Below are 57,037 nucleotides of genomic sequence, written 5' to 3'. Positions count from 1 at the left end.
GAACTCTCCGGCGGCGTGATCGCGACGGAGAACCTGATGATGCGGCTGGCGCCGAAGACCGGACGGGCATCCGCCCATGATCTCGTCCATCATGTTCTCGCCGAAGCCTCGGCAGGCGGCGCTACGCGGGCGGAGGAACTGCTGAAGAACGACACGATCTCGAAATACCTCCCCGCCGAGGAAATCCGCGCAGCGCTGATGCCGGCGGCCTATTGCGGCGACAGCCGCGACATCGCGCTGAAGGCCGCCGTCATGGCCCGCGATCTGGCGGGAAAACTGGACGGGGAGACGAATTGAGCGGCGGCCGTCAGATCAGGTAGAACAGATCGGCGATCTCCGGACGTTCGGCGCGCTGCACCTCGACATGCTGGCTCAGCGCATCGAGAAAGACCTCCGACAATTGCGAGCGCGGCCCCTTGGCGTGCAGGCTCGCATAGGTGATCCAGTGATCGCCGGCAAGCGGGCGCAGAACCAGGCCCTTCGTGGTCAGCGCCGGGGCGCAGACGGGGTCGATCAGCGTCACGCCGAGACCCATCCGCACCATTTCCACCGTCACGATGGTCGAGCCGGTCTCGACCGCCGTGTCGACCCGAAGACCAGAGCCGCCCATCACCTCGTCGAGCCGGCTGCGCCAGCGCTGGCCGGGCGCCAGCGTGACGAAGGGTGCGTTCTCCAGCATGGTCGGCGTGATTTCCCGATGGCGGGCGAGCGCGTGGTTCTCCGGCATGAGAACGCAGAGCCTCGCCTTCAGGATCGGCATGATGTCGAGCGGGATGATTGCGTTTTCGACCGGCAGAGAAATGACGCCGAGATTGTAGCCGCGCGCGGCGACCTTGCTCTCGATGGCAAAGCGGCTTTCGACATGAACCGTGCACTGAAACTCATGGCCCGCCTCGCGCATGGCGGCAATGGCCGGCACCACCAGCGCATTGGCAAGCGGCGGCGCGGTGACCACCGACAGCCAGTTGCGCTTGCGGGTCTTGATGTCGCGGGCAACGGTGGCGATCTCGTCAATGCCCGTCAGCGTGTTGGCGATCTGCTGGTAGAACTCGGCGCCATCCTCCGTCAGTTCGAGATTGCGGCGCGAGCGCGAAAACAGCGTCAGCGAAAGCTGGTCCTCGAGCTGCGACAACAGCCTGCTGGCGGCCGATGGGGACAGATTGAGCCGCGCCGCGGCTTCCGAGAGCGAGCCGGTGAGAACGATCAGGTGCAAAAGCCTTAGACCGCGCAGGTTCATCAAATACCCCCCCAAAAAATTGCGAAATCCGCAACAATCGGCAAGGTAATTCGACTTTCGTCAATTGTCGATTCGGTGCTGCCCCTCTTCAGGCGGGGTGTTGAGGAACCAGGCGATCAACTCGGCGGTGTTGGCAAGACCAAGCGCCCGCGTCATACGCAGCCGGTGCATCTCGATGGTCCGGCGCGAAAGTCCAAGCTCCTCGGCGATCGCGGCATTGGTCTTGCCCTGGGCCACAAGCGTGAGGATCTGCCGCTGCCTTCCGGTCAGCCCCGTATTGGCCGCCGAAACCGGCCGCGCGATCGGTTCAAAACAATAAACGGCAGCGGCGAAGGGATCGCCCGTATTGTGCGAACGACCCCGCACCCGGCACCAGAAGCGGCGTCCGTCGGTCGCGGCCATGATCCGTTCGTCATAATAGACCGCGCCGCCCGGCAGGTTGTCCCGCCACATCTCGCCGGTGCGCACGAAGTCATCGATCGCCGGGTAAAGCCGCGCAAAGCTCTTGTTGATCAGGGCATCGCGCTCATAGCCGAACAACGCCGCGAATTCGCCATTGCAGTCGCGGATCACCCGATGCGTGGCAAAGACCAGCGGCACCGGTAGCTCGGACAGGGTGAAAGCGGCTTGGGCAGTGTTCATGTCGTATAAATACGACTCGGCCTGTCGCCGCCGCAAGCCTTATTCTGCATCTGACAAATTGCAATTTCTCTGGGAGGAGGCAATGCGGAAAGTCTATCAATCGGCGGCCGAGGCGCTCGCCGGTCAGTTGCGTGACGGCATGGTGATCATGTCGGGCGGTTTCGGCCTGTGCGGCATTCCCGAGGCGCTGATCGAGGCGGTGCTGGAATCGGGCGCCCGCGACCTGACGGTCATCTCCAACAATGCCGGCGTCGACGGGATCGGCCTCGGCCGGCTTCTGGAAACGCGGCAGATCAAAAAGATGATCTCGTCCTATGTGGGCGAGAACAAGCTGTTCGCCGAACAATATCTCGGCGGCGAGTTGGAACTCGAATTCAACCCGCAGGGCACGCTCGCCGAACGCATCCGCGCCGGCGGCGCCGGCATTCCGGCCTTCTTCACCAAGACCGGCGTCGGCACGATGATTGCCGAGGGCAAGGAAATCCGCAGCTTCGGCGGCGAGGACTATGTGATGGAGACCGGCCTTTTCGCCGACATCGCCCTCGTCCATGCCCACACGGGCGATCATGAGGGTAATCTCGTCTACCGCAAGACCGCGCGCAACTTCAATCCGGACATGGCGACGGCCGCCCGGATGACGGTGGCCGAAGTCGAGCATCTGGTTGCCCCCGGCGAGATCGACCCCGATCATATCCACACGCCCGGCATCTTCGTCTCCCGCATCGTGCATGTGCCGAACCCGGTGAAGCACATCGAGAAGCGGACCGTGCGCGAACGCAAGTCGGAGGAGGCGTAACATGGCCTGGACACGTGACCAGATGGCGGCCCGTGCCGCCCGCGAACTTGAGGACGGCTTCTACGTCAATCTCGGCATCGGCATTCCGACGCTTGTCGCCAATTACATTCCCGACGACATGGACGTTCGCCTGCAGAGCGAAAACGGCATGATGGGCATGGGTCCTTTTCCCTATGAGGGCGAAGAGGATGCCGACCTGATCAATGCCGGCAAGCAGACGGTGACGGCCCTGCCCCAGACAAGCTTCTTCTCCTCATCGGAAAGCTTCGCCATGATCCGCGGCGGCCATATCGACCTGTCGATCCTTGGCGCCATGCAGGTTGCCGAAAACGGCGATCTCGCCAACTGGATGATCCCGGGCAAGATGGTCAAGGGCATGGGCGGGGCGATGGACCTCGTCGCCGGCGTCAAGCGCGTCGTCGTGGTGATGGAGCACGAGGCGAAGGGTTCACCGAAGCTCCTGCGCGAATGTACCCTGCCGCTGACCGGCACCCGCGTCGCAGACATGGTGATCACCGATCTCGGCGTCTTCACCATCGCAAGGCAGGGACCGGTGAAGATGGTTCTCACAGAACTGGCCGATGGCGTCTCGCTCGACGAGATCACCGCCAAGACTGAAGCGCGCTTCGATGTCGAACTGGATCGGGAGGGCGGCAAATGAGCGACGTCGTCATTGTTTCCGCTGCACGCACGGCCGTCGGCGCCTTCATGAAGTCCTTCGCCACCGTGCCCGCCCATCAGCTCGGCAGCACGGCCATCGCCGCAGCGCTTGAACGCGCGACCGTGAGCCCTGACGAGGTGGACGAAGTCATCCTCGGCCAGGTACTGACGGCCGGCGCCGGGCAGAACCCGGCGCGCCAGGCAGCCATTGCCGCCGGCATTCCCGATAGCGCCACGGCCTTTCTGATCAATCAGGTCTGCGGTTCGGGCCTGCGCACCGTGGCGCTCGGGATGCAGCAGATCGCCATGGGCGATGCCCGCATCGTGGTGGCCGGCGGACAGGAATCCATGTCGCTCTCACCCCATTGCGCGCATCTGCGCAGCGGCCACAAGATGGGCACGGCGAGCTTTGTCGACACCATGGTCGGCGACGGCCTGACCGATGCCTTCGGCGGCATGCATATGGGCATCACCGCCGAGAACATTGCCCGGCAATGCGGCATCGACCGCGCCCGCCAGGACGAATTCGCGCTTTCCAGCCATCGCAAGGCGACCGCCGCGCGCGATGCCGGACGGTTTGCCGAGGAGATCGTGCCCTTTGCCGTGAAATCGCGCCGAAGCGAAACCATCGTCGACACCGACGAGCAGATCCGCCCCGATGCCAGCGCCGAGACGCTGGCCGCTCTCCGCCCGGCCTTCGACAAGGACGGCACGGTGACGGCGGGCAATGCCTCGGGCCTCAATGACGGCGCGGCCGCCCTCGTCCTGATGCATGCGGATGAAGCCGCCCGCCGCGGCCTGACGCCGCTTGCCCGCATCGCCTCCTGGGCGACGGCCGGCGTTGACCCGACGATCATGGGCACAGGGCCGATCCCGGCCTCGCGCAAGGCTCTGGAGAAGGCCGGCTGGTCTGTCGGCGACCTCGATCTTGTCGAAGCCAATGAAGCGTTCGCAGCTCAGGCCTGCGCCGTCAATGACGGGCTCGGCTTCGATCCGGCGAAGGTCAACGTCAATGGCGGAGCGATTGCCATCGGCCACCCGATCGGCGCCTCCGGCGCGCGTATCCTGGTAACCCTGCTGCACGAAATGAAGCGACGTGATGCGCGCAAGGGCCTGGCCACGCTCTGCATCGGCGGCGGCATGGGCGTGGCGCTCTGCGTCGAGCGGGGATAGGCCCCCGGTCCGGAACGAACCGGCGTCGCGCCGAACAGTCATCTGCGGATCGGCTGCGGCGCGGCGCCTCGCCGCCAAAGACCATCACCATCGCCGCTCAGGCTAGTTCTTCCTCAGGATAGCGCAGCGAAACGCCCTCGGACTCGATCAGGGCGGCCATTTCGAGCGTCGGCGGCCCGTCGAGCACGAGGATGTCGGCATCGCCCAACCGGCCGCGCTTGGCCGGAGCGGGCCTTGAGAATTTCGACCGGTCGGCAACCAGGATCGAGGTACGGCAGCTCATGCGGATTGCTTCGCGGGCAGCAGCCTCCTGCTGGTCGAAATCGACGAGCGCGCCGTCGGGCTCGACGCCGGCCACGCCATAAATGCCGAAATCGGCGCGGTAGCCGTTGAACATAGCCTCCACTTCCTGGCCGATCAGGTCACGGTCCGGCAGGCGGATCATGCCGCCCGGAATGAAGATGCGGTTTGAGTTGTTGGGGCTGAGCGCCATGGCAACGTTCAGATTGTTGGTCACAACGGTCAGGTCGTCATGATCGACCATCGCGGCCGCAACCATCTCCGGCGTGGTGCCGATCGAAAACATCAGCGAGGCGCGGCTCGGGATCATCGCTGCGACAAGCTGACCGATCCGTCGCTTGGCCTCGGGATGCGATAGCCGCCGGCTGTCATAGGAGAGATTGACGCCAGCGCTCATCCGCTCCACGCCGCCATGCCTGCGGCGCAACTGGTCAGCGCTGCAGAGCATATTCACGTCGCGTCGGATCGTCTGCGGCGAAACGCCAAACTCCTCCGCCAGTGTCTCGATGGTCATCGCGCCATGCGCCTCGACCAGGGCCAGAATTTTCGTTTGACGATCACTGATGTTCATTAGCGCCACTGAATTGCGATTTCTATGCTCGAACGGACATCTGCTCCATAGGTGACAGGCTGTTGAACCTATGATGACGTTTGAATGAAGCTGTGACGAAATCGTATCCGGCTACGGTCCCAAGTGCCAGAGAAATTCATCTGCGCTGAAGAAATGAAAATTAAATCAATGAGATGCTTTCACCGAACAGTGACCTGAACCCGCTTCTACACAAAACGGTAACATAAGCTTCAAGCGCCGGACATATGGCTCCGGTAGAGATTGCACGCGCGTGCAATGTCGCATGCGGCAACGAGATGAAGGGGCTTCCCGTGAGCATACTCAAGACAACCAAAACCGCCCTTATGGGCTCCGTCGTGGCACTGGGCTTCGCTTCCGGCGCCCTGGCCGAAGACTATACCATCACCGTCTGGTCCGGCGGCACCGGCGAAACCGGCAGCTACCGCTGGGAGGCAATCCAGATGGCTGCGGACATTCTGGAGCGCGAATACGCGGTAACGGGCCAGGATGTGAACATCACGATTGAACACCAGGAATGGACCGGCTGGGACGACTTCAAGCAGGCCGTTACGCTCGCCGCCGAGGCCGGCAATGCGCCGAACATCATCGTCTCCGGCCATGAGGACATCGGCCCCTGGTCGCGTTCGGGCCTGCTGCGCCCGGTCGAAGACTATGTCGATTTCGACGCCTGGCCGCTCAGCCAGATCTATCCGAACCTGATCGACATCGCCAGCTATGACGGCGTTGTCTGGGGCCTGCCGCAGGATGCGGAAGCCCGCCCGTTCTTCTTCTCCCGCGCCCATCTTGCCGAAATCGGCTATTCACAAGAGGACATCGACGCCCTGCCGCAGCGCGTTCAGGACGGCGAATACACGCTCTACGACATGCTGGACGATGCCAAGGCGATGCAGGACAAGGGCGTCGTCGCCGAGCGCCGCGGTTTCATGCCGCGCGTCAACAATGGCACCGACTACTGGCAGTTCTACGTCAGCTTCGGCGGTGAAATGGTCGATCCGGAAACCGGCAAGATCGTGCTCGACCGCCAGGCGCTCACCGACATGTACCAGTTCTTCGTCGACGCCGCGGACATGGGCGTCGTTTCCTCGACCCATCTGGGTTCGACATGGGACGACTGGCACCAGGCCGTTTCCAGCGATCAGGCCGGCATCTGGCACGGCGGCACCTGGCACAAGGCCGAATGGGAAGCAAAGTGGGGCCTCGAGGACTTCTTCGGCCAGATCCAGTACAGCCTGATCCCCGCCGGCAATGAGCGCGGCCGCGCCAACACGATCAGCCATCCGCTGGTCTATCTCATGTCCACCACCGGCACCGACGACGATGCCGTCATTTCTTCCGAACTGATCACGATCGCCACCGAACCGCGCATTGCCGCGCTCCATGCCGTCAAGTCCGGCAAGGTCGCCATCGGCTCGGCCGAAGCGGAAGTCCCGGTCTTTGCCAATGACCGGTGGAGCAGCATCGCCACGACCGAACTCCTGCCCCATGCCACGGCGGTTCCGAACGACATCGATTTCGGCGTCGTCTGGAAGGCCATGTATTCAGGGCTGGAAGCCTCCTGGACCGGCACGACCTCGGTCGAGGATGCGGTCAACAATGTCGAAAGCGAGGTCACCGGCCAGCTCGGCGACGCGATCATCATACGCTGATTGACACGCCCCGGAGCCGCCCGCCGGCTCCGGGAACTTCTCCCGTGACGGATCCATGAACATGACCAACAGAGCCAATGGTTTGGGCCTTTTGCTGATGACCCCGGCAGCGTTGCTGCTGGCAGCCTTCTTCCTGCTGCCGGCAACGCTGACCGGCATCTTCGCCTTTACCAATATGAGCACCTCGACAGGTATTTCGGGCGGGGCCTATGTCGTCACCGAAACCGTGCTGCGCAAGCTTGAAGCCTCCGACCTCGACCCACGCCTGCGCGAAGCCCTCGGCGAGAAGAGCTATGCGGTCAACGCCGAGACGCTTGCCGCCGCGAAGACGACCGATATCGAGCCCGGCTTTCTCGCGGAAATCGAGGACCGCCTTTCCGGTAATATCTATTCGGCCTCCTCCGCTTTCGAGGACGACTTGAAATCCCTGCCCTCGCGACCGCGGCGCATCCGCGACTTGAAGCTTGCGACCGAGCCCTTCGAAGGCTCGGTCATCAACACGCGCTATCCCGATCGCGGCCAGTTCGAAGCCGCCCTGCAATCCTTCCTGCCGAACGCAACCCAGGCCGATCTTGGCATGATCGCCACCGCGTCCTACACCGGCTGGACCTGGACGACCGACAATTTCATCGACCTTCTCACCCGCGCCGACACGTTGAAGCTTGTCGCCAATACCGTGTTCTACGTCTGCGCCACGCTGGCCTTCAACGTCTTCGTCGGCCTGTTTCTCGCCATCGCGGTGTTCTATCTTCCAAGCCGTACGGGTGGCGTCTTCAATGTGCTCTGGCTTTTGCCGCGCATCACGCCGGTCGTGCTCTATGCCATCATGTGGAAGTGGTTCACCTGGGAGAACGGTTTCCTCTATGTCGCCGCGAAGGACCTAGGCCTTCCCGCCTTCAACTACATGAAAGGCTCTGTCCCGACCGCCTGGGCGACGGTGATCCTCGTCAACGGTTTTGTCGGCGCATCCTTCGGCATGATCCTGTTTTCCGGCGCGCTGAGGGCTATCCCCATACAGCAGCTCTGGTCGAGCGAGGTCGACGGCGCAAACCGCTGGCAACAGGTGACAAGGATCATCCTGCCGCAGATGCGCTGGCCGATCCTGTTCGTCACCTCCTACCAGACGCTGTCGCTGCTTTCTTCCTATGAACTGATCTGGCTGACCACGAATGGCGGACCGGGTAGCACGACCACCGTCTGGTCGCTGGAGGCCTTCCACACCGCGCTCAACAACTATACCGGCAACCTGCAGTACGGCCTGGGCGCGGCCATGGCGCTCATTCTCGTCATTGTCGGTCTTGTCCTCTCCATCCTCTATCTGCGCCTGTTCAGGTTCAACGAACTGGTCAGCAAACCGAAGATCGAGTTCTAGAATGACCAAGAACCATTCCCTCTGGCCCGTCATCTTCATCCTCGCGCTGTTCAGCGCGCCGCTGGCGATCATGTATCTTTTTCTCGTGGTCGATACCTTTTCCAATTCGGCGCCGGGTTCGTTCCTGCCCAATGAGTTCACTCTGCAGCACTGGCGGTTTCTGTGGAACCCGGATGTCACCGGCAATGTCTGGGAGCCGACGCTCAATACCTTCCTGTTCACCGTCAGCATGGTCGCGATCGTGCTCGGCGTCTCGACGACGGCCGGCTATGCGGTTTCGCGGCTCAACCTGCCGTTCCGCCGCTTCTTCCTGTCCTCGCTGATGGTGATGCACGCCTTTCCGACCGTGACACTGCTCATCGGCGTGTTCCTGGTGCTACAATATGCCGGCCTCTACAACACGCTCATCGGCGTCATTCTGGTGAAGGCCAGCCTGATGCTGCCGCTCGGCATCTGGATCATGAAGGGGTTTTACGATTCCGTGCCCTGGGAGATCGAGATGGCCGGCGTGCAGGACGGCGCCAGCCGGTTCACGGTCTGGTGGCGGCTGATCCTGCCGCAGGTCAAGCCGGGGCTGATGGCGCTTTCCATCTTCGTCTTCATCGACGGCTGGAGCGAATATCTGCTGCCGCGCATTCTCGCACCGGCAGCCCAGATCGAAGTGCTCTCGGTCTATCTAGAGGCGGTCTCCGACCCGGATTCGATCACCTACAATTTCAATCTCTTCAAGTCGGTCGGGCTTTTCTACACCCTGCCGGTCATCGTTCTCTTCGTGCTCTTCCAGAAGCCGCTGATGAACATCTTCAGTGGAGGCACCAAAGGCTGATGCAAGTCTCACTTTCCAATTTCACCAAATCCTTCGACGGCACGCCGGTGATCGAGAACCTGAACCTGACCGTCCGCTCCGGCGAGATGATGGCCCTGCTCGGCCCCTCCGGTTGCGGCAAGTCGACCACGCTTTTCGCCGTCTGCGGCATTCACCGCATCAACAAGGGCAAGATCCTGTTCGGCGACAAGGATGTCTCGACGCTTCCGAGCCAGAAGCGCAATGTCGGCGTCGTCTTCCAGAACTACGCGCTCTATCCGCATATGTCGGTATTCGACAATATCGCCTTTCCCCTGAGCGTGCGGCGCATGAACAAGGCCGATATCAAGCGCGAGGTCGAGGCGATCGCCGGCCTTGCCCATATCGACAACCTGCTGGAGCGCAAACCGGGCCAGCTCTCCGGCGGCCAGCAGCAACGCGTCGCCCTTGCCCGCGCCATCGTCCGCCGTCCGAACGTGCTGCTGCTCGATGAGCCGCTCGCCAATCTTGACGCCAAGCTGCGCCTTGAAATGCGCTCGGAAATCCGCCGCATCCAGCTCGAGACCGGAATTACCGCCATTCTGGTCACCCATGACCAGGTCGAGGCGATGTCGATGTGCGACCGGGTCGCGATCATGGACAAGGGCAGGATCCTGCAGCTTGACCGCCCGACCGCGCTCTACGAGGCGCCAGCCAACCGTTTCGTCGCCGGCTTTCTCGGCAATCCGCCAATCGTCTTCGCCGAGGGTCGCATTGACAATGGCGCTCTGACGACAGACGACGCGATCCGCCTGCCGCTGCCGAAAAGGCTGGCGGGCCGCACGCAAGGCGAGCGGATTGCTCTCGGCATCAGGCCGGAGCATTTCGGCGGCAACCACCCCGACACCGTGACCGGCACCGTCAGCTTCATCGAACCGCAGGGCCGCGAGATGCTGTTCGACATCAAGCTGGGCGACAAGACAGTGCTGCGCTCGATCCAGCCGGTGCGCGGCGATGTGCAGATCGGCGATAGTGTTGCCTGGGGGCTTGAGACCGAGAAGCTGCTCGCCTTCGACTCCTCTGGAGCGGCGATATGACAAGACGCGCGGAAAATACCATTCCATGGCCCTTTGCGGCCGGGGAGCCGGTATGCATCGCCCATCGCGGCGCATCGGCGCATGCCCCGGAAAACACGCTTTCCGCCTTCCGGGTCGCTGCCGAACTGGGCGCGCAGATGTGGGAAATCGACGTACATCTGACGGCCGACTGTGTGCCCGTGATCACGCATGACGCCGGCCTGATGCGCATCGCCGGCATCGACCGCGCCATCGCCGACCTCGACTTTGCAACCCTGCGCGACCTTGCACCGGAAATCCCGAGTCTCGACGAGACGCTTGACCTTGCCGCAAGGCTCGATCAGGCGCTCTACATCGAGATCAAGGCTGCCGGCGCGGGTCGCATTGTCTGGCGCCATCTGCTTGCGCGAGGCTTTACCCGCGTCGCGCTCGGCAGCTTCAACGTCGATGAAATCCGCGCGCTTGCCGATGCCGGCTGTCCATTTACGCTGGCCGCCCTGGTGCCGCTTGGCGCGGATCCGTTCGCGCGCGCAGCCGAGACCCGGGCCGACATCATTCATCTCTGCTGGGAGAAAGGCGGCGGTGAAAGCCCTGAGCGCCAAGTCGACGCGGCGCTTCTTGAGCGGGCGAAGGACGAAAACCTCGGCGTCGTGCTCTGGCATGAGGAGCGCAAGCCCGTGCTCGAAGCGTTGATGGCATTGCCGGTGCTCGGCATCTGCACCAACCAGCCCGAACTGATGCGCGGTTTCGACCGCTTAGACGGTGTTGCGACGCAGATTGTCTGCCATCGCGGCGCCAATCATTTCGCGCCCGAAAACACGCTTGCCGCCGCGCGCCTCAGCTTCGGCCAGGGCGCGCATTTCGTCGAGATCGACGTGCATATGAGCGCCGACGGCGAGATCGTGGTCATTCATGACGAAACGCTGGAACGCACCACCACGGGGACCGGCGCGGTCAGAGCACGGACACTGGCCGAACTGAAGACGCTGAGCGCCGGCGCGTGGTTTTCGCCCTTTTATGCGGCGGAAATCATACCGACGCTTGATGAGATGATCACGCTTGCCAGATCATACGGGGCGCGGCTCTATATCGAGAACAAGACCGTCGACGCGAAGGTTCTGGTCGATTTCGTGCGCTCGCGGAATTTTCTTGGCGATTGCTTCTTCTGGTCGGAGAACCCGTCTCTGCAGGAAGCGATGCGCCAGGCCGCGCCCGATGCCAATATCAAGGCCAGCGCCGGACGCTATCAAGATGTGGAGGAGATGCAAGGCCATCTGGCGCCGCAGCTTGCCGAGATCCATTATCCGGATTATGCGCGCCTTGCCCCCCAATGCCTTGCGAAAGGGATCACCCCGATGATGCAGTATTTCGGCGACGATCCCGCAATCTTCGACCGGATCGCCGAGATCGCCCCGCCGATGATCAATCTCGATCGGGCCGATCTTCTGGCTGCGGCGCTTCGACGGCGGATTGCCGATGGCCGATGAAACCCGCCCCGGACGGGCGCCGACCGCCGAGGATGTCGCTCGGCTTGCCGGCGTCCACCGCTCCGCCGTCTCGCGCACTTTCACGCCCGGCGCAAGCGTCGCGCCGCAGACCCGCGAAAAGGTGCTTGAGGCCGCGGCCACGCTTGGCTATCGCGTCAACTTTCTGGCGCGCAGCCTGTCGCACCAACGCTCCAACCTCGTCGGACTTGTCGTCTCCGACATCGACAACCCGTTTCGGGCGCAATTGCTGGCCGAACTCGGCACGAGCCTTGTCGCTTCCGGCTATCGTCCGCTTCTGCTGCCGACAGAGCGCGGCGGCAAGGTCGCCCGCCATATCGACATGATGCTGCACTACAATGTCGCCGGCGCCATCGTTACCGATGACGCCTCCCCCGCCGAGATCGCCCGTCAATGCGCCGATCACGGCGTGCCACTGGTTCTGATCAACAAGCGGCCCGTTTCCGATACGGTGCTGAACGTTTCGATGGACACGGAAGCCGCCGGCGAACTGGCGGCGCGCGCGCTTTTCGATGCCGGATGCCGGCGCGTGGCGCTGGCGAGCCAGCGGCGCAGCTCGCATTCGATCAGCCTTCGCCGCTCCGCCTTCTGGCGCGCATGCGAGCGGCTCGGCATCGAGATCGCCGGCGAATATTTCGGCGACCTGCCGAACTATCAGGGCGGGCGCGCAGCCGCCGACGCTTTCCTTTCCGACCCCGCCGACGTCGATGGCATCTATTGCGCCAACGACTATCTGGCGCTCGGCTTCATCGATACCATCCGCCATTTGAGCCCGCTTTCGATCCCGGGCGATCTGAAGCTCGTCGCCTGCGACGACATTCCCGAGGCCGGCTGGCTGGCTTACGACCTGACGACAGTGCGCCAGGACCCGGTGCGCACGGCCGATGCCGCCGTCAACGGCCTGCTTGCGCGCATCAGCGAACCGGACACCGTCGCTCCGCCGGTCGTCGTCGACGTGCACCTGGTCGAACGCGGCTCGACCACCCTTGTGCCGCCCGGCCCGCCAGCCCCTCCACCCCAGGGCTTGAAGGCTGATCAGCCTCCCTCATAACCGAAAAGACATCGCATTTCCCATGACTACCTCTTCTTCTCCCGCCCGCGCGGCGCGGCTTGCCGCCGCCAAGATCATCATCCGCGAAGCCGGGGCGCTGGCGCTCGATTTTTTCAGGCGCCGTGAGAGCCTGATCGTGGAAACCAAGACATCCGGCCAGGATCTCGTCTCCGTCGCCGATCGCTCGGTGGAGGGCTTCATCCGCGCCGAGATCGCCGCACGCTTTCCCGAGGACGGGCTACTGGGCGAGGAGCACGGCAAGGCCGACGGCAAGAGCGGATTTTGCTGGATCATCGACCCGATCGACGGCACCAGCCCCTTTCTGCACGGCCTTGAGAGCTGGTCGGTGGTGATTGCCATTGCGGAAGGCGACCGTACGGTGCTGAGCCTCATCGCGCATCCGGCAACCGGCGCGCTCTACTGGGCGGAGGAAGGGCACGGCGCCTGGTGCGATAACAAGCAACTCTCCATCGATGCCGCGACGCCATTTTCCGGTGGCGTCATCGCGATCGGTCCGGGCGGCGCGGTCCATGCCCGCGCGGTCGGCCGGATCATCGCCAACATCCTGGAAGACGGCGGCAGCTTCATGCGCAACGGATCAGCGGCCCTCAGCCTCGCCCATGTGGCGCAGGGCAGTTATCTCGGCTTTTACGAGCCGGAACTCAGCGCCTGGGACTGCGTGGCCGGCCTGCTACTGGTGCGCGAGGCTGGCGGCATCGCCATCGACCCCTTCGCCGGCGATCTGACCGCGATGCGGCGTCCCTGCCTTGCCGCGGCCCCTCAGGTTGCAGAAAGGCTGAAGGAGATCCTGCAGGGCCGAACATAGGGAATTTTGTCCTCAGCCGAGCCGCATCAGCAGCTCCATCGACGGTTCACCGGTAACGGCAAGCCCGTTCTGCCGCTGATAGGCGGATATGGCCGCGCGCGTCTGCGTGCCGAAAACGCCGTCCACAGTGCCCGCATCGAAGCCTCTTTCCTTCAGCCCCGCCTGCAGCGCCTTGCGCTGGTCGGCGGTAAAGCCGTAGCGATCCGGCGGGAACGTGCCGCTGATGGGTCCCGCCCCCGCGATCCGGTCGGCCAGATGCCCGACGCCGATCGCGTAGTTCGTGGAATTGTTGTATCGCCTGATGACATCGAAATTGGGGCCGACGACGAAGACCGGCCCGCCGGCATGCGGCTGAATGCGGCGGCCGCCCGCGACGGAAGCGCCCGGCGATCCCGCCTCCCCGCCCCAGGCTTGGCCCGTGCGCCAGCCCGCGCGCTTCAGGTATGAGGCCGTGCTCGCCAGCGCATCGGTCGGATCATCGCTCCAGATATCGCGCCGCCCGTCGCCGGTGAAATCGACGGCATAGCCGAGATAGGAGGTGGGGATGAACTGGGTGTGACCCATGGCGCCGGCCCAGCTTCCGGTCATCTGCTGCGGACTGATATCGCCGTTCTGAAGGATCTTGAGGGCGGCCACCAACTGGCTTTCGAAGAAACTGCCGCGCCGTCCCTCATAGGCGAGCGTCGACAGCGCCGAGACCACCGGCACATCGCCGCCCCGCTCGCCATACATGCTCTCCAGTCCCCACACGGCGACGACGACATGGCCGTCGACGCCATAGGTCGCCTCGATCTGTTCGAGCGCCGTGCGGTAGCGGGCATAATTGGCCCGGCCCTTGGCCACCCGCTCGTCGGACGCGGCAATGGCGAGATATTCCTCGAGCGTGCGGTTGAATTCGGTCTGGTTGCGGTCCTGCACGATGACCTCGGGCGTATAACCCGCATTTGCAAAGGCCGCGTCGAGCGTCTGCCTTGAAATGCCCTTGGCCTCGGCCCGCTTCCTGAAGCCTTCAACCCAGGCATCATAGCCGGCATTGGCCACCGTGCCGGGCGGCCTTGATACCGAGGGCCTTCCGCCCAGCAGATTGCTCGAGCAGGCCGACAACACGGCCGCAACCGCCAGAAGAGAAAATGCGCGTCGTGTCGCATGCATTCCGCTGATCCAATCCGAAGCATGTTCAGGTATGGATTCTAGCGCAGAAAATAGCGGCGGCAAGATGGACGGCAGTCTCCCCGGAGACCGGACATCAGCGAATACGCCGCTCATCCTCTCCGAAAACGTAAATCCTGTCGGCGTCGACAGTGAGAAGAAGCGTCGTGCCGGGCCTGGCAATGGCGCTGCGTTCGACTTCCACGGTAGCAACCGTTTCGCCGATCGTGCCGTAGAGATAACTCGACCCGCCGAGGAACTCGGAGAAATCGACCGTAAACGGCACGCCCGGCTCGCCTTCGCCGGCAGGGCGCCAGTGCTCAGGGCGAATGCCGACCGTGACGGGCGTGCCATCCTTCGGCTTCGTCTCAAGTTCGGCCAACGGCAGCCTGGCTCCCGCGATCTCGACCTCGCCACCCCGTATCACGCCCGAGAGAAAATTCATCTTGGGCGAACCGATGAAGCCGCCGACGAACATGTTGTCGGGATCATCGTAAAGTGCTGCCGGAGAGCCCACCTGCTCGATATAGCCGCCGCGCAGGACGACGATCTTGTCGGCAAGCGTCATCGCTTCCGTCTGGTCATGGGTGACGTAGATCATCGTGTTGCCAAGCTCGCGGTGCAGCCGGGCGATCTCGATGCGCATGCCGACCCTCAGTTCGGCGTCCAGGTTGGAAAGCGGCTCGTCGAACAGGAAGATTTCCGGATCCCGGACGATCGCCCGGCCGATGGCAACGCGCTGGCGCTGGCCGCCGGAAAGCTGGCCGGGACGGCGGTCGAGATAGTCCGTCAGCTTCAGGATATCGGCCGCCTGGCGCACCTTGGCCTCGACCTCCGCCTTCGGCCGTCCGGCAACCTTGAGGCCGAAGCCCATGTTCTGCTCCACGCTCATATGCGGATAGAGCGCATAGGTCTGGAACACCATGGCGATGCCGCGATCGGACGGGTCCTCGTCGGTCACATCCGTGCCGGCAATCATCACGTCGCCGCTCGTCACCTCTTCGAGACCCGCGATCAGCCTCAAAAGGGTGGATTTTCCGCAGCCCGACGGTCCGACGAAGACGACGAATTCGCCGCCCTCGATCTCCAGGTCGACATCATGAATGACCTGCACCGCGCCGAAGGCCTTGGAGACCCGCCTGAGCGACAGGCCCGACGGGTTGCGATCCGGGGTGAGCAACTCTGCCTGGCCCATCGTCATGCCTCCCTGCGCAGCCAGACCAGCATTTCGCCCGGCGCGCGATTGTCCCAGAGATAATAGGGTATGGCTTTCAAACTGGCGGATGTCCGGTGCGGCGGTGTGGTGGCGTAAAGCGCCTCGGTCGGCTGGCTTTCGACGAGAGCTTCGATGCTGAGCGCAACCGTATCGCTAAGACCATCGACCGTCGCAAGGCTCACGGAAGCGCCGTCTTTCACCACATAGGCATTGAGCGGCGCCTTATTGTCGGTTTCCTCCACACAGTAGACGAACGGCCCGCGCAAGAGGGCAGCACGGCCCTGGTCGGGCGCGACCTTCGGGTGAGCATAGAGCATTTCCGGCTCCATCCCGAGGTCAAGTTCGATCGTGTCGCCAGCCTCCCATTGGCGGCGGATCCGAAGATAGCCCTTCTCCGGCGTTGCATCGGAGGCTTCACCGTTGATCGCGAGCGAAAAGCCTCTGGCCCAGCCCGGTACGCGCAGCGACAGGGTGAATTCGACGGGCGTCAGCGGCGTCAGCGTAAGGGTAACCCTGCCATCCTTCGGATAGGCGGTTTGCTGTTTCACATCGATCCTTGTGCCGGCAATCTCGATTTCGGCTGCATTCTCGCAATAAAGATGCAGCGCCAGCTCATCCTCGGCAACGCCGTAGAAGTACGTGCCGATCGAGGCGACGAGGCGGGAGATGTTCGGCGGGCAGCAGGGGCAGCGGTGCCAGCGCCAGCGATGGTGGCCGCCATGGCTTTCCAGCGGATTGTCGTAGAAGAAATGGGTGCCGTCCTGCGAAAGCCCTGAAAGCGCGCCGTTATAGAGCGCCCGCTCCATGACATCGGCAAAGCGCGCATCGGGCTCGCGGCCCAGCATGCGGCTGGCCCAGAACACCAGTGCGACAGCCGCACAGGTCTCGGCATAGGCGGTATCATTGGGCAGATCATAGTCGAATGTCAGTCCCTCATTGTCCTTCGATGGCCCGAAGCCGCCGGTGACATAGAGGTTGCGGTCGATCAGGTGCGACCACAGCGCTTCCAGTGCCGGGTCGAGGCTGTCATCGGAAAACTCGGTGGCGACGTCAGCCATGCCGGCATAGAGATAGGCCGCCCTCACCGCATGACCGACGACTTCCCGCTGCTCGCGCACCGGCTTGTGGGCCTGGCAATATTCGAGCGTGGTGAAGTGAAAGTCTTCCGGCTTTTCGCCGCGCGCAATGGCTTCCTGATCGAAATATTTCGGATCCTTGCCGCGTTCGTCGACAAAGAATTTCGCCAGATCGAGATAGCGCTGCTCACCGGTAACGCGGCCGAGCTTGACCAGCGCCAGCTCAAGTTCGGGGTGGCCCGGATAGCCGCGTTTCCTGTCGGCATCGGGACCGAAGGTGGCATCGATGCAGTCGGCATAGCGGCACATGATGTCGAGGAACTTGCGCTTGCCCGTGGCGTGGTAATAGGCGACCGCGCCCTCGATCAGGTGACCGGCATTGTAAAGCTCATGTCGGTCGCGCAGATTGGTCCAGCGCTGACCCGGCTGGATGCGCTGGTACCAGGAATTGAGATAACCGTCTTCGGCCTGCAGCCGGCCGTAGGCATCGATCACCGCGTCGACGCGGGCTTCCAGCTCTTCGTCACGCTTGCGGTTCAGCGCATAGGCCGCCGTCTCGATGCTCTTGCCGAAATCGGAATCCCAGAACATCTGCGTGGTGACGGTGTTGCCGTGGTCGAAGGGGATGACGATGCCGGGATTGGGCAGGTCCGGGTCGACCTGTTCCAGCATGCGCGCTTCGATGCATCGGTCGAACAGAAGCTTGGCCGTCGTCGTCGCGACGACATCGACGCGCGGGCCGAAAAAACCGCCGACCTCGACCTGATTGACGGAGAGCGGACGGAATTTCGACTTTGGCTGCAGGGCATCGCCGGCGTTGAAGGGCTTGTTCATCATGTGGTCCTTTCGGAAATGCTATTTCACAGCGCCGGCCGTCAGGCCGCGAATGTAGGAGCGCTGGAGAATGAGAAAGAGGATCATGCAGGGGATCATCATCAGCGTGACGCCCGCCTGCACCGCGCCCCAGTCGACCGAGCCGTAGCGGCCATAGCGCACGGCGGTCATCAAGACGGGGAGCGTGAATTTCGACTGGTCTGTCAGAAGCACGAGGGCGGCGAGGAACTCGTTCCAGGCATTGAGGAAGGCAAAGAGGCCGACAGTCACCACGCCGGGGAGCACCAGCGGGCCCATCACCTGGACGAGCATGCGCACGCCCTTCACACCATCCATGCGGGCCGCCTCCTCGATCTCCTTCGGCACGGCATCAAAGGCGTTGCGCATCATGAAGACGGAGAAGGGAAGCTGCAGCGTCGAATAGATGAGGACGAGGCCGATCAGCGTGTTCTGAAGCCCCATCTTGGCGAGAAGCAGAAACAGCGGCGTCAGGATCGACTGGAACGGAACCATCATCGTCGACAGGATCAGCACGAAGGCAAAGCCCTTCAGCGGAAAGCGGTATCTCGAGAAACCGTAGCCGGCGAGGATCGCCACGACGATGGTGAGCGCGGACGTGCCGACGGCAACGAACAGGGAATTGCCCGAATAATGCAGCACCGACTGGCCGAAATTCTCAAGCCGCTCATAGCTTGAAATGCTGAAGCCTTCCATCGGCCACGGCGGTATCGGAGGTTGGGTCGATTCCGCCGGCGTGCGGAAGCTCGCCAGCACCACCCAGACCAGCGGAGCCAGGAAAAGAGCGGCAACCAGCGTCGCCGTCACATGAAACAGGAGACGGTGATAGCGGAACCGACCGCGACGGGTCGCAGGCGCGGCTGCGGTTTGCTGAAACGATGAAACGGCGGTCGACATCATTTGTCCTTTCGATCGCTGAGCAGCGTCAACTGCAGCACGCTGAGGACGAGCAGGATGACGAGCAGCACCATGGACAAGGCCGCGCCATAGCCCAGGCGGAAGGAGACGAAGCTCTCGTTGAAGATCTTGTAGACGGCGGTGACCGTCTTGTTCTGCGGCCCGCCGCTCAGGATGATGTAGAACTGGTCGAAGGCCAGCATCGAGCCCGAAACGCAGAGGATCAGCGCCAGCGCGAAGGGTTTGCGGATCAGCGGCATGGTGATGTAGCGGAAGCGCTGCAGCCATTTGGCGCCGTCAATGCGCGCGGCCTCCTGGTAATCCGCCGGGATCGACTGCAGGCCGCTCATCAGGATCACCATGAAGAAACCGGCCATTTTCCAGACGACCATGACGATCACCGACCAGAAGGCCGGCGTGAAATTGGCGAGGATATTGACCCGCCCCTCCGTCAGGCCGAGGTCCTGCGCCAGCGGCGAGAAAAGCCCGGTATCGACATTGGAAAGCCAGACCCACAGCAATGCGGCCGAGGCAAAGCCGGTCACCACGGGGAGAAAATAGATCGTCCGGTAGGCGGAAACCGCACGTCCCTGCCCCTGCACGATCAGCGCCAGCGCCATGGCGAAGCCTAGAAGCGCAATGGTGACGACGATCGTATACTGGACGGTGAACCAGAGCGACGACCAGAAACTCTTGTCGAACAGCAGCCGTTCGTAATTGTCGAGGCCGATGAAGCGCGGCAGGCCCATCAGCGGCCATTTGTGCAGCGACATCCACACCGTCATGCAGAGCGGAACGATGAAGAACACAGTGACGAGCGCCAGCGCCGGCAGAACATAGATCAGGCCTGTCCACTGTGAATGCCGTCGCCTTCGGCGCTTTTTCGGCGGGGGCGCGTCCGCGCCTGCCACTAACCCGTCAGACATAGCGAAAGTCCTTTCGCATCAAAGAGATGGCCACCGGCCCACAAGGGGCCGGCGGTTCTGCTTTCCTGGGCGCTGCTTAGCGGGACGAGTCGATGATCGACTGCATTTCGTCCTGGGCCTCTTCCATGGCCTCATCCACCTCTTCGCCGCTGTCGGCGTAGAAGGCGCGGTTGAGCATGGTGACCCAGGGGCCGTTCAGCGAGTTGATCAGATCGTTGAAGACCGGGCTGTAGGGCGTCTTGCCCTTGGCCATGGCTTCAGCCGCGATCATGTAGCGGGCATCGAGCCCTTCCAGCGCCTGTTCGGCCACATCGTCACGCACCGGCAACGAACCGTTCTGGGCGAGGATCTTCTGCCCTTCCGGCGAATAGGCGAACGCGATGAAAGCCTCGATGGCCGGCATCTTGGCATCTTCGGTCTTGGCAGAGACGACGATGTTGTCGCCGCCGGCGAATGACGACCAGTCGCCGTCCTTGCCCGGCAGATAGGTCACGCCATATTCGAGGTCCGGATACTGATTGTTCAACGCGCCGATGGCGAAGGAGCCTGACGGCGTGATGCCGATATTGCCGCCGGCAAAGGCTGCGAAGAAGTTCGATCCGGCATCGGTCTGGGAGCCGGCCGGCACCAGCCCGTCCTCGACCATGCCGCGATAGAACTCGATCGCATCCTTCATCTGCGGCGTGGTGACGGTCGCCTTTGCGCCCTCATCCTCGAACAGCGCGCCGCCGGATGCCCAGACAAGCGGCATGAAGGTGAAGATGTTGCAGCCGCCGCAATTGCCGGAGAAGTAGAAACCGTAAGTGTCATCGCCAAGGGCGGCGACGGCTTCCGCATCGTCGCGGATTTCCGCCCAGTTCGTCGGGGCCTTGTCGGGATCGAGCCCTGCTTCCTCAAACAGGTTCTTGTTCCAGACCAGGACGGAGGCATCGGCCGAGAACGGCATGCCATAGATCTTGCCGTCATAGGTGCCGACGGTCAGATGCGCCTTGGAGAGATTGTCGTAATAGGGCAGCGACTTGGCGAACTCGGTCAGATCCTTGAGCTGGCCGGCCTGGGCAAAGGACGGCGTGTAGATCAGGTCGAGCGAGAGCGCGTCCGGCTCCGAACCGCCGGCAGCGGCGATTGCGTATTTCTGCACCAGTTCATTGACCGGCACGATCTGCAGTTCGGCCTTGTCCCCGCCCTTGGCGTTGAACGCGTCGACCAGTTTCGGCATAAATTCCGAGCCGTCGGAACGGACCCAGAGCGAGAATGTTTCGGCCTGGGCAAGGCCGGGCAATGCAAGCGCGGCAATCGCAGCGCCGCTGAGAAAAGTCTTGAGTTTCATGTCAATTACCTCCCGTTTTGGTGTCATGCTGAAGCCCACTCAAAGTTGAGCTAACGTTTGCGCAAACTGCGCGATCTCCTCCCCTTCAAACCGGCTTCTCACACTGGCGGGGCGGGGTCCCGGCGCAAACCTCAGTCGGGTCTTGCGCCGCAGGATTGTCTGACGACGAGGGTACAGGGCGTCTCCCGAATGCCCGGCTCGACTTCCTTGCCATCAATCATGTCGAGAAGCGCAAGGCCTGCACTTCTGCCAAGCTCTGGTAGCCCCATGTCAATCGTGGTCAGGGGCGGACGCGTGGCCTTTGCGAACACCTCCCAATTGTCGAAACCGACAATGGCAATGTCGTCCGGCACGCGGATCCCCATCAGCGCAAAGGCATCGATGACGCCGCGCGCAATCTGGTCGTTGCCGCAGAAAATGGCGTCCGGGCGTTCGCCGGCTTCGATCAGCGCATGGGCCGTGTCGTAACCATGGGCCTCCGTCCAGGCCGAGAAGATTGCCTCGCCGAAAGGCTCCAGACCGGCTTCGGCGAGGGCGGCACGCCAACCGGCCTCGCGCATGTGCGCGGCCTTGAAATCCAGCGGACCGGTAATGTGAGCGATCTTCCGGCGTCCGAGGCCAATCAGATGCCGAACGGCGTCCTTCGCCGCGTTGATGTCATCCGGCACGAAACTCACAGCCCCTTCGGGCGCGGCGGCATAGACATAGACAACGGGCATGCCGAGTGGCGGCAGGTCGATCGGCAGGCCGCGATCGGTCCGCTTGCCGGTGATGATCAAACCGTCGACCCGCTTTTCTTCCATCGCGCCGAGATTGAGCTTCAGGCTCTCCGGCTCGTATTTGCCGGCGCTCAGGAACACCGATACGCCGCGATCGGCCATGGCCGCGGAAAGACCGGCGGCCACCGGCAGGGTGAACCGGCCATAGGTGTCGTTTGTCAGAAGGCCAAGCGTGAAGGAGCGCTGCTGGACCAGCCCGCGCGCGATCGAGTTCGGCCGGTAATCGAGTTCGGCTGCAACGGCGCGCACGCGCTCCCGGGTCTCCTCCGACATCCGCCCCGTGCCGTTCAGCGCCCGCGAAGCGGTCGTCACGCTGACGCCGGCCTTCGTCGCGACATCACGGATCGTGCTGCGCTGATAAGCGCTCGCCGACTGCAGCTTTGCGTTACGGTCCGCCAAATTCATCCTCCCGGCACAAACGCTCCAAATTTCATGAGCAATCGTTTGCTCTTCTTTGGTTTATCGTTTGCGCAATTAAGTTTTCACAGACTCACGCGGCTGTCAAGCGGAGCGCGCGATCTCTTTCGGTCAAAGTTGACATCAACGCGCGCCGCATTTTCGCGCGGTAACGCACAGGCGGGATGATTGTGATGGGAGGCGCCGGAGCGGCGTTGTCGCGAACCGATACTTCAGCTGTCGAGCGCGACCGGTTCGTTTGCGCTCAGCGCGGGCAGTATTTCGCGGGAACCGGGCCGGCCGCGCACCTCGCTTGGAGCGCAATCGAACAGTTCCTTGAAACTGCGGTTGAAATAGGAAATGTCGTTGAAGCCGGCGGAATAGGCGACGTCGGCAATCGTCTCCCCGCTTTTCTGCGCCTTGATCTGCTCGATCTTCTCCCGTGCGAAGCGCAGGCGTTTGTCGCGGATGACCGTGGTGCAGGTGACGCCCATGCCTTGGAAATCCTGCTGCAGCGTGCGGATCGAGATGCCGAGCCGGGTCGCCAGCCACTTCGCGCTGAGATGGCTCTCGGTCAGATGCCGGTCGATCAGCATGTCGACCATATGCATGCGCCGCGCCGCTGTATCATTGAGCGGCGGATTCGCTTCCTGACGCCCGCCGCTGGAGATGAAGGCCTGGCGCGTGGCGTCGAGCACCAGATCGCGCAGATTGGCAGCGCCGGCATCCGTGTCCGGCGTCTCCATCAGCTTGGCAACCAGCGCCCGCAGCATCACCGCCATCGGATCATGCGCGCCGAGCTTGCGGGCGATATCGAAATCGACCTTGCTGCCGGCATACATGGTCTGGCGCGGCAGGTGCAGGGACAGATGATTGCTGAAATTGCCGCCGAAGAAGAAGGTTGTCGGCCGCGTCGAGTCGAGCAGCATGCATTCGCCGACATCCAGCCTGTTCTGCTGTCCGAGATGGTCGACGCCGCAATGGCCTTCGAGCTGAAGGATGAGAAACAGGTTTTCGCGCGTATCGCGCCTGATGTCGCTCTCGTCGCGGCGCACATAGTCGAGATCGTTGCAGACATGGGCGAAATCCATGCCGCAGACCTCGATATGCTTGACCGCGCCGAGCACGTCCTGACCCTTGTCGCAGGTGTGCGGATTGAAGTTGCCGCACAAACCGCGCAGCCCTTCGGCCCATTCATCGTAGGGTGTTGCGCGCCACGCCCGGCGCACCAGTGCATTGCTCTGCAAAAGTTCCAACTCCGCCCTCCCAAAACAGCGTCGGCAACCTGCAAAATATTTTGCAATCGTGACCCGGCGGGTAACGATCACAGCAGGTTAGGTGAGCATTCTGACCGATGTCAATAAATTTCGCATGTTAACCAACGTGTCCGCAGCCGTCCGGATGCCGAACGCCGCAAGCCTATTGACAGGTCTCTGCAAAACTATTTAACGTGTTAATCAAATAGGCTCAAGGGAGGAAAGCCAAAATGCGTGAATTCGATTTCATCGTCATCGGCGGCGGTTCGGCGGGCTGCGTTCTGGCCGCCCGCCTTTCGGAGGACAGCGCCAACAAGGTCCTGCTGATTGAAAGCGGCCGGCGCGACAAGGATCCCTACATCCACATTCCGGCCACCTTCTTCAAGGTGATCGAAAAAGGCACCGACGTCCATTTCTACACGTCCGAGCCCGATCCGGGCCTCAAGGGCAAGCCCAATATCGTGCCCCAGGGCAATGTCATCGGCGGCGGCTCCTCGATCAACGCGATGATCTACATCCGCGGCAACCGCAATGACTATGACAGCTGGGCCCAGATGGGCCTGCGCAATTGGTCCTATGACAGGGTGCTGCCGGTGTTCCGCGATATCGAGAACAACCAGCGCCTTTCCGGCGAGTTCCACGGCACGGAAGGAGCGCTGAAGGTTACCGATCGTCGTTTCGGCCACCCCTTGTCCTGGGCCTTCATTCGAGCCGCACAGGAAGCCGGCCTCCCCTATAACGAGGATTTCAACGGCAACCTCCAGGATGGCGTCGGCTTCTACCAGACCACCACCTCCACCGGCCGGCGCTGGAGCTCCGCGCAAGCCTTCCTTCGGGACGCGGAAAACCGCTCCAACCTGACCATCATGACCGAGACGCGCGTGGCCAGGGTGATATTCGAAGGCAAGCGCGCGGTCGGCGTCCTGACCGAGAAAGGCGAAACGCTGAAGGCTGCCCGCGAGATCGTGCTGTCGGCCGGCGCCATCGCCACGCCGAAGCTGCTGCAGCTCTCCGGCATCGGCGACGCCGCCCATCTGAAGCAGCACGGCATCGAGGTCATCTCCGACCTTCCCGGCGTCGGCGAGAATTACCAGGACCATCTGGAGGCGACCGTTCAGGCCGAGGTCAAGGATCCGATCTCGCTGTTCGGCGAAGACAAGGGCCTGAAAGCCGCCCGTCACATGCTGCAATACATGCTGACCAAGACCGGCGTCCTGACCAGCACGGTGGTCGAATCGGGTGGCTTCGCCGATACCGCAGGCACTGGCCAGCCCGATATCCAGTTCCATGTCCTGCCGTCTTTCGTCGGCTTCGCCGATCGCGAGGCGACGCCGGGGCACGGGATCGCGATCGGCCCCTGCTTCTTACGCCCGCAATCGCGCGGCACGGTGAAGCTGCGCTCGGCGGACCCGAAGGATCCGGCGCTCTTCAACGCCAATTCCTTCTCCAATCCGGCGGACCTCGAAACCCTGGTGCGCGGCGTGGAACTGGCGATCAGCATTACCGAGCAGCCCTCGCTTGCCAGGCTGATCAAGCGTCGCGTCCTGCCCGCCCCCGGCGTCGAAAAGGATCCTGAGAAGCTGCGCGACTATATCCGTTCCATCTCCAAGACCGTGTTCCACCCCTCCGGCACCGCCAAGATGGGGGCTGAGGACGACCGGATGGCGGTTGTCGGCGAAGACCTCAAGGTGCGCGGCGTTGAAGGCCTCAGGGTCGCCGATGCCTCGGTCATGCCGACGCTTGTTTCCGGCAATACCAATGCGCCGACGATCATGATCGGCGAGCGGGCAAGCCGCTTCATTCTCGGCAAGGACGAGGCTGCCTGAGAGACGAAAAGGCCCTGCGTATCAGTCCAAGCAAGCGCGCGCTTCTGCCCAAGACGCTGATGCACAGGGCCTTCATACTCATCCTCGATGGGTCACGCCCGATGCGCCGCAAAGCGACACCGCGCAGCGCAACCCGGCACGGGCTCCGGAATTTTCAACGGGAGAAGAAATTCCGGATGGGGCGCCAGAGGACCCGCATACGATCCGGCAGGCCTTGCAACCAAGGCCCGGGATATAGCTAAATGGAGGAGACACACGTGAAGACCATTCTGAAAGGCATGGCGGCAGGTTCGGTCCTGACGCTGATTTCCGCGCTCAGCGCCCACGCCGCGCCGTCCTGCGGCGACAACACCGGCGAAAAGGCGACCGGCGAGCCGATCGTCATCGGCGCCATCACCGGCAAGACCGGTCCGGACGACTTTTCCAACTCGACGCGGGCCGCCAAGGCCTATTTCGATTGCCTCAATGCCAATGGTGGCATTCATGGGCGTCCTGTCGAATACCTGATCGAGGACGACCAGTGGAACCCCGAAACCGCCCGGCAGCTCGCCGCGAAGCTGGTTGACGACCAGCAGGCCGTGGTTCTCGTCGGCAATTCCAGCTATGTCGATTGCGGCGCCAATGCCGACTACTACAAGGAAAACGGCGTTCTCGTGCTGGCCGGCACCGGCGTTCCGCGCGAATGCTTCTTTGCCGAAAACTACGCCCCTGCCAATGCCGGACCGCGCGTTTCCATGCTCGGCGCCGTCGGCTATGCGATCGATGAGCTCGGCACTGAGTCGGTCGTCTGCATCGGCCCGAATATTCCGAATGTCGGCACCTGGTCCTGCGACGGCGTCGAGGAACTGGCCAAGGAACGCGGCTTCGAAGCCCGCACCATTCTGATGGACCCGGCCTCGGCCGACGCAACCTCGATCATGCTGCAGGCTGCCGCCTATGGGCCCGACGCGATCGTGCTCGGCATGTCGAAGGGCATCGCCGTGCCGCTGCTGACTGCGGCGGAAGAACAGGGCCTCAACGAACAGATCGTGTTCCTCAGCGCCGCCTCGGCTTACGACCTTTCGGTCCCCGAGACCATCGGCCCCGGCTGGGATGACCGCTTCTACGTCAACATGGAATTCAACGACCTGGAAGCCGACACCCCAGACAATGCCAACTGGCTGGCGGTGATGGACGAATATGGTTCGCCCTCCGACCCGCGCGACACCTTCGCCCAGTCCGGCTATCTGGCGGCCCGCATCGCCGAGAAGGCGCTGATGTCGCTCGACCCCTCCGACATCAACCGCGAAACGGTAACCGCCGCGGTCGAGAACGTGCAGAACTTTCAGAGCGATATCTTCTGCGCGCCCTGGTATTTCGGCAAGGATCAGCCCCGCCACAATGCCAACTCGACGACCCGCATGGCCGTCAGCAAGGACGGCAAGTGGGAAGTCGTTTCCGACTGCGCCGCTTCCCCCGATCCGGAGCTGAAGGACATTCGCGCCTATGAAGAGGCGAACGGTCTCTGATCAAGCCGGTCGGCTTGCCCCATCGCCTTCAGGGCGGCGGGGAACCCGCATCTCATCCGACTTCGAGTGACGGCCAGCGCGACAACGCGCTGGCCTCCGCAGCACAGCGAACCCATGGACCCAACGCCATGAACTACACCCCTTTCATCATCTCCGGTCTCGGCATCGGCGCGGTCTACGCGCTGTCGGGCGTCGGGCTCGTCGTCCTTTACCGCGCGACCGGCGTGCTGAACTTCGCCTTCGGCGCCATCGGCGCGGTGGGCGCGCATGTCGCCTGGCAGGTACTGGAATGGGACTGGCCGCTGGCCGTGGCGATCCTTGCCGCCGTCGCCGTCTCGACTCTGACAAGCTTTGCCTATGGCCGCCTCCTCGCCCCGAAGCTCTCGCACCGCGATACCGTGGTCCGCGCCGTCGGCACGCTGGCGCTTGCCCTTGTGCTGATTTCGCTGATGGGCATCATCTGGGGCGAACTGCCGCGCCGCGTGCAGTTTCCGACGGACCGCATGTATGTGCTGATCTCGGGCGTCAGACTGACCTATACCCGCATCATCGCCATCGTCACCGCGCTTGCGACGGTTGCCGCCATCACCCTGCTACTGACCCGCACCCGCCTTGGCCTCGACATGCGGGCGCTGGCCAATGACCGCGACCTTTCCGCTATCCTGGGCGTTAGGATCCTCAGGACGGAGACGGCGGCCTGGCTGATCACCGGTGTGTTCGCTGGCTTTGCCGGCCTGCTTCTCGCCGATCTCGTCCGGCTTCAGGGGACCTTCCTGACCTTCCTCGTCATTCCGGCGATCGCGGCCGCCATTCTCGGTCAGTTGAGTTCGCTCTGGGTCACCGCCTTTGCCGGCATCGCCATCGGCATCGTCGAGGCGGTGCTGACGCCGATGGGCTGGATTTCGCCCTACCGCGCGGCGGCGCCCTTCGTCATCGCCCTCATCGCCGTCATCATTCTGGGCAGCACGGCCAAATCCGCGCTGAAAGACCGCTAATGGCCATGGAACAGACCTATTCATCTCCCCGCTCGCTGACCGCCGTTTCCCACGCGCACGGCCAGATCATCGTCATTCCCGTGGTGATGGCGGTCTTCGCCGCCGTCGTCGCCGTCACCGCCAATGCCTTCTGGCTCTCGGCGATCACCTCGGCCGTTGCGCTGTCGCTTTCCATCACCGGGATTTCCGTGCTTTACGGCCAGCTTGGTCTGGTGACGCTCTGCCAGTTTTCCCTCGTCGGCGTCGGCGGCTGGGTGACGCTGCGCGTCGGCCACGCCTTCCATGTGCCGTTCGAAATCAGCCTGCTTTCGGGCGGCGTCGGCGCGGCCCTTGCCGGCCTCGTCTTCGGCATTCCCGCCTTAAGACTGCGCGGGCTTTACCTGGCGCTGGTCACGCTGATGCTTGCCGGAGGGTTCCAGACCGTGATCAGCGCATGGGGCTTTCCCGATGGCGGCGCAGGCTTCCTCGGTCGCGCCAACGGTTCCGAGCGAGCCATGCTGCCGCGTCCCGGCATGGCCGACGGCCAGCTTGCCTATTTCATCTATGTCTGCGTGATTGCCGCCATCTGCCTGGCGATCGCGCGCGTCCACCGCTTCACCAGGCCGGGCCGCGCCTGGGCGCTGATCCGCAAGGGCCAGACGGTCGCCGTTTCCTCCGGCGTCAACGTGCTGCTCTACAAGGCCTGGGCCTTTGCGCTCTCCGGCTTTCTGGCGGGCATTGCCGGCGGGCTTCTGGCGGGCAATGTCGGCCAGTTGGACGGACGCGCCTTCTCCGCTTTCGAAAGTCTCAATCTCTTTGCTCTTGCCATCGTCGGCGGCGTGTTCAACTGGTACGGCGCTCTGATTGCCGGCCTGCTGCTGCGGGCGCTTCCGGCGCTGCTGACCGATCTCGGCATTGACGGCTATGTCACCATCGGCATTTTTGGCATCGCGCTTTTCCATGCGCTGGCAACAGCACCGAGCGGCATCGCAGGGCAGATCTCCGCCCTGATCGGCCGCGTCCAGGGCCTCATGTCGAAGGGAGCGGCGCGATGATCGAGATTTCCGACCTTCTCGTTGAATTCGGCGGCGTGCGCCCGATCAGCGACCTTTCGGCAAAATTGACCGCGCCGATTTCGGGCCTGATCGGTCCCAATGGCGCCGGCAAGACCACCCTGCTCAACGTCCTGTCGGGCTTTGTTACGCCGTCCCACGGCAAGGTGCGGCTGAACGGCGCCGATCTTCTACGGCTGAAACCGCTGCAGCGGGTGCGCGCGGGGCTGCGCCGCTCGTTCCAGACGGAACAGGTGGTGGAAGACCTGACGGTGCGCGACAACCTGATCGCCATCGCCGACAATGTGATGCATGTCGGCCACCGTTATGAAAGCGTCGACAAGGCGCTCGAATTCACCGGCCTGGCAAGCGTGGCGGAGAGTTCCGGCAGCGCGCTCAACCTCTTCCAGCGGCGCATGGTCGAGCTCGGCAAATGCGTCGTCGGCAAGCCGAAGCTGATCCTGCTGGACGAGCCGGCCGCCGGACTGACAGACGAGGAAAGCGCCAGGCTGCGCGAATGCGTGCTGAATATCCCCGATGCCTACGGCGCACAGGTTCTCGTCATCGACCACGATGTCGATCTCATTCGCGCCATGTGCAGCGAAACCCTGGTGCTCGACTACGGCAAGAAGCTGGCGCTGGGGCCCACGGAAGAGGTCCTGGAAGACCCCGACGTGCGCCGTGCCTATCTCGGAGAATTGTGACATGTCATCCATCGAAGTCGACAAGCTGACGGTCGAACGCGGCGGCAAGCCGGTCATTCACGGGATATCCTTTGCCGTCACATCGGGCGAGATCACCACGCTTCTGGGCGCCAACGGCGCGGGGAAATCCTCGACCGTCATGGCGCTCTCGGGCGCCATTCCCATCGCCTCCGGCACGGTGAAGCTCGACGGCAAGCCGATCAACGGCCACGCGCCCGACCGCATCCGCGGCGAGGGCGTCGCGCTGGTGCCCGAAGGCCATCGCGTTCTCGGCCAGCTGAGCGTCGAGGACAACCTGATGGTCGCCGCCCTCGATCCTTCCGCCGCCGGTCGCCGCAAGAGCCTGCAGGACGTCTACGAGATCTTCCCCGAGCTTTCCGAGCGGCGCAGCCAGTTGGCTTCCAACCTTTCGGGCGGGCAGAAGCAGATGGTCGCCATGGGCCAGGCCTTCATCGCCAAGCCGCGCTTCATGATCGTCGACGAATTGTCGCTCGGCCTCGCCCCGACTGTCGTCAAGCGGCTTGCCGAGGCGCTGAAGATCGCCGCGCAGTCGGGCATCGGCGTGCTGCTGATCGAACAGTTCGCCAATCTGGCGCTCGATCTGGCAGGCCACGCACTGGTGCTGGAACGCGGCAAGCTGGTCTTTGCCGGCACCTCCGCCGAACTCAGGGCGACGCCGGAAATCCTTCACGGCGCCTATCTCTCAAGCTGAAGCATGAGGCATACATGACCTACCAGTCCGGACTTTTTGCAGGCCGCACCGTCATCGTCACCGGCGGCACCACCGGCATTGGCGCTGCGACCGCGCGCCGGTTTGCAGCGCTCGGCGCCAATGTCACGGTGTGCGGCCTCAATGCCTCGGAAGCGCCGGAAGGCGTAAGCGCGGTTGAACTCAATGTGCTGGAGCCGGGCGCACTCGCGCAGTTCCTCGCCGGTTTCGAGACGATCGACATTCTGGTCAACAGCGTCGGCGTCAGCCGGGACCGCGACGAATGGCAAAAGGCGCGCTTCGACGAGGTGATGGCGATCAACCTCACCTCGGTGATGGACGCCTGCCGGCTGGCCCGCCCTAAGCTTGGGGCCGGAAGCTCCATCGTCAATATCGCCTCCATGTACGCCACATTCGGCGCCGCCGACCGGCCGGGCTATGCGGCGAGCAAGGGGGCGATCGTGCAGCTGACCAAGTCGCTGGCGCAGGAATACGCCGCAGCCGGCATCCGCGTGAACGCAGTGGCGCCCGGCTGGATCGTCACGCCGCTCAGCCGCGGCCTCTTTGCCGACCATGCGGCTTCCGATCCGATCAAGGCCCGCATTCCCGCCGGCCGCTGGGGCGAGGCCGAAGAGGTCGCCGATGCAATCGTGTTTCTGGCAAGTGATGCCGCCCGCTACGTCACCGGCGTCTCGCTGCCGGTCGACGGCGGTTATCTGACGGCATGAAAAAAGCCCCGCCAAGGTTCGGCGGGGCTTCGACTGGTGAAGCAAACCGGCTTACTCGCCGTTGCGGGTGATCGCTGAAAGCGGAACGCACGTGACGTCGACATCTTCCTTGTTGGTGGCGTAGCTGACGCAAAGCTGGTCATTCCACACAAGGCTCTTGGTGTAGTGATAGCCCGGACGCTTCGCCCGCCCCTCGCCTCGCTGTTCCTGCATGTCGCCGGTGGAGCGCAGCAGAAACGCCTCATCGAAATGAGCGCCGTCCTTTGACGTGACCACGGCGAGCGGGAAACGGCCCTTGTGGCCCGTCGGACTGCCGGCCATATAGGCCGTTCCATCCGGCAGATTGCCGGCGGCCTGTTTGGTGCGGGCATCCGGCATCTCGGTTTCGACGGGCTTGGACCAGGTCTCGCCGCCATCCGTGCTTTCGGAGGCAAGCTTCAGGAACGAACCGCCCTGATCGCGGAATACCATGACGGCCGCGCCATCGGCGCGTTCATACCAGCTCGGCTCCAGTTCGCGGGTGATGTCGCCCTCATGCGGCAGGTTCTCCATCTCGCCGACATGCCAGCCGGAAATCCCGAGCGGATCATCCGTATAGATCGGCTTCCCTGTGAGACCGGGCTGCATATGGGCCGAATTGATGATCCGGCCCGAGGAATGGGCGTGCGGGTCCTGCTCGAAAATGCCCATAAGTTCCGAACCATCCGCCATCAGCACCGGCCGGGCCTTGCTCCAGGTCTCGCCATCCTTGCTGGTCTTGTATTCCACATGGCCGCCGCGCGGGCTCACGCTGTCTGGCCAGGTATTGAGAAAGGCGACCAGCGTCTCGCCATCCGTCAGCCAACCGCCATTGCTGTGATAGCCCTCGTTCCAGGGCGCCGTCAGCGCCACCGGCTTGCTCCAGTTCTTGCCGTCCTCGCTGACAGCGTAGACCACCACGGTTTCGGTCGCGTCTTCATCCTGTTTCGAACTCTGCCACTGGGCATAGAGCTTGCCCTTGAATTCGATCAGCACGATGCCGTTGACGAACTGCCAGTCATCGGCGCCCGGCGCGAAGATCGTTACGGTTTCCACGCCCTCCGGCGTTTCCAGTCCGAGCGTATCCTCGTTAGCCGTGTCGACAAGGCCGGGTTCGACGGTGAAAGGCTTGTCGGCGGCAAGCGCCGGCGCCGAAACGGACGCCAGCATGGCGGCAACAAGGCCCAGAGTGACGCTAAGTCGTGATTTCATTATTTCCTCCCATATCCAGAATGGAAGCGAAGGTTAACATTCTCGCGAATTGATGCAATCACTTATTGGATAAGATATAGAATCTTTAATTAGATCAGTTCACGCGTCAACGGGCGTCATCCCGACAGCGTCAAAAATACGCAACCGCAACGAGCCGTTTGCCCATTTATTCAGCTAATTTTAAGGGGAACTGCGCGAATTTCAGCGCGTTGGTTGTATTGGGCCATGCATTTGCCGCCATCTGCAGGAAGGCATGGTCCTTGCATTACTGCTGATGTTGTATTGATATGCGATAATAACAATCGGGGGATGAACGCTTTGGCATTCGATGAAATGATGATCGCGGACAACCAGCCGCGCGACCCTTACAAGGACTACTATGACTGGTACAGTCAGCAGAACCCTGCATCCCTGATCGCGAAATCGCGCGACGCGGAGAACATCTTCCGCAAGACCGGCATCACCTTCGCCGTATACGGTCATGCAGACAGCTCGGAGAAGCTGATCCCCTTCGACATCGTGCCGCGCATCATTTCCGGTCGGGAATGGCGCAAGCTTGCGGCCGGCATCGAACAGCGCGTCATTGCGCTGAACGCCTTCCTCAAGGACATCTACCACAAGCAGGAGATCATCAAGGCGGGCCGCCTGCCGCGCCGGCTGATCGAGGAGAATGACGCCTTCCTGCCGCAGATGATCGGCTTCGAGCCGCCCGGCGGCGTCTATACCCACATTGTCGGCACCGACATCGTGCGCACGGGCGAGGACCAGTTCTACGTGCTGGAGGACAATGCCCGCACGCCGTCTGGCGTTTCCTACATGCTGGAAAACCGGGAAACGATGATGCAGATGTTTCCCGAACTGTTCTACAAGAACCGGGTGCGCCGCGTTGAGGACTATCCCCAGCTTCTGCGCCAGAGCCTTGCGACGCTTGCGCCTCCCGGTTTCTCCGGCACCCGTCCGCGCGTCGGCGTTCTGACGCCCGGCATCTACAATTCCGCCTATTACGAGCATTCCTTCCTCGCCGACATGATGGGCGTGGAACTGGTCGAGGGCCAGGACCTGCGCGTCATCGACGGCAAGGTGAAGATGCGCACCACGCGCGGCTACGAGGCGATCGACGTCATCTATCGCCGCGTGGACGACGACTTCCTCGATCCGCTGACCTTCCGTCCGGATTCAGCGCTGGGCGTGCCCGGCATCATGGATGTCTACCGCGCCGGTCACGTGACCATCGCCAACGCGCCGGGCACCGGCATTGCCGATGACAAGGCGATCTATTCCTACATGCCGGAAATCGTCGAGTTCTATACGGGCCAGAAGCCGCTTCTCGAAAACGTGCCGACCTGGCGCTGTTCCGAGCCGGAGAGCCTCGCCTATGTGCTCGACAACATTGCCGATCTCGTGGTCAAGGAAGTGCACGGCTCCGGCGGCTACGGCATGCTCGTCGGCCCGACGGCCAGCAAGAAGGAGCTCGAGGACTTCACCGCCAAGCTTCGCGCCCGCCCGGCGAACTACATCGCCCAGCCAACGCTTTCGCTCTCCACCGTCCCGATCCTCGTCAAGAAGGGCATCGCCCCGCGCCATGTCGACTTGAGGCCCTATGTGCTGGTGTCGGACCGCGTGCGGATCATGCCCGGCGGGCTGACACGTGTTGCATTGAAGGAAGGCTCCCTGGTGGTCAATTCCAGCCAGGGCGGCGGAACCAAGGATACATGGGTGCTGGAGGACTGATGATGCTTGGAAAAACCGCAAACGGCCTGTTCTGGATGTTCCGCTATTTCGAGCGCGCCGAGAACATCGCCCGCCTGATTGATGCCGGCCAGCGCGTGGCCCTGACGCGTTCCAACGGCGCTGACGACTGGGATGGCATCCTGCAGAGCGCAGGCGTGCAGGAAGCCTACTTCGAAGTGCACAGCAAGCTGACGGCCGACAACGCCATCGACTTCCTGCTGCGCGACCGCCGCAATCCTTCCAGCGTCGTCTCCTGCATCGACGCGGGCCGCAACAATGCCCGCCTTGTGCGCACCGCGCTGACACGCGAGACGTGGGAGGCAACCAATGAATGCTGGATCGAGAGCCGCAGCCTGCTTTCGGCAAAGCTGAGGCCGGCCGACCTGCCCAAGGCGATCGACCTGATCAAGCACAAGACGGCGCTGATCCGTGGCACGTTCCACGGATCGATGCTCCGCAACGAGATCTACAATTTCGCCCATATCGGCACGTTCATCGAGCGCGCGGACAACACCAGCCGCATTCTCGACGTGAAATATTACGTGCTGCTGCCCTCCGTGCACCATGTCGGCACCTCGCTCGACAATCTTCAGTGGGAATCGATCCTGCGTTCGGTCTCCGCCCACCGGGCCTATGGCTGGGTGCATAATGGCGAGTACCGGCCGAGCCAGATCGCCGATTTCCTGATCCTCGATGTGCAGTTGCCGCGCTCGCTCGCCTATTCCTACGAGAAGATCGTGCTCAATCTCGATTATCTGGCCGCCGATTACGGCGAGCGGCTGGAGGCGCACGAGACGGCGCATGCCATTCGCAGCACGCTTCGCAGCCAGAAGATCAAAACGATCATGGATAACGGCCTGCACCAGTTCCTCGAGGACTTCGTCAGCCGGAACAACAAGCTCAGTCAGCAAATCAGCGAGGGGTATCGCTTCTACGCGTGACGCGCGTGTGAGGCGTGAAGGGACAAACGCGATGCTTTTGAACATCAACCATGTGACTGAATACAGTTACGAGACGCCGGTTCAGTTCTCGCTGCAACGGCTGAGGCTGACGCCGCTCGATTCGGCCGGCCAGACGGTGCGGGACTGGGCCGTGACCATCGAGGGCGCCAAGAGCGAGGTCGCCTATACCGACCAGTACGAGAACCACGTGCGGCTCGTCTCCGTCGAAGGGGAACATCCGAGCGTTCGCCTGATCGCCTCGGGCACGGTGGAAACCCGCGACACGGACGGCATTTTCGGCCCGGCCTCGCCAGACATCCCGCTCTGGCTGTTCCTGCGCCAGACTCCGCTGACGGTCGCCGACAAGGCAATCGAAAAACTGGTCGAAAAGCTCGAGGGCGATTCGAACCTGGCCAAGCTCCACAACCTGATGGAGCGGCTGCACAAGACCATGACCTTCAAGCCGGGCACGACCAGCGTCGCAACCACGGCCGGCGAGGCTCTGGAGGCGAAATCCGGCGTCTGCCAGGACTATGCCCATATCGTGATTGCCTGCGCCCGCAAGATGAAGGTGCCGGCGCGTTATGTCTCCGGCTATCTCTATATGCCCGATCTGGAGAACCAGACGGCAAGCCATGCCTGGGCGGAATGCTATCTGGAAGGCCTCGGCTGGGTCGGCTTCGACGCCGCCAACAAGGTCTGCCCGGACGAGCGCTATGTGCGCGTGGCATGCGGTCTCGACTACAAGGATGCCGCGCCCGTTTCCGGCATGACCATCGGCGGCGGCAAGGAAAGCCTTGCCGTCAAGCTCTCCGTTGCCAGCCAGAGCCAGTCGCAAAGCCAGAGCTGAGCAGCCAGAGAAAAAAGAACCGCCGCGATGGCTCAGCCACGCGGCGGTTTTGCTATGCCGTCAGAGCGCTTGCCAAAACCGGCAGCCCCATGCCTTCACGCCAGCGGTCGATCACCCGTGCATTCAGGATACTCTCCTCGCCGCTCAGCGCCGGCCAGGGCGCCGTCTTCAGCCCGGCGAGAATGGCGTTCGTTGCTGCTTCGGCCTCGAAGGCGAAGAGCTGACGCGGGTCGCGCAGCCATTCCTCGCGCGTGCCCTCTTCCGTTTCGATCACGATGCTCGCGTCGGAGGGGCCGGCATTGCGGCCGGGACGCCACGGAACGGGGAGCCTGATGGTGCCCTTCGTGCCGGTCAGCACCAGCGTGTCTTCCATCTGCCGGCGCAGGGCGCAGGCGATGCTCGCCGTCAGCCCGTCGCCGAAATCGAGCTCGGCCTCGGCAATTTCATCGACGCCGGTCGGGCCGATCTCGCCACTCGCCTCAAGCGCCACCGGCTCGGCATAGGGCAGACCTTGCGCCGCGCCGGCGATCAGACGCACGGTCGTCACCGGATAGCAGCCGATATCGAGAATGCCGCCGCCGCCAAGGGCCGGATCGAACAGCCGCGAGGACGGATCGCGCTCCTTGAAGCCGCCATTCTTCGCTTCGATACGGGTGAGTTTTCCGATCACGCCTTCGCGCACCAGTTCGACCAGCCGGACGGTTTGCGGATGGCTGCGGCACTTGTAGGCCTCCATGAAGAAGACATCGGCCTTGCGGGCGGCTTCGACCAGCATCTCGACATCGCGCGCGCCAAGGCCCGCCGGTTTCTCCACCATCAGCCCCTTGCCGGCCTCGATCGCCAGAAGGCCGTGCGCCAGGTGGAAGGAATGCGGGGTCGCGACATAGATCACATCAAGATCGGGATCGGCGACAAGTGCTTCATAGGAGCCGTAGAGCCGTTCCACCCCATTGCGTTCGCCGAACGCCGCCAACCGGTCCGGCGTGCGTCCGCCGGCGGCCAGAAGCTTCGCCGCAGGTGTCTGGGCAAGCCCCACGGCGAAGTTGTTGGCAATGGTGCCGGGGCCGAGAATGCCCCAGGCAACCTGTCTTTCGGTCACGCTCACACGCCGCCGCCCGGATAGTTCGGGCTTTCGCGGGTGATGGTCACGTCATGGGCGTGGCTTTCGCGCAGTCCCGCATTGGAGATCTGCACGAAGGTCGCCTTTTCCTGGAAGTCGACGATGTCCTTGCCGCCGACATAGCCCATGGCGGCGCGGAGACCGCCGGCAAGCTGATGCAGGACGCCGCCGGTCGGGCCCTTGTAGGGCACTTGGCCTTCAATGCCCTCGGGAACCAGCTTCAGCGTGTCGCGCACTTCCGCCTGGAAGTAGCGATCCGCCGAGCCGCGCGCCATGGCGCCAACCGAGCCCATGCCGCGATAGGCCTTGAAGGAACGGCCCTGATAGAGGAACACCTCTCCTGGGCTTTCATCCGTGCCTGCCAGAAGCGAGCCGACCATGACGGCGGAAGCGCCCGCGGCGATCGCCTTGGCCATGTCGCCGGAAAACTTGATGCCGCCATCGGCGATCACCGGAATGCCGGCATCACGCGCGGCTTCGGACGCTGCCATGACGGCAGCAAGCTGCGGCACGCCGACGCCCGCGACAATGCGCGTGGTGCAGATCGAGCCCGGGCCGATGCCGACCTTCACGGCGTCCGCGCCCGCATCGATCAGCGCCTTGGTGCCGTCGGTGGTGGCGACATTGCCAGCCATGATGCGCACCGAGTTCGACAACGTCTTCACTCGGCCAACGGCATCCAGAACCTTCTGCGAGTGGCCATGGGCGGTGTCGATGACGATCAGGTCGACGCCGGCATCGACCAGCATTTCGGCGCGCTGGAAACCGTCATCGCCAACGGAAATGGCGGCGGCGGCGCGAAGCCGTCCCTGCGCATCCTTCGAGGCGTTGGGGTTCAACTGCGATTTCTCGATGTCCTTGACGGTGATGAGGCCGACGCAATGGCCGCGATCGTCAACGACGAGCAGCTTCTCGATGCGGTGGTGGTGGAGAAGCCGCTTGGCTTCCTGCTGGTCGACCGTTTCACGAACCGTGATCAGGTTCTCCCGCGTCATCAGTTCGTAGATGCGCTGCTCGGGATTGGAGGCGAAGCGGACGTCGCGGTTCGTCAGAATGCCGACGAGGCGGCCGGAGGTGTGGCCGTCGCTGGTGCCCTGCTCGACCACCGGAATACCGGAAATATGATGCGCCTTCATCAGCGCCAGCGCTTCTGCAAGGGTTGCGTCCGGGCCGATGGTGACCGGGTTGACCACCATGCCGCTCTCGAACTTCTTCACCTGGCGAACCTGTTCGGCCTGCTCGTGGGGGGTGAGGTTGCGGTGGATGACGCCGATGCCGCCGGCCTGTGCCATGGCGATCGCAAGCCGGGCCTCGGTGACCGTATCCATCGCGGAGGAGAGGATGGGCAGGTTGAGGTTGATGTCGCGGGCGATCGTGGTCGAGACGTCGACCTGTCCCGGCATCACCTCTGAATGACCCGGCTGCAGCAGCACATCATCGAAGGTGAGCGCCTGCATTCCGGTAGCGGCCTGAATAATCTGAGCCATGGCCAATTTCCTTTTTCAAATACGAAATGGCCGGGCGGTGCGTTCCGTCCGGTCCCTTGCAGATAAGTCTGGAAGTTGGCGAGTGCTCGTAACACGAAGATGACGTGTTGGAAATACCCAATCCGAAATGACGTTTCGGATTGGGTGGATTGTGAAGGCGGCGCGCCGGCGCCACCGCTTCTCAGACCTTGAACTGGTAGGTTTTCGGCATGAATTTGTAGCCGTCTCCGACCTTTTCCACATAGCCGACAGCGGGAAACGGCATGTGGTAGCCGAGGAAGGGAATCCGCTCGGCGGCCACCATGTCGAAGACCTGCCTGCGCGTCGCGGCAGCCATCTCCTTGTCCATGTCGAAACGGACGTGCCAGTCGGGGCGCTGCAACGAGAGCACGTACTGATTCGCGGTGTCCGCCGTCAGCAGCAGCCTCTCGTCGCCCGAATTGAGCATGAAGATCAGATGGCCGGGCGTGTGGCCGAAGGCTTCCATGGCGGTGATGCCGGGCACCACCTCGTCGCCGCCGCCGATGAAGGTCGCCTGATCGACAAGCGGCGTGACAAGCTTCTTCACGCTCTGATGGCCGCCTTCGGCGGGCGTCCCCATGCGGGCATCATCACTCCAGAAGGCGTATTCCTTCTCGCCGAAGACATAGCGCGCATTCGGAAAGGCCGGACCGTCCTCTTCCATCAGACCGTTGATGTGGTCGCCATGCATGTGGGTGATGACGACGATGTCGATATCCTCCGGCTGGTAGCCATTGGCGATCAGCCCTTCACGCAGACGACCGGCGCCCCAGGAACGGCCTGCCGGGCCCATGCCGGTATCGAACAGCACGGTCTCGTTGCCGGTATCGACAAGTACGGGCGCAAAACCATTGATCAGCTTGTCCGGCGGCAGGAAGTTTTCTTCAAGCAGCGCGGCGACCGTTTCCGGATCCTGCCCCGTGCCGAAGGTCTCGCCGGGATTTTCCATCAGCCTTGTGCCGTCCTCGACGACGAGCAGCTTGAACTCGCCGAGATCAAAACTGTCGCTTGCCGGCGCATCGGCCATCTTCATGCTGTCGCCTTCCGTGCTCTGCGCCTGGGCGCTTGCCGCACCGGTCACGAAGGGCGTGGCGATGGCGGCCAGTCCCGCGCCGGCCATGAGACGACGGCGGTTGATACCAGTATTGTCAGTCATCAATCGTCCTCCTGGAATAAAAATTCAACACCTCTGACCTTGGGGAGGATGCGCCGGTTTCAAGTCGGACGCGTGTATTTGCCCTGGCTGAAGCGTCACATTTGCGTGAGTGGGAAAACGTCGCCCGCCATTGGCTTTTGCCAAAACGCCCGCTAAGACATCTGCTCTTGTCACATTTTCCGAGTTGCCGAGAGATGAACCCGATCGTTCCGCTGATCATGGCCGTTGCGCTCTTCATGGAGCAGATGGATTCGACCGTCATCTCGACCGCGCTTCCGGCCATCGCCGCCGATCTCAATGTCGGGCCGATCACGCTGAAACTGGCGCTGACCACCTATATGGTGGCGCTGGCGATCTTCATTCCAGTCTCCGGCTGGACGGCCGACCGTTTCGGGGCCAAGCGCGTGTTTCGCGCCGCGATCGTCGTGTTTCTCATCGGCTCGGTGTTCTGCGCGGTTTCAAGCAACCTCATCGAATTCGTCGCCTCGCGCTTCCTGCAGGGCATGGGCGGGGCAATGATGACGCCGGTCGGACGGCTGGTGATCTTGAGGACCACAAACCGCTCCGAACTGGTGCGCGCCATGGCGCTGCTGACCATTCCGGCGCTGATCGGCCCGATGGCGGGACCGCCGCTTGGCGGGTTTCTGACGACCTATTTCTCATGGCACTGGATATTTCTGATCAATGTGCCGATCGGGATCGTCGGCCTGATCATGGCCGGCATCTTCCTGCCGCTGATCGAGGATGAACCGCCGTCGAACCTCGACTGGAAGGGCTTCTTCCTGGTGGCGCTCGCCGCCTCCGGCATCGTCTTCGGCCTGTCGGTGATTAGCCTGCCGGCACTGCCGCCGGCGACCGGCTTCATCACCACCGCGATCGGCTTTCTGTCGGGCATCTGGTATATCCGCCATGCGCGCCGGGTCGAGCGGCCGCTTCTCAACCTGTCGCTGTTTTCCAATGCGAGCTTCGCCGTTGCCACGTCTGCGGCGACGTTCTTCCGCATGGCGACCGGCGCCTTCCCCTTCCTGATGCCGCTGATGCTGCAGCTCGGTTTCGGTCTCAACCCGTTCGAATCCGGCATGATCACCTTTGTCGGCGCGGCCGGCGCACTTCTGACCAAATTCGTTGCACCGAAGGTGTTTTCCGCTTTCGGCTTCCGCACCGTGCTGATCACGGCGTCGCTGGGCGCAGCGATCCTCACCGTCACTTTCGCCTTCTTCGAGGCGACCACGCCGCATATCGTCATTCTGGCGATCCTGTTTACCTCGGGCCTGTTCCGCTCCTTCTTCTTCACCGGCGTCAACGCGCTCGCCTATGCCGATATCGAAAACAGCCAGGCAAGCCAGGCGACAGCGATGAGCTCGATGTTCCAACAGGCGAGTTTCGCGCTCGGCGTCGCTTTCGCCGCCGTCATTCTGGAACTTGCCGGACATTTCACCGGCGGCGAGCTGACGGTCGCCCACTTCCACATCGCCTTCGCCGTCGTCGCCCTTCTCTCGCTGGTATCCGTCTTCCCGCTCCTGCGCCTGAGACGCGATGCGGGCGCGGCGGTCTCCGGCCACAAGGCCCCGCAGGCGGCCGAGTGACATCGCGCCGAAACGAACATTAACGATCATAAAATTTGACATTTCGAAGATTTTCACGCATCTTCCGATTGCCGATCATCAAGAAATCACGGGAGCAATCGCGATGTCACGCGCCGAGAATACAGCCGAGCCGGTCGACATCTTCGTCATCGGCGGCGGCGTCAACGGCGTCGGCATAGCCCGCGATGCGGCGGGGCGCGGCCTTTCCGTGGCGCTGGCGGAGATGCACGATCTCGCCTCGGCTACCTCTTCCGCCTCGACCAAGCTGTTTCACGGCGGGCTGCGTTATCTCGAATATTACGAATTCCGGCTTGTGCGCGAGGCGCTGATCGAGCGCGAGGTGCTGCTGAAGGCGATGCCGCACATCTCCTGGCCGATGCGTTTCGTGCTGCCGCATCACAAGGGCCTGCGCCCCTGGTGGCTGATCCGGCTCGGCCTGTTCCTCTATGACCATCTCGGCGGACGCAAGATCCTGCCGGCGACGAAGGGCGTCGATCTTGCGCGCGATCCCGCCGGCAAAGCGCTCAAAAGCGAATATCGACGCGCATTCGAATATTCGGATTGCTGGGTGCAGGACGCACGCCTCGTCAGCCTGATGGCGCGCGATGCGGCGGAACGCGGCGTCAATGTCATGGTCCGCACCAAAGTCACCCGCGCCGAGCAGGTGGATGCCCCCTCCGGTGAAGGTCGGCTGTGGAAAATCGAGCTTGAGGACGAGAACGGCCCGCTGCCGCCGGTTCATGCCCGTGCGCTGGTCAATGCCGGCGGACCCTGGGTTGCCGACATCATCACCGGCGCGCTCGGCAACAACACGTCGGAAAAGGTCCGTCTGGTGCGCGGCAGCCATATCGTGACGAAGAAGCTCTATGACCACGACCGCTGCTATTTCTTCCAGGGCAGCGACGGCCGCATCATCTTCGCCATCCCCTACGAGCAGGATTTCACCCTGATCGGCACCACCGACAAGGACCATCAGGGCCCGGCATCATCGGCAAAATGCACTGATGAGGAAGCCGATTATCTCTGCCGCTTCGCCTCCGACTATTTCGATAAGCCGGTCACCCGCGAAGACATCGTCTGGACCTATTCCGGTGTGCGCCCGCTCTATGACGACGGCGCTTCCTCGGCGACGGCCGCCACCCGCGACTACGTACTTTCCCTGCGCAAGGAAGGCGCGCCGCTTCTCAGCGTCTTCGGCGGCAAGATCACCACGCATCGCAAGCTCGCCGAGGCCGCACTCCACAAGTTGTCCCCATTCTTTCCACAAGCCGGTGGCGACTGGACCGCAGGCGCAACGCTTCCCGGCGGGGACTTTCCGGTGGCAGACGCCGCCGACCTTCCCGCGCGCCTTCGAGAGGACTATCCGTTCCTGAGCGAGGCGCAGGCATTGCGCCTGATCCGCACCTATGGCACCGATTGCTGGAAGATCCTCGGCAATGCGACAGGTTCGGAAGACCTGGGACAGGCTTTCGGCGCAGGGCTTTACGAAGCCGAGGTGCGCTGGCTTGTGGAAAAGGAATTTGCACGCAGCGCCGAGGATATTGTCTTCAGGCGCACGAAATTCGGTTTGCGCATGAGCGGCGGGGAAATCGCCGCGCTTGATGACTGGCTGGTCGCGCATCTGGCGGTATAGTCTTCACCGGGGAGGAGAAACGCATGAACCACATTCTGGCCATCGACCAGGGCACCACGTCGAGCCGCGCGATCATTTTCGACGGCAACATGAAACTGGTGGCCTCCGCGCAGGAGGAATTCCGCCAGTATTATCCGGCCTCGGGCCTTGTCGAACACGCGCCCGCCGACATCTGGTCGACGGTTGCCGCGACCTGCCGCGAGGCGATCGAGCGCGCGGATATCCATGCCGCCGACATCGCCGCCATCGGCATCGCCAACCAGCGCGAGACGACGCTGATCTGGGACCGCAAGACCGGCCGGGCGATCCACAAGGCCATCGTCTGGCAGGACCGACGCACGGCAGACACCTGCGCCAGATTGCGCGACGAGGGCCACGAGGGCTTCATCACCTCCGCAACCGGGCTCATCCTCGACCCCTATTTCTCGGCGACGAAGATCGCCTGGATGCTCGACAATGTGGAAGGCGCGCGGGCGCTGGCGGAAAAAGGCCGGCTCGCATTCGGCACGGTCGACACCTATCTCATCTGGCGGCTGACCGACGGCAAATCCCATGTCACCGACGCCACCAATGCGGCGCGCACCATGCTCTACAACATCCGCGAGGGCAAATGGGACGAGGATATCTGCGCGCTGCTCGATATCCCAATGTCGCTCCTGCCGGAAGTAAAGGATTGCGCCGCCGATTTCGGCATGACCCGCCACGATCTGTTCGGCCGCGAGATCCCGATTTTCGGCGTTGCCGGCGACCAGCAGGCGGCAACCGTCGGCCAGGCCTGTTTCGAGCCGGGCATGATCAAGTCGACCTATGGCACGGGCTGTTTCGCGCTTCTCAACACCGGCGACAAGTTCGTAAAAAGCGAAAGCCGGATGCTCTCCACCATCGCCTACCAGATGGACGGCAAGCCGACCTATGCTCTTGAGGGCTCGATCTTCATTGCCGGCGCCGTGGTGCAATGGCTGCGCGACGGGCTGAAGGTGATCCGCCACGCCCGCGAGACCGACGCGCTGGCAAACAGCGCCGACCGCGAACAGACGCTTTACATGGTGCCAGCCTTTACCGGCCTCGGCGCGCCCTACTGGGATGCCGAATGCCGCGGCGCGATCTACGGCCTCACCCGCAATTCCGGCCCGGCCGAATTTGCCCGCGCCGCGCTGCAAAGCGTCGGCTACCAGACCCGTGACCTGCTGGAGGCCATGCATGGCGACTGGGGCAGTCATGATTCGGCGAATATCCTCAGGGTCGATGGCGGCATGAGTGCCAATGACTGGACGATGCAGTTCCTCGCCGACATTCTGGGCGTGCCGGTCGACCGGCCGCAGGTCGTCGAAACCACGGCGCTGGGCGCCGCCTGGCTTGCGGGTAGCCGCGCCGGGCTCTATCCCGGCCTCGAGGAATTCGCTTCAGCCTGGGCCGTCGACCGCCAGTTCAAGCCGGCCATGGAAGAGGAAACCCGCGAAAAACTCTACAAGGGCTGGAAGAACGCGGTGCAGCGGACCCTTGGACCGATCTGATCAGGTGTCGAAACTGTACTGCATCGTCACCAGATCGAGCCAGCGACCGAATTTCGTGCCGACTTCCGGATAGCGTCCGACGTGGAAAAAGCCGAGGCGTTCATGCAGCGCGATCGAGGTGATGTTCTCGCCCTCGATCGCGGCGATCATGGCATGTACGCCATTTTCGCGCGCATGGTCGAGCAGCGCTTCCATGAGCTTGCGCCCTGCCCCGCCGCCGCGGCGATCCCTGTGCACATAGACCGAATGCTCGACCGTATGACGATAGCCGTCAAATGGTCGCCAGTCGCCATAACTTGCATAGCCGATGACCGCGCCGTCCCGTTCTGCGACCAGCACCGGAAAGCCGCGCGCGCGCCGGGCGGCAAGCCAGCCCTTCCGGTTTTCAAGATCGACGAGGATCTCGTTCCAGATCGCCGTGGAATTGAGGACGGCGTCATTGTAGATTTCGAGGATGGCCGGCAGATCGGCCTCCCGCGCGTCGCGTATCAGCATGGTTCAGAGGGTCCCGGGACGAGGCGTTTTCCGATTGAAACACCGATATCAGAGACCCCTGCGGCCCGGAAGCGCTATTCGGCGATCATCGCATATTTGAGGAAGAGCGCCTGATCGGCGGTGGTCTGCTGTTTGCAGCCGGCGGCAAGCGTCTTGCCCATCGTCCCGCCCTGGGTCTGGCTCTCGACGAAGGCGCATCGCGCATCGCGGTATTTTATCCAGTCGCGTTCCATGGCGAGCAGCGCATCGGCGATCGGCGAACCGGAACCCCCTTCGTCGAGCTTTTTCGCCTGTTTCATGACGTTCTCGTAGATCGCGTTCAACTGCTTGTCCCAGAAGGCCGTTTCGCTCGCCGTGCAGCTCACCATGCCGGCGGAGGTCTGGCCGAAATCATTGGCGTTGATGCATTTTCCCGTCGAAAGACCGATGCATTTTTCTCCCGCATCAACCGGACTGGCCTTGGCGAGGCATTGTGCGGTCGCCGCATCGGAATAGACGATGTCGTCCGCATGGGCGCCGGGCGCAATAAGCAGCACAGAAAAGGCAAGCAAGGTCGGCAAGCGCATGAAATCCTCCTGATCCGTCTTTTCCGATTTCATCAGGATCATACGACAATTATACGTTGATCGGCAAAACCTGCGGACCCATGGGCGGGAAAGCGCCATTGCCGGCGCTCCCGCGCGTGGGCGACGAAGATTGCAGCCCTGCTCAATAGGTCGGCCAGGAATTGTCCAGATAGATCGCCTGATCGGCCGTCATCCGCAGCAGGCAGCCGGCATAGACCGGCCCGGCGATGGTGCCGCCCTGATACTGGTTGGCCTCGTATTCGCAGGTCGCATCGCGGAAGTTGATCCAGATCCGCTGCATGTCGCGCAGGCTCTCGGCCAGTTCGCCATTGGCGCGCGGATCGCTCTCGGCCTCCGCATCGGCCGCCTTGGCTCGGGCCAGCAATTCGCGATAGGTCCGGTTCAGCCACTGATCCCAGAACTTGGTTTCAAGCGCCGCGCATTCCTGCAGGCCGATTGTGGTTGATCCATAGTCCGAGGCGTTCTGGCAGGCCTCGGCGGAAACGCCCGCGCAGGCCCGCATGTCCGCCTCGGTCTCGGCAAGGTTCACGCATTCGGCCACCAGATCGTCCGAATAGACCGGTTCCTCATCCGCCAATGCGGGTGACGCGACCAGAAGGGCCGCCGCCGCCAAAGTCTTCACCATATGCATGTCTCTCTCCCTGATGCTTTTTTCTTGTCTCATAGCCAAAGCCGCGAGTGGCGGCTTGTGTTCCGCTGGCGGCCGGCCTCAGCCCGCAAGGCTGAAACAGGTCAGCACCGCCGCATAATGCACGGCAGCGGCGGCCACGACAAACCCATGCCAGATCGCGTTCTGGAACCTCAGCTTTTCCCACACATGAAACAGCACGCCGGCGGAATAGATCACGCCGCCGATGACGATCAGGATGCTGGTGGCAAGCGGCAGCAGCGGGAAAAGCGGCCGCGCGACGAGGACCCCGCTCCAGCCCATGGCAAGGTAGAGCAGGATCGACAGCCGGTCATAGCGGCCCGGGAAGAACACCTTCAGCGCGATGCCGAGCGCGGCAATGACCCAGACGCCGACGAACAGCGCCATGATCAGCGGATCGCCCATGCCGCGCTGAAGAAAGGGCGTATAGGTCGCGGCGATCAGAATGAAGATCGAGCTGTGGTCGAGCCGTTTCCAGATTGCCTTGCTGCGCCCGGCCCTGGGCGGCCAGAGATTGTAGGAAAACGAGATCGAAAGCGTCAGCACCAATCCGGCGGAATAGATGGCGGCGGCGGCGATCTGTGCGGCGCTCGTCCATACCGCGGCGTAGAAGACCAGCACCGTCGCGCCGACAAGCGCCATCACGACGCCGACACCGTGGACGATGCCGTCGGCGATCAATTCGGAGAGGTCATAAGGGCTGCCGCGGCGCGCGAACTGCTTCATTCGGGGGCAAGGCTCCGGCATTCCGACGTGGAAAGACAAGGGCGATCGTCAGGTCCGGACGAACCCGACACACGTCAAGCCTAACGCCAAAATGCGACCGGCGAAAGGCCGCATTGCAATGCAACCTTCCGCCGGTCATCATCCGGTGCGGCGACAGACGTCAGTGCAGGTCTGCCGCGCAGGTCTTGCAGAAAGGCGTGTAAGGCACGGCCTCGAGCCTTTCCTCGGCAATGTCGTCGCCGCATTTCACGCAGACGCCGAATGTGCCGTCCGCGACGCGCTGCAATGCAGCATCGATCGCCTTGATCTCGTCCGAGCCGACATGGCCGAACTCCTCAAGCACCTCGTCGTTTTCAGCCTCCATCGCCCGGTCCTGACTGTCCGGGTTGCGGGTGCGTCCGAGGTCGGTATCGATCTTCTGAAGCCGGGTCAGTATCTCGGCCTTGCGCCCCTCCAAAAGGGCCTTGTAGCGCATCGTGTCCATGTTTTCCTCCCTTGTTGCCTTCAGGCGTGCTTGTTCGTCAGCGGCGAACGAGCACGGAGCAGGCGGCGTGGCGAACCACGCGATCGGCGGTCGAGCCGATCAGATAGTTCGAAAGATCCGGCCGGTGCGAGGCCACGAGGATGAGATCGGCCTTGTGGGCCTTGGCGGAGGCGAGGATTTCACGCGCCGGCGGGCCGGTGCGCAGTTCGATCTCGGCGTCCACCTTGGCGCGGGACCGCAACTCCTGCAGCTTGTCGCGCGCGTCGTTGACTGCGCTGTCCATCAGGTCCACCGGCACATCGATCGCCAGATAGGACGGAATTTCCTCGACAACGTGCAACAGCACGATCTCGCCTGCCGGATCCAGCAATTCGCTGGCCTTGGTCAGAATGTCGAGCCCCTTGTCGAGCACGGAAATGTCGACCGGTACGATAATTTTCTTGAACATTGCTTCCTCCTTTCCCGGTTGCCGCCTCATGATTGAAGGGGCACTCGCCTTTTAAGAGCATGTCTGGCGACCCGGGTCTACTGGCTTGTTGACCCGACAGTCGCGCCGCTGCCACCCTTGCGCATTGATCAAGGTCAATTTCAGATTTGATGATTGTTAATTTCGTCGCGACAAACGGAATGAGCCGATAGTCGGACGGCGCGCTTAATATACGCTATTGCGTATCTTCAAAGAAATACATATCTATAGATTAATTGGCGCGGCCTTGGAGCGGCAGCGCCTGGGGGGTCTGGCATTGCGCTCCTGTCGCTTCGCCGGGCCTGATCCTAAAGGGAGGAAGACATGGCAAATATCGTAGTATTGGGCGCAGGCCTTGGCGGCACCATCGTCGCTTATGAATTGCGCGAGAAACTCGGCCGCGAGCACACGGTCACAGTCATCAACAAGGGGTCCGTCTATTCATTCGTCCCCTCAAACCCCTGGGTTGCAGTCGGCTGGCGCAGCGAGGCAGATGTCCAGGTGGACCTGGCGCCGGTTTTCGCCAAACGCAACATCACGCTGAGACCCGAGGGCGCTGCAAAACTTCATGCAACCGAAAACCGGGTCGAGCTGACCGACGGCAGCATGGTCGATTATGACTATCTGGTCATCGCCACAGGCCCGGAACTTGCCTTTGACGAAATCGAGGGTTTCGGCCCCGGCCCCGGCTTCTCGCAATCTGTCTGCGAGACCGGCCATGCGGGACAGGCGAAATCGGCCTTCGACGCGCTTGTCGAAAATCCGGGACCGGTGGTCATCGGCGCGGTACAGGGCGCCTCATGCTTCGGCCCGGCCTATGAATTCGCCTTCATCCTCGACAAGGCGCTGCGCGACGCCAAGGTGCGCGACCGGGTGCCGATGACATTCGTCACGCCCGAACCCTATATCGGCCATCTCGGCCTCGACGGCGTCGGCGACACCAAGGGGCTGATGGAAAGCGAACTGCGCGACCGTCACATCAAGTGGATCACCAACGCCCGCGTCGACCACATGACCGAGGAAAGCGTCGTGGCCGAGGAGATCGGCGAGGACGGCGCGGTCAAGGAACGCCACGAACTGCCGGCCAAGTTCAAGATGATGCTGCCGGCCTTCCGCGGCGTGTCGGCGATCCGCGGCATCGAGGGGCTGACCAATCCGCGCGGCTTCGTCATCATCGACAAGCACCAGCAGAACCCGACATTCGAGAATATCTTCGCCATCGGCGTCTGCGTCGCGATCGCGCCGACCGGCAAGACCGCCGTTCCCGTCGGCGTGCCGAAGACCGGCTTCATGATCGAATCGATGGCGACCGCGACGGTCGGCAACATCGCCCGGCTGCTGGCCGGCGAGAAACCCAATGTCCAGGCCACATGGAACGCCGTCTGCCTTGCCGATTTCGGCGATGGAGGCGTCGCCTTCGTGGCACAGCCGCAAATTCCGCCGCGCAATGTCAACTGGGCCTCGGAAGGCCGCTGGGTGCACGCGGCCAAGGTCGGCTTCGAGAAGTACTTCCTGCGCAAGGTGAGAACCGGCGTCAGCGAGCCCTTCTACGAAAAGCTTGCGCTGCAGGCGCTGAAGATCGACAAGCTGAAGGCCGTCACCTTCGACTGAGCCTTGAATGCGGCCGCGCGGGGTGCGCCCGCCGGCCGGTTCGCTCACGGATAGAGGTAGTTCCGATCCCATTCGGAGCGCGGAATTTCCTTGCCGATCCTGAAGCTGAAATCGGTGACGGCAAGTTCGCTCGCATCGGTCACGCAGTGGTAGCGCAAGTGATACCAGTGCCCGCGGGAGCGGAAGACGGCGCCGTCGGCATCGATCGTGTTTCCCTTCACCTCCGGCGGCGCGAATGTGTAGGCAATCACCTTGTCCGGGGTCATGTCCCTGCGGGCGGCATCGATGCGCGAAAGCGCCTCGACATCGCAGCGCTGCTCCAGTTCCTCCTCCGGATCGAGCCGCTCGAGCTCGGCTGCGATGCGCTTGTTGAGCGCAAAGGCCTGCGAGCCGGCCAGAACAACGCATGCGGCCACGAGGACAGTCCTGAACACATTTACTCTCCCGACTGAGATGTAACACTATTACCCTTCATATGCACAATCCCGCCTCCGGATGCAAGTCTTCGGCCCGCTGCTTGATGTCGCATGGCGGCGGCCTTATCTTCCGGCGACCTGAAAACAACAAGGCCCGCCATTGTGACTGTGTTCAAGAACCTCCCCGCGCCCCCGAAAGCCAAAGCCAAGCCCGTGACCGACACCCGCCACGGCAAGACCCGCACCGACGACTATGCCTGGCTGCGCGCTGCGAACTGGCAGGCGATGTTCAAGGATCCGTCCATTCTCGAGGCCGATATCCGCGCCCATCTGGAGGCCGAAAACGCCTATATGAAGGCGGCGATGGCCGACACCGAGGCGTTTCAGAAGGCGCTGTTTGCCGAAATGCGCGGACGGATCAAGGAAGACGACAGTTCCGTGCCGATGAAGGACGGCGCCTACGCCTATGGCACCGCCTACCGCACAGGCGGCGAGCAGCCCTATTTCTTCCGCATCCCGCGTGACGGCGACCTCAATGACCCCGACCTGCGCGCCGTTCTGCTGGACGGCGACAAGGAGGGCGAGGGCAAGGCCTATTTTGATCTCGGCGGCTTCTTCCACACCACGGATCATTCCCGCGCGCTGTGGAGCTATGACGACAAGGGTTCGGAATTCTACACCATCAAGGTGCGCGATCTTGCAAGCGGCAACGACCTTGACGACGTGATCGAGAATTCCGGCGGCGGCGGCGTCTGGGCGCTGGATGGCAGGAGCTTCTTCTACACTGAAGTGGATGAAAACCATCGCCCGTCCAAGGTCTACCATCATATTCTCGGCACGCCCCAGCGCGAGGACCGGCTGGTCTATGAGGAAGCTGACCCGGGCTTCTTCGTCGGCATTGGCGGCTCGCTGCTCGATGATTTCATCTTCATCGACGTGCACGACCACCAGACCTCCGAAGTCCACATCATCCCGACGGACACGCTGGACGCAGCACCGCAGATGGTCGCCAAGCGCGAGACCATGGTGGAATATGATGTCACCGAAGGCGGCGACGTGTTCTTCATCCTGACCAATGATGGCGGGGCCAAGGATTTCAAGATTGTCGAGGCTCCGGTTGCAGCACCCGGCAAGGCAAACTGGAAGGAAGTCGTGCCGCATCAGGAAGGCCGACTGATCCTCTCGCATATGGCCTTCAAGGACCATCTGGTGCGGCTGGAACGCCTCGGCGGACTGCCGCGCATCGTCATCCGCGATCGCAAGAGCGGCGAGGAACACGCAATCGCCTTTGACGAGGAAGCCTATGCGCTCGGCCTTCAGGGCGCGCAGGAATATGACACGGACACGATCCGCTTCTCCTATTCCTCGATGACGACACCGAGCCAGCTCTTCGACTACAATATGGCGACGCGCGAACGCACGCTCTTGAAGACCCAGGAAGTGCCCTCCGGCCACAACCCGGACGACTATGTGACCCGCCGCATCCAGGCGAAGGCGGAAGACGGCGAACTGGTGCCCGTCAGCCTCGTCTACCGCAAGGATACGCCGCTCGACGGTTCCGCGCCCTGCCTGCTTTACGGCTATGGCGCCTACGGCATTTCCATCCCGGCGTCCTTCTCCACCAATTGCCTGTCGCTGGTCGATCGCGGTTTTGTCTATGCCATCGCCCATATTCGCGGCGGCAAGGACAAGGGCTTTGCCTGGTATGAAAACGGCAAGATGTTTTCCAAGAAAAACACCTTCTCCGATTTCGTCGCGGCCGCCGATGCGCTGGTGGCGGAAAACTTCACGTCATACGGCAAGATCGTCGCCGAGGGCGGCTCGGCCGGCGGCATGCTGATGGGCGCGGTCGCAAACATGGCGCCGGAGAAATTTTCCGGCATCATCGCCGCGGTCCCCTTTGTCGACGTGCTGACTACCATGCTGGACGACACCCTGCCGCTGACCCCGCCCGAATGGCCGGAATGGGGCAACCCGATCGCCTCCGAAGCCTCCTACGACTACATCGCCAGCTACAGCCCCTATGACAATGTCGCCGAAAAGCCCTATCCGGCGATCCTGGCGCTTGCAGGCCTCACCGACCCACGGGTAACCTATTGGGAGCCGGCGAAATGGGTGGCGCGGCTGCGCGACAAGACCACGGGCGAGGCCCCCATCCTGCTCAGAACCAATATGGATGCCGGCCATGGCGGCGCGTCCGGGCGGTTCCAGCGGCTGGAGGAAATCGCGCTTGAATATGCCTTCGCGCTGAAGGTTTCGGGCAAGGCGGAAAGCTGAAGGGGAGAACGCTGTCGATGACCGTCTTCATCGGACTGTTGAGGGCGGTCAATGTCGGCGGGACCGGCAAGCTCGCCATGGCCGATCTCAAGGCGCTGTGTCTTGAGGCCGGCTTCTCAGATGTTTCGACCTATATCCAGAGCGGCAATGTCGTGTTCTCGACGACGCTTGGGGAGAATGAGGCAGCAAACCTGCTGGACGAAACGCTCGCGGCGCATATGGGCAAGGCACCGGGCGTTTTTCTGCGCACGCATGTGGAGCTCGCGGCTCTGCTTTCAGCCTGCCCGTTTGCCGACAAACCGGGCAACAAGGTCAGCGTCTTCTTCTTCGAAAAACCGTTCGATCCTACCGCGCTTGCAACGATGACCGCGCCGGCCGGCGAGGAAGCCGCCGTCATCGGGCGCGAGGTCCATGTCCACTACCCCGAAGGCATGGGCCGGTCGAAGCTGAAGCTTGCCGGGCTTTCGAAGGGCACGGCCCGCAACCTCAACACCTTGCGCAAGCTTGAGGCGATGGCAGGCGCTTTGCTTGCCGGTTAGCCGCCGTTACTGTAGGGACCTGAGACAAAGGGCCTCGGGCGATGGCGGACGACAGGATGACGGATCACAGCACAGACATTGCGGAGAGCTTTCGCGCAAGGCTGCGCGACGATCTCAAGACCGCCATGCGGACGCGTGACAGAATGACCGTCGGCGTGACGCGATCCCTGATCGCCGCGGTCGACAATGCACAAGCCGTCAGGTTGGAGAATGACGGAGGGCCCTATGTCGAGCGCGCTTTCGGCGCTGGCGGAACCGAAACGGCACGTAACGAGTTGACGGCAGAAGGATTGCGCATCCTCCTGGAAAGGGAAGCCACCGACCGCCGGAAGGCAGCCGACGAACTTGCCGCACACGGACAGGACGAAAGAGCCGAAACGCTGCGCAAGGAAGCCGACGTCGTTGACCAATACCGGCAGGCATGATTGCACCGCTAATCCCTTCCAGGTGAGTTGGCCAAAGCCGTCCCGACAGAAAGAGAGCCATGAAACTTCAGCTGTCCCGGCGGTTATGGGTCATCTCCCAGGTGATGCGGCAATTGTGGTTCGTTGCCGCGATCTACTGCGTCGCCGGCATCGCCACGGCGCTGATCGGCATACTCCTGGACCCTTTCATTCCGGAAGGTCTCGGCGAGACGATCGGGGCTGATTCCGTCGGATCGCTGCTGTCGATCATCGCCTCCAGCATGCTGACGGTGCTGATCTTTTCGCTCAACACCGTGGTCCAGGCATCATCGGCGGCTGCCAGCAGCGCCACGCCGCGCGCCGTCGGCACGCTTCTGGAAGACCGCACGGCCCAGGCCGCGCTCTCGACCTTTCTCGGCTCCTTCATCTTCAGCCTTGTCGGCCTGATCGCGCTCAACACCAGTCTCTACGGCACCGGTGGACGGCTGGTGCTCTTTGTCGCAACCCTTGCTGTGATCGTGCTGATCATCGGCATATTGCTGCGCTGGATCAACTATCTCGGCCGCCTCGGCAAGGTCAGCCGCACCATCGAGCAGGTCGAGGACCAGGCGGTCACCGCGATGCGCAACTATCGCGCCGAACCCTTTCTGGGCGGCAGGGAGTTTGACGGGCACATGCCGGGCGGAATGCAGATGATCGACCCGCCGAAGACGGGCTATCTGCGCTTTGTCGACATGGCGGCCCTCGACGCGGTCTCGCGCAAGCTTGATGCCGATATCTATGTGCTGGAACGCCCCGGTGCATTCGTGGCTCCCGGACGGCATATTGCCGGCATCCGGATGCCGCAAGACGCCAAAGTTGCGGGCGAGGACGTGATCGCGGAGGCCGCCGGAGCCTTCACCATCGGCCATGAACGCTCCTACACGCAGGATCCGCTCTACGGCGTCACCGTGATGTCACAGATCGCGCTGCGCGCCCTGTCGCCGGCCGTCAACGATCCGGGCACGGCCATTGACGTGGTGACGCATCTGGTTCGCATCATGGAGGCGGGCGAAAAGCCGGATGCGGACCGCGAACCGCGCTATCCGCGCATTCACATGCCGTCGATCTCGGCGGAAGAATTCTTCGACGCCGCCTTCACCGCCATGGCGCGCGACGGCGCGAGCATGGCCGAAGTGGTCATCCACCTCTTGCACGCCTGCCGGGCACTCGGCCACACGGACATTGCCGGCTTTTCCGAAATGTCGGAGAAATTCTCGACATTGACTGCGGCGCGCGCCAAGGAAACTCTGCGTTTTCAATCGGATATAGAACGCATCGAGCGTGCGGCCGGTCGCAACAACGCAGCTTCGCCGGTCAGCTTCCGCAAAAACAACCCGGAACAATAGGCGGCCCAATCCGTTTGCCCCAAGAGCGGCGCCGGCTGATCACCGGTGCCTGCGACTGAATTGCCGGGAGGTCGGCGGGGGCCCGTATCTTTGCGAACCTTAATTCATTCATTTCGACCAGATCCCCCGGAAAGAGCTCCAATTTCGGGAGAAATTTCATCATGATAGTGCTGACAACACTGATCTTTGCAGCCATCGGCCTGTTTCTGGGCGGCGGCGGCATCTGGCTGATCGTCCTTGGCGGCAGCTGGTTTTATCTCATTGCAGGCGTCGCTTTTCTGGCGACGGCTTTTCTCATTTTCACCCGCAATCCCCTCGCCTACTGGGTCTATGGCGCGACCATACTGGTGACGCTTGCCTGGGCCCTGCTGGAAGTCGGTTTCGACTGGTGGCAGCTTGGCGCGCGCGGCGGTCTTGTCGTGCTGCTCGGCCTGTGGATGTTCCTGCCATGGGTACGCCGACCGATCCTGCGCGATGACTACGGCTTTCCCGAACAGAAACCCGCAGCCCGCGCGGGCGCCTGGCCGCTTGCCGGCGCCGTGGCGCTCTCGATCATTGTGGCGGCGGTTTCGCTCTTCACCGATCCGCATGCGATCCGGGGCGAACTGCCCGGCGTGCGCAACGCCGAAGCATCGGCAACCGACGGCGTTCCCGCTGATGAATGGCATGCCTATGGCCGCACCGAGAAAGGCCAGCGCTATTCGCCGCTAGACCAGATCACGCCGGAGAATGTCGGAAACCTGGAGCTTGCCTGGCAGATCCAGACCGGCGACATGAAGGGCCCGAACGACGTGGTAGAGACGACATACGAGAACACGCCGCTGATGATCGGCGACACGCTCTATGTCTGCACCCCGCACAGCTGGGCGATGGCCTTTGACGCAAAGACCGGCGAACAGAAATGGAAGTTCGACCCGGAAGTACCGGTGGACGGCAACCGCCAGCACCAGACCTGCCGTGGCGTGACCTATTATGCCGACCCGGATATCGCCGAGGGCGAGCGCTGCAAGACGCGCGTCTACCTGCCGACCTCGGATGCCCGCCTGATCGCGCTCAACGCCGAAGACGGCACGGTCTGCGAGGATTTCGCCGACAACGGCACGCTGCATCTTGAAACCAACATGCCCTACAAGACGCAAGGGTATTACTACTCAACCTCCGCGCCCCTTGCCATTGCCGGCAAGATCATCGTCGGCGGCGCGGTCAACGATAATTACTCCACCCAGAGCCCGTCCGGCGTGATCCGCGCCTATGACATCGACACCGGTGAGCTGGTCTGGAATTTCGACACCGGCAATCCGGACCGGACCGAGCCGATCGGCCCGAACGAGACCTATACCAAGAACTCGCCGAACAGCTGGTCGGTGATGTCCGGCGACAGTGATCTAGGTCTCATTTACGTGCCCTTCGGCAACCGCGTTCCCGACCAGATTGGTCTGAACCGCACGCCGTCGGAAGAAAAATACTCCTCCTCCGTTACGGCGCTCGACGCGGAAACCGGCGAACCGGTATGGGTCTTCCAGGGCGTGCATCACGACCTCTGGGATATGGATGTGCCCGCCCAGCCGGCGCTTCTCGACCTGACCGTCGATGGCGAAAGCCTCCCGGCTCTGGTACAGGCAACAAAGCAGGGCGAGGTTTTCGTGCTGAACCGCGAGACCGGCGAACCGATCCTGCCGGTAACGGAAGTCGCCGCGCCGCAGGAGGGCGGTCTTGAAGGCGAGAACCTGTCGCCGACCCAGCCGGTCTCCGCACTGTCCTTCAATCCGCCGAAACTGACGGGCAAGGACATGTGGGGCGCCTCGCTGCTCGACCAGCTCGCCTGCCGGATCAAGCTGAAGCAGTATAATTACGAGGGTCGCTACACGCCGCCGTCAACCAACGGCACGATCGTCTATCCCGGCAATTTCGGCACGCTGAACTGGGGTTCGGTCGCGGTCGATCCGGAACGCCAGGTGATGTTCGCCATGCCGGTTTACATGGCCTATACCTCCACGCTGGTGCCGAAGACCGAACCGGGCGCACCGACGCAAGGGATCAACTCCAACAATGGTTCGCCCTATGCTGTTTCCTTCTCCACGCTGCTCGGCCCGCTTGGCGTGCCCTGCCAGGCCCCGCCATGGGGCTATGTCGCAGGCGCTGACCTGACGACCGGCGAGATCGTGTGGAAGCACAAGAACGGCACGATCCAGGACATGAATCCGCTTGGCCTGAAGATCAAGATGGGCGTGCCCGGCATTGGCGGTCCGATCATCACCAACGGCGGCGTCGCCTTCCTCGGGGCGGCCATGGACAACTATATCCGCGGCTATGATCTGACGTCCGGCGAGCAGCTTTGGGAAGCCCGCCTTCCCGCCGGCGGCCAGGCCACGCCCATGACCTACGAGACCTCCGACGGCACGCAATATGTGCTGATCGTGGCCGGCGGTCACGGCTCGGTCGGCACGCAGACAGGCGACTATATCCTCGCCTACAAGCTGCCGGAGAGCTGATACTGGCAGACGTTAGGCCGAAACAAGTGGAGGCGCCTTCCGGGGCGCCTTCAGTTTGTTGCCAACGACGTTTTACCCTCCTCCGTCATGCCGGCCTTGAGCCGGCATCCTGTGTATAGCGGCTTGTGGTATGATGTGTGCGGGCGGAAGGTCGTCCGGCATCCTGGTCGTTAGAGACCGTTCCCTGGCACCTGAT

General features: G+C 62.8%; 52 protein-coding genes (1 of these 52 cut by a window edge). 30 read left to right on the top strand and 22 right to left on the bottom strand.

The window, feature by feature from the left end:
• Positions 1-297, top strand: the end of a protein-coding gene (locus GGR30_RS05960; RefSeq protein WP_183483554.1) for a lyase family protein. Its footprint begins 1,050 nt before the window's first position; the window shows 297 of its 1,347 coding nt (coding positions 1,051-1,347); the start codon falls outside the window, past its left edge; it ends in the stop codon at positions 295-297.
• Positions 298-307: 10 nt separating this feature from the next.
• Here GGR30_RS05960 and GGR30_RS05955 read toward each other — a convergent pair whose 3' ends face one another.
• Both GGR30_RS05955 and GGR30_RS05950 read right to left on the bottom strand, forming a co-directional pair.
• Complete coding sequence (locus GGR30_RS05955) at positions 308-1,237, bottom strand: LysR family transcriptional regulator (RefSeq protein WP_183483552.1); 930 nt, start codon at positions 1,235-1,237, stop codon at positions 308-310.
• A 60-nt stretch (positions 1,238-1,297) separates the two neighbouring features.
• Positions 1,298-1,879, bottom strand: a complete 582-nt coding sequence (locus GGR30_RS05950; protein ID WP_183483550.1) for a helix-turn-helix transcriptional regulator — start codon at positions 1,877-1,879, stop codon at positions 1,298-1,300.
• Between the two features lie 82 nt (positions 1,880-1,961).
• Between GGR30_RS05950 and GGR30_RS05945 the strand changes: the two genes are divergently transcribed.
• The 3 genes from GGR30_RS05945 to GGR30_RS05935 are packed head-to-tail and all read left to right on the top strand — an operon-like array spanning position 1,962 to position 4,508.
• A complete protein-coding gene (locus tag GGR30_RS05945; RefSeq protein ID WP_183483548.1) occupies positions 1,962-2,675 on the top strand; it encodes a CoA transferase subunit A in 714 nt (237 codons plus the stop codon).
• A gap of 1 nt (position 2,676) precedes the next feature.
• Positions 2,677-3,336, top strand: coding sequence for a 3-oxoacid CoA-transferase subunit B (locus tag GGR30_RS05940; RefSeq protein ID WP_183483546.1), 660 nt, complete (start codon positions 2,677-2,679; stop codon positions 3,334-3,336).
• The gene (locus GGR30_RS05935; RefSeq protein WP_183483544.1) at positions 3,333-4,508 is read left to right on the top strand and encodes an acetyl-CoA C-acetyltransferase; all 1,176 of its coding nucleotides are present in this window, start codon (positions 3,333-3,335) and stop codon (positions 4,506-4,508) included. The genes GGR30_RS05940 and GGR30_RS05935 overlap by 4 nt, the downstream gene beginning before the upstream one ends.
• Before the next feature lie 97 nt (positions 4,509-4,605).
• On the opposite strand, the gene GGR30_RS05930 is transcribed toward GGR30_RS05935, so the two are convergent.
• Complete coding sequence (locus GGR30_RS05930) at positions 4,606-5,379, bottom strand: DeoR/GlpR family DNA-binding transcription regulator (protein ID WP_183483542.1); 774 nt, start codon at positions 5,377-5,379, stop codon at positions 4,606-4,608.
• Between the two features lie 311 nt (positions 5,380-5,690).
• On the opposite strand from GGR30_RS05930, the gene GGR30_RS05925 reads away from it, so the two are divergent.
• The 7 genes from GGR30_RS05925 (at position 5,691) to GGR30_RS05895 (ending at position 13,660) form a co-directional block, all read left to right on the top strand.
• Positions 5,691-7,046 carry an extracellular solute-binding protein gene (locus tag GGR30_RS05925; protein WP_183483540.1) on the top strand — a complete coding sequence of 452 codons (1,356 nt, stop codon included), beginning with the start codon at positions 5,691-5,693 and terminating at the stop codon, positions 7,044-7,046.
• A 61-nt stretch (positions 7,047-7,107) separates the two neighbouring features.
• Positions 7,108-8,418, top strand: coding sequence for a carbohydrate ABC transporter permease (locus GGR30_RS05920; RefSeq protein ID WP_183483537.1), 1,311 nt, complete (start codon positions 7,108-7,110; stop codon positions 8,416-8,418).
• A gap of 1 nt (position 8,419) precedes the next feature.
• Positions 8,420-9,244, top strand: coding sequence for a carbohydrate ABC transporter permease (locus tag GGR30_RS05915; RefSeq protein WP_183483535.1), 825 nt, complete (start codon positions 8,420-8,422; stop codon positions 9,242-9,244).
• Positions 9,244-10,299, top strand: a complete 1,056-nt coding sequence (locus tag GGR30_RS05910; protein WP_183483533.1) for an ABC transporter ATP-binding protein — start codon at positions 9,244-9,246, stop codon at positions 10,297-10,299. The genes GGR30_RS05915 and GGR30_RS05910 overlap by 1 nt, the downstream gene beginning before the upstream one ends.
• Positions 10,296-11,765, top strand: a complete 1,470-nt coding sequence (locus tag GGR30_RS05905) for a glycerophosphodiester phosphodiesterase family protein (RefSeq protein ID WP_183483531.1) — start codon at positions 10,296-10,298, stop codon at positions 11,763-11,765. Before GGR30_RS05910 ends, GGR30_RS05905 begins: the two co-directional genes overlap by 4 nt.
• Positions 11,755-12,834: a LacI family DNA-binding transcriptional regulator gene (locus tag GGR30_RS05900; RefSeq protein ID WP_183483529.1), complete on the top strand. Its 1,080-nt coding sequence runs from the start codon at positions 11,755-11,757 to the stop codon at positions 12,832-12,834. The genes GGR30_RS05905 and GGR30_RS05900 overlap by 11 nt, the downstream gene beginning before the upstream one ends.
• A gap of 22 nt (positions 12,835-12,856) precedes the next feature.
• On the top strand, positions 12,857-13,660 hold the full coding sequence (locus GGR30_RS05895) for an inositol monophosphatase family protein (protein WP_183483527.1): 804 nt from the start codon (positions 12,857-12,859) through the stop codon (positions 13,658-13,660).
• Positions 13,661-13,672: 12 nt separating this feature from the next.
• On the opposite strand, the gene GGR30_RS05890 is transcribed toward GGR30_RS05895, so the two are convergent.
• From GGR30_RS05890 to GGR30_RS05855, 8 genes are all read right to left on the bottom strand, one after another.
• The gene (locus GGR30_RS05890; protein ID WP_183483525.1) at positions 13,673-14,812 is read right to left on the bottom strand and encodes a lytic murein transglycosylase; all 1,140 of its coding nucleotides are present in this window, start codon (positions 14,810-14,812) and stop codon (positions 13,673-13,675) included.
• A gap of 94 nt (positions 14,813-14,906) precedes the next feature.
• Positions 14,907-16,004, bottom strand: coding sequence for an ABC transporter ATP-binding protein (locus GGR30_RS05885; RefSeq protein WP_183483523.1), 1,098 nt, complete (start codon positions 16,002-16,004; stop codon positions 14,907-14,909).
• 2 nt (positions 16,005-16,006) lie between these two features.
• Positions 16,007-17,938, bottom strand: coding sequence for a glycoside hydrolase family 127 protein (locus tag GGR30_RS05880; RefSeq protein WP_425488339.1), 1,932 nt, complete (start codon positions 17,936-17,938; stop codon positions 16,007-16,009).
• An 18-nt stretch (positions 17,939-17,956) separates the two neighbouring features.
• Entirely contained in the window at positions 17,957-18,850 is an 894-nt protein-coding gene (locus tag GGR30_RS05875; protein ID WP_246413618.1) for a carbohydrate ABC transporter permease, read from the bottom strand.
• Positions 18,850-19,776: a carbohydrate ABC transporter permease gene (locus tag GGR30_RS05870; protein WP_183483520.1), complete on the bottom strand. Its 927-nt coding sequence runs from the start codon at positions 19,774-19,776 to the stop codon at positions 18,850-18,852. The genes GGR30_RS05875 and GGR30_RS05870 overlap by 1 nt, the downstream gene beginning before the upstream one ends.
• Before the next feature lie 76 nt (positions 19,777-19,852).
• Positions 19,853-21,106, bottom strand: a complete 1,254-nt coding sequence (locus tag GGR30_RS05865) for an ABC transporter substrate-binding protein (protein WP_183483518.1) — start codon at positions 21,104-21,106, stop codon at positions 19,853-19,855.
• A gap of 131 nt (positions 21,107-21,237) precedes the next feature.
• A complete protein-coding gene (locus tag GGR30_RS05860) occupies positions 21,238-22,284 on the bottom strand; it encodes a LacI family DNA-binding transcriptional regulator (RefSeq protein WP_246413616.1) in 1,047 nt (348 codons plus the stop codon).
• A gap of 230 nt (positions 22,285-22,514) precedes the next feature.
• The gene (locus tag GGR30_RS05855) at positions 22,515-23,537 is read right to left on the bottom strand and encodes a helix-turn-helix domain-containing protein (protein ID WP_183483514.1); all 1,023 of its coding nucleotides are present in this window, start codon (positions 23,535-23,537) and stop codon (positions 22,515-22,517) included.
• Positions 23,538-23,767: 230 nt separating this feature from the next.
• Between GGR30_RS05855 and GGR30_RS05850 the strand changes: the two genes are divergently transcribed.
• The 7 genes from GGR30_RS05850 to GGR30_RS05820 all read left to right on the top strand — a co-directional run bounded on the left by GGR30_RS05850 (position 23,768) and on the right by GGR30_RS05820 (position 31,038).
• Positions 23,768-25,363, top strand: coding sequence for a GMC family oxidoreductase (locus tag GGR30_RS05850; RefSeq protein ID WP_183483512.1), 1,596 nt, complete (start codon positions 23,768-23,770; stop codon positions 25,361-25,363).
• A 242-nt stretch (positions 25,364-25,605) separates the two neighbouring features.
• Positions 25,606-26,871, top strand: coding sequence for an ABC transporter substrate-binding protein (locus GGR30_RS05845; protein WP_246413614.1), 1,266 nt, complete (start codon positions 25,606-25,608; stop codon positions 26,869-26,871).
• Positions 26,872-26,999: 128 nt separating this feature from the next.
• Positions 27,000-27,866, top strand: coding sequence for a branched-chain amino acid ABC transporter permease (locus GGR30_RS05840; RefSeq protein ID WP_183483509.1), 867 nt, complete (start codon positions 27,000-27,002; stop codon positions 27,864-27,866).
• Positions 27,866-28,900, top strand: a complete 1,035-nt coding sequence (locus tag GGR30_RS05835) for a branched-chain amino acid ABC transporter permease (protein ID WP_183483507.1) — start codon at positions 27,866-27,868, stop codon at positions 28,898-28,900. The genes GGR30_RS05840 and GGR30_RS05835 overlap by 1 nt, the downstream gene beginning before the upstream one ends.
• Complete coding sequence (locus GGR30_RS05830; protein WP_183483505.1) at positions 28,897-29,601, top strand: ABC transporter ATP-binding protein; 705 nt, start codon at positions 28,897-28,899, stop codon at positions 29,599-29,601. Before GGR30_RS05835 ends, GGR30_RS05830 begins: the two co-directional genes overlap by 4 nt.
• A gap of 1 nt (position 29,602) precedes the next feature.
• Positions 29,603-30,313, top strand: coding sequence for an ABC transporter ATP-binding protein (locus GGR30_RS05825; protein WP_183483503.1), 711 nt, complete (start codon positions 29,603-29,605; stop codon positions 30,311-30,313).
• A 14-nt stretch (positions 30,314-30,327) separates the two neighbouring features.
• A complete protein-coding gene (locus tag GGR30_RS05820; RefSeq protein ID WP_183483501.1) occupies positions 30,328-31,038 on the top strand; it encodes an SDR family NAD(P)-dependent oxidoreductase in 711 nt (236 codons plus the stop codon).
• Positions 31,039-31,089: 51 nt separating this feature from the next.
• Here GGR30_RS05820 and GGR30_RS05815 read toward each other — a convergent pair whose 3' ends face one another.
• The gene (locus GGR30_RS05815; RefSeq protein ID WP_210287956.1) at positions 31,090-32,268 is read right to left on the bottom strand and encodes a sialidase family protein; all 1,179 of its coding nucleotides are present in this window, start codon (positions 32,266-32,268) and stop codon (positions 31,090-31,092) included.
• A 309-nt stretch (positions 32,269-32,577) separates the two neighbouring features.
• On the opposite strand from GGR30_RS05815, the gene GGR30_RS05810 reads away from it, so the two are divergent.
• From GGR30_RS05810 to GGR30_RS05800, 3 genes are read left to right on the top strand one after another with little or no spacing between them, the layout of a single operon-like run.
• Positions 32,578-33,999 (top strand): circularly permuted type 2 ATP-grasp protein, encoded by a 1,422-nt coding sequence (locus GGR30_RS05810; RefSeq protein ID WP_183483499.1) that lies wholly within the window; start codon positions 32,578-32,580, stop codon positions 33,997-33,999.
• 2 nt (positions 34,000-34,001) lie between these two features.
• A complete protein-coding gene (locus GGR30_RS05805; RefSeq protein WP_138748914.1) occupies positions 34,002-34,940 on the top strand; it encodes an alpha-E domain-containing protein in 939 nt (312 codons plus the stop codon).
• 31 nt (positions 34,941-34,971) lie between these two features.
• On the top strand, positions 34,972-35,790 hold the full coding sequence (locus tag GGR30_RS05800) for a transglutaminase family protein (RefSeq protein WP_183483497.1): 819 nt from the start codon (positions 34,972-34,974) through the stop codon (positions 35,788-35,790).
• Positions 35,791-35,842: 52 nt separating this feature from the next.
• Here GGR30_RS05800 and GGR30_RS05795 read toward each other — a convergent pair whose 3' ends face one another.
• The 3 genes from GGR30_RS05795 to GGR30_RS05785 all read right to left on the bottom strand — a co-directional run bounded on the left by GGR30_RS05795 (position 35,843) and on the right by GGR30_RS05785 (position 39,574).
• Positions 35,843-36,889, bottom strand: coding sequence for a Gfo/Idh/MocA family protein (locus GGR30_RS05795; RefSeq protein WP_183483495.1), 1,047 nt, complete (start codon positions 36,887-36,889; stop codon positions 35,843-35,845).
• A 2-nt stretch (positions 36,890-36,891) separates the two neighbouring features.
• Entirely contained in the window at positions 36,892-38,397 is a 1,506-nt protein-coding gene (gene guaB, locus GGR30_RS05790) for an IMP dehydrogenase (RefSeq protein ID WP_183483493.1), read from the bottom strand.
• 181 nt (positions 38,398-38,578) lie between these two features.
• Positions 38,579-39,574, bottom strand: coding sequence for an MBL fold metallo-hydrolase (locus tag GGR30_RS05785; RefSeq protein WP_183483491.1), 996 nt, complete (start codon positions 39,572-39,574; stop codon positions 38,579-38,581).
• Positions 39,575-39,768: 194 nt separating this feature from the next.
• Between GGR30_RS05785 and GGR30_RS05780 the strand changes: the two genes are divergently transcribed.
• The 3 genes from GGR30_RS05780 (at position 39,769) to glpK (ending at position 44,307) form a co-directional block, all read left to right on the top strand.
• Entirely contained in the window at positions 39,769-41,160 is a 1,392-nt protein-coding gene (locus GGR30_RS05780; protein WP_183483489.1) for an MFS transporter, read from the top strand.
• Positions 41,161-41,263: 103 nt separating this feature from the next.
• Positions 41,264-42,793, top strand: a complete 1,530-nt coding sequence (gene glpD, locus GGR30_RS05775; protein ID WP_183483487.1) for a glycerol-3-phosphate dehydrogenase — start codon at positions 41,264-41,266, stop codon at positions 42,791-42,793.
• 23 nt (positions 42,794-42,816) lie between these two features.
• Positions 42,817-44,307, top strand: a complete 1,491-nt coding sequence (gene glpK, locus GGR30_RS05770; RefSeq protein ID WP_183483484.1) for a glycerol kinase GlpK — start codon at positions 42,817-42,819, stop codon at positions 44,305-44,307.
• Here glpK and GGR30_RS05765 read toward each other — a convergent pair whose 3' ends face one another.
• The 6 genes from GGR30_RS05765 to GGR30_RS05740 form a co-directional block, all read right to left on the bottom strand.
• Positions 44,308-44,802 (bottom strand): GNAT family N-acetyltransferase, encoded by a 495-nt coding sequence (locus GGR30_RS05765; RefSeq protein WP_183483482.1) that lies wholly within the window; start codon positions 44,800-44,802, stop codon positions 44,308-44,310.
• Between the two features lie 74 nt (positions 44,803-44,876).
• Positions 44,877-45,368, bottom strand: coding sequence for a lysozyme inhibitor LprI family protein (locus tag GGR30_RS05760; RefSeq protein ID WP_183483480.1), 492 nt, complete (start codon positions 45,366-45,368; stop codon positions 44,877-44,879).
• Between the two features lie 142 nt (positions 45,369-45,510).
• The gene (locus GGR30_RS05755; RefSeq protein ID WP_183483478.1) at positions 45,511-46,020 is read right to left on the bottom strand and encodes a lysozyme inhibitor LprI family protein; all 510 of its coding nucleotides are present in this window, start codon (positions 46,018-46,020) and stop codon (positions 45,511-45,513) included.
• 78 nt (positions 46,021-46,098) lie between these two features.
• Entirely contained in the window at positions 46,099-46,764 is a 666-nt protein-coding gene (trhA, locus tag GGR30_RS05750; protein WP_183483476.1) for a PAQR family membrane homeostasis protein TrhA, read from the bottom strand.
• A 160-nt stretch (positions 46,765-46,924) separates the two neighbouring features.
• Positions 46,925-47,248: a TraR/DksA family transcriptional regulator gene (locus GGR30_RS05745; RefSeq protein ID WP_183483474.1), complete on the bottom strand. Its 324-nt coding sequence runs from the start codon at positions 47,246-47,248 to the stop codon at positions 46,925-46,927.
• 37 nt (positions 47,249-47,285) lie between these two features.
• Positions 47,286-47,696, bottom strand: a complete 411-nt coding sequence (locus GGR30_RS05740) for a universal stress protein (protein WP_183483472.1) — start codon at positions 47,694-47,696, stop codon at positions 47,286-47,288.
• A 342-nt stretch (positions 47,697-48,038) separates the two neighbouring features.
• Between GGR30_RS05740 and GGR30_RS05735 the strand changes: the two genes are divergently transcribed.
• A complete protein-coding gene (locus GGR30_RS05735) occupies positions 48,039-49,325 on the top strand; it encodes an NAD(P)/FAD-dependent oxidoreductase (protein ID WP_183483470.1) in 1,287 nt (428 codons plus the stop codon).
• Positions 49,326-49,369: 44 nt separating this feature from the next.
• On the opposite strand, the gene GGR30_RS05730 is transcribed toward GGR30_RS05735, so the two are convergent.
• Entirely contained in the window at positions 49,370-49,759 is a 390-nt protein-coding gene (locus GGR30_RS05730) for a DUF930 domain-containing protein (protein ID WP_183483468.1), read from the bottom strand.
• A 144-nt stretch (positions 49,760-49,903) separates the two neighbouring features.
• Here GGR30_RS05730 and GGR30_RS05725 point away from each other — a divergent pair, with 144 nt between their 5' ends.
• From GGR30_RS05725 to GGR30_RS05705, 5 genes are all read left to right on the top strand, one after another.
• Positions 49,904-52,018, top strand: coding sequence for a prolyl oligopeptidase family serine peptidase (locus GGR30_RS05725; RefSeq protein ID WP_183483466.1), 2,115 nt, complete (start codon positions 49,904-49,906; stop codon positions 52,016-52,018).
• Between the two features lie 17 nt (positions 52,019-52,035).
• Positions 52,036-52,557 carry a DUF1697 domain-containing protein gene (locus tag GGR30_RS05720; protein ID WP_183483464.1) on the top strand — a complete coding sequence of 174 codons (522 nt, stop codon included), beginning with the start codon at positions 52,036-52,038 and terminating at the stop codon, positions 52,555-52,557.
• A gap of 56 nt (positions 52,558-52,613) precedes the next feature.
• Complete coding sequence (locus GGR30_RS05715; RefSeq protein WP_183483463.1) at positions 52,614-52,982, top strand: GatB/YqeY domain-containing protein; 369 nt, start codon at positions 52,614-52,616, stop codon at positions 52,980-52,982.
• Between the two features lie 59 nt (positions 52,983-53,041).
• Complete coding sequence (locus tag GGR30_RS05710; protein WP_183483461.1) at positions 53,042-54,349, top strand: DUF2254 domain-containing protein; 1,308 nt, start codon at positions 53,042-53,044, stop codon at positions 54,347-54,349.
• A gap of 158 nt (positions 54,350-54,507) precedes the next feature.
• The gene (locus GGR30_RS05705) at positions 54,508-56,841 is read left to right on the top strand and encodes a membrane-bound PQQ-dependent dehydrogenase, glucose/quinate/shikimate family (RefSeq protein ID WP_183484042.1); all 2,334 of its coding nucleotides are present in this window, start codon (positions 54,508-54,510) and stop codon (positions 56,839-56,841) included.
• The last annotated feature ends 196 nt before the right edge of the window (positions 56,842-57,037 follow it).

This window comes from Martelella radicis, from assembly GCF_014196625.1.
In the GTDB taxonomy this organism is placed as follows: domain Bacteria; phylum Pseudomonadota; class Alphaproteobacteria; order Rhizobiales; family Rhizobiaceae; genus Martelella; species Martelella radicis.
Note: the sequence above shows the minus strand (reverse complement) of the source record. Positions and strands in the feature narration are given on the sequence as shown.

Bases quoted from the DNA above. Each gene is read 5' to 3' on its own strand.
- GGR30_RS05920 (WP_183483537.1), top strand. From the start codon at position 7,108: ATGACCAACAGAGCCAATGGTTTGGGCCTTTTGCTGATGACCCCGGCA.
- GGR30_RS05835 (WP_183483507.1), top strand. From the start codon at position 27,866: ATGGCCATGGAACAGACCTATTCATCTCCCCGCTCGCTGACCGCCGTT.
- GGR30_RS05755 (WP_183483478.1), bottom strand. From the start codon at position 46,020: ATGCATATGGTGAAGACTTTGGCGGCGGCGGCCCTTCTGGTCGCGTCA.
- GGR30_RS05815 (WP_210287956.1), bottom strand. From the start codon at position 32,268: ATGAAATCACGACTTAGCGTCACTCTGGGCCTTGTTGCCGCCATGCTG.
- GGR30_RS05735 (WP_183483470.1), top strand. From the start codon at position 48,039: ATGGCAAATATCGTAGTATTGGGCGCAGGCCTTGGCGGCACCATCGTC.
- GGR30_RS05885 (WP_183483523.1), bottom strand. From the start codon at position 16,004: ATGGGCCAGGCAGAGTTGCTCACCCCGGATCGCAACCCGTCGGGCCTG.
- GGR30_RS05780 (WP_183483489.1), top strand. From the start codon at position 39,769: ATGAACCCGATCGTTCCGCTGATCATGGCCGTTGCGCTCTTCATGGAG.
- GGR30_RS05720 (WP_183483464.1), top strand. From the start codon at position 52,036: ATGACCGTCTTCATCGGACTGTTGAGGGCGGTCAATGTCGGCGGGACC.
- GGR30_RS05950 (WP_183483550.1), bottom strand. From the start codon at position 1,879: ATGAACACTGCCCAAGCCGCTTTCACCCTGTCCGAGCTACCGGTGCCG.
- guaB (WP_183483493.1), bottom strand. From the start codon at position 38,397: ATGGCTCAGATTATTCAGGCCGCTACCGGAATGCAGGCGCTCACCTTC.
- GGR30_RS05905 (WP_183483531.1), top strand. From the start codon at position 10,296: ATGACAAGACGCGCGGAAAATACCATTCCATGGCCCTTTGCGGCCGGG.
- GGR30_RS05875 (WP_246413618.1), bottom strand. From the start codon at position 18,850: ATGTCGACCGCCGTTTCATCGTTTCAGCAAACCGCAGCCGCGCCTGCG.
- GGR30_RS05765 (WP_183483482.1), bottom strand. From the start codon at position 44,802: ATGCTGATACGCGACGCGCGGGAGGCCGATCTGCCGGCCATCCTCGAA.
- GGR30_RS05935 (WP_183483544.1), top strand. From the start codon at position 3,333: ATGAGCGACGTCGTCATTGTTTCCGCTGCACGCACGGCCGTCGGCGCC.
- GGR30_RS05785 (WP_183483491.1), bottom strand. From the start codon at position 39,574: ATGACTGACAATACTGGTATCAACCGCCGTCGTCTCATGGCCGGCGCG.
- GGR30_RS05895 (WP_183483527.1), top strand. From the start codon at position 12,857: ATGACTACCTCTTCTTCTCCCGCCCGCGCGGCGCGGCTTGCCGCCGCC.
- GGR30_RS05850 (WP_183483512.1), top strand. From the start codon at position 23,768: ATGCGTGAATTCGATTTCATCGTCATCGGCGGCGGTTCGGCGGGCTGC.
- GGR30_RS05910 (WP_183483533.1), top strand. From the start codon at position 9,244: ATGCAAGTCTCACTTTCCAATTTCACCAAATCCTTCGACGGCACGCCG.
- GGR30_RS05820 (WP_183483501.1), top strand. From the start codon at position 30,328: ATGACCTACCAGTCCGGACTTTTTGCAGGCCGCACCGTCATCGTCACC.
- GGR30_RS05870 (WP_183483520.1), bottom strand. From the start codon at position 19,776: ATGTCTGACGGGTTAGTGGCAGGCGCGGACGCGCCCCCGCCGAAAAAG.
- GGR30_RS05940 (WP_183483546.1), top strand. From the start codon at position 2,677: ATGGCCTGGACACGTGACCAGATGGCGGCCCGTGCCGCCCGCGAACTT.
- GGR30_RS05715 (WP_183483463.1), top strand. From the start codon at position 52,614: ATGACGGATCACAGCACAGACATTGCGGAGAGCTTTCGCGCAAGGCTG.
- GGR30_RS05880 (WP_425488339.1), bottom strand. From the start codon at position 17,938: ATGATGAACAAGCCCTTCAACGCCGGCGATGCCCTGCAGCCAAAGTCG.
- GGR30_RS05760 (WP_183483480.1), bottom strand. From the start codon at position 45,368: ATGCGCTTGCCGACCTTGCTTGCCTTTTCTGTGCTGCTTATTGCGCCC.
- GGR30_RS05740 (WP_183483472.1), bottom strand. From the start codon at position 47,696: ATGTTCAAGAAAATTATCGTACCGGTCGACATTTCCGTGCTCGACAAG.
- GGR30_RS05945 (WP_183483548.1), top strand. From the start codon at position 1,962: ATGCGGAAAGTCTATCAATCGGCGGCCGAGGCGCTCGCCGGTCAGTTG.
- glpD (WP_183483487.1), top strand. From the start codon at position 41,264: ATGTCACGCGCCGAGAATACAGCCGAGCCGGTCGACATCTTCGTCATC.
- glpK (WP_183483484.1), top strand. From the start codon at position 42,817: ATGAACCACATTCTGGCCATCGACCAGGGCACCACGTCGAGCCGCGCG.
- GGR30_RS05845 (WP_246413614.1), top strand. From the start codon at position 25,606: ATGGAGGAGACACACGTGAAGACCATTCTGAAAGGCATGGCGGCAGGT.
- GGR30_RS05805 (WP_138748914.1), top strand. From the start codon at position 34,002: ATGCTTGGAAAAACCGCAAACGGCCTGTTCTGGATGTTCCGCTATTTC.
- GGR30_RS05955 (WP_183483552.1), bottom strand. From the start codon at position 1,237: ATGAACCTGCGCGGTCTAAGGCTTTTGCACCTGATCGTTCTCACCGGC.
- GGR30_RS05900 (WP_183483529.1), top strand. From the start codon at position 11,755: ATGGCCGATGAAACCCGCCCCGGACGGGCGCCGACCGCCGAGGATGTC.
- GGR30_RS05840 (WP_183483509.1), top strand. From the start codon at position 27,000: ATGAACTACACCCCTTTCATCATCTCCGGTCTCGGCATCGGCGCGGTC.
- GGR30_RS05745 (WP_183483474.1), bottom strand. From the start codon at position 47,248: ATGGACACGATGCGCTACAAGGCCCTTTTGGAGGGGCGCAAGGCCGAG.
- GGR30_RS05830 (WP_183483505.1), top strand. From the start codon at position 28,897: ATGATCGAGATTTCCGACCTTCTCGTTGAATTCGGCGGCGTGCGCCCG.
- GGR30_RS05930 (WP_183483542.1), bottom strand. From the start codon at position 5,379: ATGAACATCAGTGATCGTCAAACGAAAATTCTGGCCCTGGTCGAGGCG.
- GGR30_RS05810 (WP_183483499.1), top strand. From the start codon at position 32,578: ATGAACGCTTTGGCATTCGATGAAATGATGATCGCGGACAACCAGCCG.
- trhA (WP_183483476.1), bottom strand. From the start codon at position 46,764: ATGAAGCAGTTCGCGCGCCGCGGCAGCCCTTATGACCTCTCCGAATTG.
- GGR30_RS05800 (WP_183483497.1), top strand. From the start codon at position 34,972: ATGCTTTTGAACATCAACCATGTGACTGAATACAGTTACGAGACGCCG.
- GGR30_RS05915 (WP_183483535.1), top strand. From the start codon at position 8,420: ATGACCAAGAACCATTCCCTCTGGCCCGTCATCTTCATCCTCGCGCTG.
- GGR30_RS05890 (WP_183483525.1), bottom strand. From the start codon at position 14,812: ATGCATGCGACACGACGCGCATTTTCTCTTCTGGCGGTTGCGGCCGTG.
- GGR30_RS05865 (WP_183483518.1), bottom strand. From the start codon at position 21,106: ATGAAACTCAAGACTTTTCTCAGCGGCGCTGCGATTGCCGCGCTTGCA.
- GGR30_RS05710 (WP_183483461.1), top strand. From the start codon at position 53,042: ATGAAACTTCAGCTGTCCCGGCGGTTATGGGTCATCTCCCAGGTGATG.
- GGR30_RS05825 (WP_183483503.1), top strand. From the start codon at position 29,603: ATGTCATCCATCGAAGTCGACAAGCTGACGGTCGAACGCGGCGGCAAG.